The 57,497-nt window shown below is 63.8% G+C and carries 53 protein-coding genes (2 of these 53 only partly in view); 17 read left to right on the top strand and 36 right to left on the bottom strand.

Annotated elements, in window-relative coordinates; genetic code table 11:
• Positions 1-1,029: the end of a GEVED domain-containing protein gene (locus QMG28_RS02245; protein WP_281840539.1), read on the top strand. 5,436 nt of this gene lie to the left of the window's left edge; 1,029 of the gene's 6,465 nt are visible here — the last part of the coding sequence; its start codon lies off the left edge, out of view; its stop codon occupies positions 1,027-1,029.
• Positions 1,030-1,181: 152 nt separating this feature from the next.
• Here QMG28_RS02245 and QMG28_RS02240 read toward each other — a convergent pair whose 3' ends face one another.
• From QMG28_RS02240 to QMG28_RS02180, 13 genes are all read right to left on the bottom strand, one after another.
• Positions 1,182-2,654 (bottom strand): mannitol dehydrogenase family protein, encoded by a 1,473-nt coding sequence (locus QMG28_RS02240; RefSeq protein ID WP_281840538.1) that lies wholly within the window; start codon positions 2,652-2,654, stop codon positions 1,182-1,184.
• A 52-nt stretch (positions 2,655-2,706) separates the two neighbouring features.
• The gene (locus tag QMG28_RS02235) at positions 2,707-3,480 is read right to left on the bottom strand and encodes an L-iditol 2-dehydrogenase (RefSeq protein ID WP_281840537.1); all 774 of its coding nucleotides are present in this window, start codon (positions 3,478-3,480) and stop codon (positions 2,707-2,709) included.
• Entirely contained in the window at positions 3,477-4,481 is a 1,005-nt protein-coding gene (locus tag QMG28_RS02230; RefSeq protein WP_281840536.1) for an ABC transporter ATP-binding protein, read from the bottom strand. Before QMG28_RS02230 ends, QMG28_RS02235 begins: the two co-directional genes overlap by 4 nt.
• A gap of 11 nt (positions 4,482-4,492) precedes the next feature.
• Positions 4,493-5,323 (bottom strand): carbohydrate ABC transporter permease, encoded by an 831-nt coding sequence (locus tag QMG28_RS02225; protein ID WP_281840535.1) that lies wholly within the window; start codon positions 5,321-5,323, stop codon positions 4,493-4,495.
• A 12-nt stretch (positions 5,324-5,335) separates the two neighbouring features.
• Positions 5,336-6,202: a carbohydrate ABC transporter permease gene (locus QMG28_RS02220; RefSeq protein ID WP_281840534.1), complete on the bottom strand. Its 867-nt coding sequence runs from the start codon at positions 6,200-6,202 to the stop codon at positions 5,336-5,338.
• A 112-nt stretch (positions 6,203-6,314) separates the two neighbouring features.
• On the bottom strand, positions 6,315-7,616 hold the full coding sequence (locus QMG28_RS02215; RefSeq protein ID WP_281840533.1) for an ABC transporter substrate-binding protein: 1,302 nt from the start codon (positions 7,614-7,616) through the stop codon (positions 6,315-6,317).
• 99 nt (positions 7,617-7,715) lie between these two features.
• Positions 7,716-8,672 (bottom strand): sugar-binding transcriptional regulator, encoded by a 957-nt coding sequence (locus QMG28_RS02210; RefSeq protein ID WP_281840532.1) that lies wholly within the window; start codon positions 8,670-8,672, stop codon positions 7,716-7,718.
• Positions 8,653-9,351 carry an HAD family hydrolase gene (locus tag QMG28_RS02205; protein WP_281840531.1) on the bottom strand — a complete coding sequence of 233 codons (699 nt, stop codon included), beginning with the start codon at positions 9,349-9,351 and terminating at the stop codon, positions 8,653-8,655. The genes QMG28_RS02210 and QMG28_RS02205 overlap by 20 nt, the downstream gene beginning before the upstream one ends.
• Before the next feature lie 21 nt (positions 9,352-9,372).
• Entirely contained in the window at positions 9,373-10,539 is a 1,167-nt protein-coding gene (locus QMG28_RS02200; RefSeq protein WP_281840530.1) for a nucleotide sugar dehydrogenase, read from the bottom strand.
• Positions 10,540-10,741: 202 nt separating this feature from the next.
• Positions 10,742-12,628 (bottom strand): alpha-amylase family protein, encoded by a 1,887-nt coding sequence (locus QMG28_RS02195; RefSeq protein ID WP_281840529.1) that lies wholly within the window; start codon positions 12,626-12,628, stop codon positions 10,742-10,744.
• An 84-nt stretch (positions 12,629-12,712) separates the two neighbouring features.
• Positions 12,713-13,570, bottom strand: coding sequence for an SMP-30/gluconolactonase/LRE family protein (locus QMG28_RS02190; RefSeq protein ID WP_281840528.1), 858 nt, complete (start codon positions 13,568-13,570; stop codon positions 12,713-12,715).
• A complete protein-coding gene (locus tag QMG28_RS02185) occupies positions 13,567-14,466 on the bottom strand; it encodes a 2-dehydro-3-deoxygalactonokinase (RefSeq protein WP_281840527.1) in 900 nt (299 codons plus the stop codon). The genes QMG28_RS02190 and QMG28_RS02185 overlap by 4 nt, the downstream gene beginning before the upstream one ends.
• Positions 14,463-15,230, bottom strand: a complete 768-nt coding sequence (locus tag QMG28_RS02180; protein WP_281840526.1) for an SDR family NAD(P)-dependent oxidoreductase — start codon at positions 15,228-15,230, stop codon at positions 14,463-14,465. The genes QMG28_RS02185 and QMG28_RS02180 overlap by 4 nt, the downstream gene beginning before the upstream one ends.
• 352 nt (positions 15,231-15,582) lie before the next feature.
• On the opposite strand from QMG28_RS02180, the gene QMG28_RS02175 reads away from it, so the two are divergent.
• The 7 genes from QMG28_RS02175 (at position 15,583) to QMG28_RS02145 (ending at position 27,755) form a co-directional block, all read left to right on the top strand.
• Entirely contained in the window at positions 15,583-17,967 is a 2,385-nt protein-coding gene (locus QMG28_RS02175) for a glycogen/starch/alpha-glucan phosphorylase (RefSeq protein ID WP_281841047.1), read from the top strand.
• A gap of 17 nt (positions 17,968-17,984) precedes the next feature.
• Positions 17,985-20,183, top strand: a complete 2,199-nt coding sequence (gene glgB / locus QMG28_RS02170) for a 1,4-alpha-glucan branching protein GlgB (RefSeq protein WP_281840525.1) — start codon at positions 17,985-17,987, stop codon at positions 20,181-20,183.
• Between the two features lie 45 nt (positions 20,184-20,228).
• Positions 20,229-21,503 carry a glucose-1-phosphate adenylyltransferase gene (glgC, locus tag QMG28_RS02165; RefSeq protein WP_281840524.1) on the top strand — a complete coding sequence of 425 codons (1,275 nt, stop codon included), beginning with the start codon at positions 20,229-20,231 and terminating at the stop codon, positions 21,501-21,503.
• A gap of 11 nt (positions 21,504-21,514) precedes the next feature.
• A complete protein-coding gene (glgA, locus tag QMG28_RS02160; RefSeq protein ID WP_281840523.1) occupies positions 21,515-22,948 on the top strand; it encodes a glycogen synthase GlgA in 1,434 nt (477 codons plus the stop codon).
• Positions 22,945-25,047, top strand: coding sequence for a glycogen debranching protein GlgX (gene glgX, locus QMG28_RS02155; protein ID WP_281840522.1), 2,103 nt, complete (start codon positions 22,945-22,947; stop codon positions 25,045-25,047). Before glgA ends, glgX begins: the two co-directional genes overlap by 4 nt.
• A 10-nt stretch (positions 25,048-25,057) precedes the next feature.
• Positions 25,058-26,689, top strand: coding sequence for an alpha-D-glucose phosphate-specific phosphoglucomutase (locus tag QMG28_RS02150; RefSeq protein ID WP_281840521.1), 1,632 nt, complete (start codon positions 25,058-25,060; stop codon positions 26,687-26,689).
• 76 nt (positions 26,690-26,765) lie between these two features.
• Positions 26,766-27,755, top strand: coding sequence for a glycosyltransferase (locus tag QMG28_RS02145; protein ID WP_281840520.1), 990 nt, complete (start codon positions 26,766-26,768; stop codon positions 27,753-27,755).
• A 12-nt stretch (positions 27,756-27,767) separates the two neighbouring features.
• Here QMG28_RS02145 and QMG28_RS02140 read toward each other — a convergent pair whose 3' ends face one another.
• Positions 27,768-28,655 carry an ABC transporter permease gene (locus QMG28_RS02140; RefSeq protein WP_281840519.1) on the bottom strand — a complete coding sequence of 296 codons (888 nt, stop codon included), beginning with the start codon at positions 28,653-28,655 and terminating at the stop codon, positions 27,768-27,770.
• A 50-nt stretch (positions 28,656-28,705) separates the two neighbouring features.
• On the opposite strand from QMG28_RS02140, the gene QMG28_RS02135 reads away from it, so the two are divergent.
• The 4 genes from QMG28_RS02135 to QMG28_RS02120 all read left to right on the top strand — a co-directional run bounded on the left by QMG28_RS02135 (position 28,706) and on the right by QMG28_RS02120 (position 34,784).
• Positions 28,706-29,995 carry a KpsE/RkpR family capsule polysaccharide export protein gene (locus tag QMG28_RS02135; protein WP_281840518.1) on the top strand — a complete coding sequence of 430 codons (1,290 nt, stop codon included), beginning with the start codon at positions 28,706-28,708 and terminating at the stop codon, positions 29,993-29,995.
• A gap of 10 nt (positions 29,996-30,005) precedes the next feature.
• Complete coding sequence (locus QMG28_RS02130) at positions 30,006-30,662, top strand: ABC transporter ATP-binding protein (protein ID WP_281840517.1); 657 nt, start codon at positions 30,006-30,008, stop codon at positions 30,660-30,662.
• Positions 30,663-30,799: 137 nt separating this feature from the next.
• Positions 30,800-33,592, top strand: coding sequence for a calcium-binding protein (locus QMG28_RS02125; RefSeq protein WP_281840516.1), 2,793 nt, complete (start codon positions 30,800-30,802; stop codon positions 33,590-33,592).
• Between the two features lie 82 nt (positions 33,593-33,674).
• A complete protein-coding gene (locus QMG28_RS02120) occupies positions 33,675-34,784 on the top strand; it encodes a hypothetical protein (protein WP_281840515.1) in 1,110 nt (369 codons plus the stop codon).
• Between the two features lie 3 nt (positions 34,785-34,787).
• Here the strand turns inward: QMG28_RS02120 and QMG28_RS02115 are convergent, their stop codons facing one another.
• Complete coding sequence (locus QMG28_RS02115) at positions 34,788-35,255, bottom strand: Lrp/AsnC family transcriptional regulator (protein ID WP_281840514.1); 468 nt, start codon at positions 35,253-35,255, stop codon at positions 34,788-34,790.
• Positions 35,256-35,382: 127 nt separating this feature from the next.
• Here QMG28_RS02115 and hppD point away from each other — a divergent pair, with 127 nt between their 5' ends.
• On the top strand, positions 35,383-36,495 hold the full coding sequence (gene hppD / locus QMG28_RS02110; protein ID WP_281840513.1) for a 4-hydroxyphenylpyruvate dioxygenase: 1,113 nt from the start codon (positions 35,383-35,385) through the stop codon (positions 36,493-36,495).
• Positions 36,496-36,498: 3 nt separating this feature from the next.
• Here the strand turns inward: hppD and QMG28_RS02105 are convergent, their stop codons facing one another.
• A complete protein-coding gene (locus QMG28_RS02105) occupies positions 36,499-37,494 on the bottom strand; it encodes an alpha/beta fold hydrolase (RefSeq protein WP_281840512.1) in 996 nt (331 codons plus the stop codon).
• Between the two features lie 63 nt (positions 37,495-37,557).
• Positions 37,558-38,217, bottom strand: coding sequence for a DUF4386 family protein (locus QMG28_RS02100; RefSeq protein ID WP_281840511.1), 660 nt, complete (start codon positions 38,215-38,217; stop codon positions 37,558-37,560).
• Positions 38,218-38,372: 155 nt separating this feature from the next.
• Between QMG28_RS02100 and QMG28_RS02095 the strand changes: the two genes are divergently transcribed.
• A complete protein-coding gene (locus QMG28_RS02095; protein WP_281840510.1) occupies positions 38,373-39,392 on the top strand; it encodes an AraC family transcriptional regulator in 1,020 nt (339 codons plus the stop codon).
• On the opposite strand, the gene QMG28_RS02090 is transcribed toward QMG28_RS02095, so the two are convergent.
• The 9 genes from QMG28_RS02090 to QMG28_RS02050 form a co-directional block, all read right to left on the bottom strand.
• Complete coding sequence (locus QMG28_RS02090; RefSeq protein ID WP_281840509.1) at positions 39,389-40,120, bottom strand: proteasome-type protease; 732 nt, start codon at positions 40,118-40,120, stop codon at positions 39,389-39,391. The genes QMG28_RS02095 and QMG28_RS02090 overlap by 4 nt on opposite strands.
• A 13-nt stretch (positions 40,121-40,133) precedes the next feature.
• Entirely contained in the window at positions 40,134-40,934 is an 801-nt protein-coding gene (locus QMG28_RS02085) for a transglutaminase family protein (RefSeq protein WP_281840508.1), read from the bottom strand.
• 7 nt (positions 40,935-40,941) lie between these two features.
• The gene (locus QMG28_RS02080; RefSeq protein ID WP_281840507.1) at positions 40,942-41,883 is read right to left on the bottom strand and encodes an alpha-E domain-containing protein; all 942 of its coding nucleotides are present in this window, start codon (positions 41,881-41,883) and stop codon (positions 40,942-40,944) included.
• Between the two features lie 4 nt (positions 41,884-41,887).
• Positions 41,888-43,312, bottom strand: coding sequence for a circularly permuted type 2 ATP-grasp protein (locus QMG28_RS02075; RefSeq protein ID WP_281840506.1), 1,425 nt, complete (start codon positions 43,310-43,312; stop codon positions 41,888-41,890).
• Between the two features lie 267 nt (positions 43,313-43,579).
• Positions 43,580-44,719: an alpha-D-ribose 1-methylphosphonate 5-triphosphate diphosphatase gene (locus QMG28_RS02070; protein WP_281841046.1), complete on the bottom strand. Its 1,140-nt coding sequence runs from the start codon at positions 44,717-44,719 to the stop codon at positions 43,580-43,582.
• Between the two features lie 10 nt (positions 44,720-44,729).
• On the bottom strand, positions 44,730-45,314 hold the full coding sequence (phnN, locus tag QMG28_RS02065; protein ID WP_281840505.1) for a phosphonate metabolism protein/1,5-bisphosphokinase (PRPP-forming) PhnN: 585 nt from the start codon (positions 45,312-45,314) through the stop codon (positions 44,730-44,732).
• Complete coding sequence (gene phnL, locus QMG28_RS02060; RefSeq protein ID WP_281840504.1) at positions 45,311-45,994, bottom strand: phosphonate C-P lyase system protein PhnL; 684 nt, start codon at positions 45,992-45,994, stop codon at positions 45,311-45,313. The genes phnN and phnL overlap by 4 nt, the downstream gene beginning before the upstream one ends.
• 3 nt (positions 45,995-45,997) lie before the next feature.
• Positions 45,998-46,768 (bottom strand): phosphonate C-P lyase system protein PhnK, encoded by a 771-nt coding sequence (phnK, locus tag QMG28_RS02055; RefSeq protein WP_281840503.1) that lies wholly within the window; start codon positions 46,766-46,768, stop codon positions 45,998-46,000.
• A complete protein-coding gene (locus QMG28_RS02050) occupies positions 46,765-47,628 on the bottom strand; it encodes an alpha-D-ribose 1-methylphosphonate 5-phosphate C-P-lyase PhnJ (protein ID WP_281840502.1) in 864 nt (287 codons plus the stop codon). Before QMG28_RS02050 ends, phnK begins: the two co-directional genes overlap by 4 nt.
• A gap of 64 nt (positions 47,629-47,692) precedes the next feature.
• On the opposite strand from QMG28_RS02050, the gene QMG28_RS02045 reads away from it, so the two are divergent.
• Positions 47,693-47,815 carry a hypothetical protein gene (locus QMG28_RS02045; protein ID WP_281840501.1) on the top strand — a complete coding sequence of 41 codons (123 nt, stop codon included), beginning with the start codon at positions 47,693-47,695 and terminating at the stop codon, positions 47,813-47,815.
• Positions 47,816-47,817: 2 nt separating this feature from the next.
• Here QMG28_RS02045 and QMG28_RS02040 read toward each other — a convergent pair whose 3' ends face one another.
• Genes QMG28_RS02040 through phnG form a run of 3 tightly spaced genes read right to left on the bottom strand, consistent with a single transcriptional unit; the run spans position 47,818 to position 49,930 of the window.
• Positions 47,818-48,906: a carbon-phosphorus lyase complex subunit gene (locus QMG28_RS02040; RefSeq protein WP_281840500.1), complete on the bottom strand. Its 1,089-nt coding sequence runs from the start codon at positions 48,904-48,906 to the stop codon at positions 47,818-47,820.
• Complete coding sequence (gene phnH / locus QMG28_RS02035) at positions 48,906-49,475, bottom strand: phosphonate C-P lyase system protein PhnH (protein WP_281840499.1); 570 nt, start codon at positions 49,473-49,475, stop codon at positions 48,906-48,908. Before phnH ends, QMG28_RS02040 begins: the two co-directional genes overlap by 1 nt.
• Positions 49,475-49,930, bottom strand: a complete 456-nt coding sequence (phnG, locus tag QMG28_RS02030; RefSeq protein WP_281840498.1) for a phosphonate C-P lyase system protein PhnG — start codon at positions 49,928-49,930, stop codon at positions 49,475-49,477. Before phnG ends, phnH begins: the two co-directional genes overlap by 1 nt.
• A 98-nt stretch (positions 49,931-50,028) precedes the next feature.
• Here phnG and phnF point away from each other — a divergent pair, with 98 nt between their 5' ends.
• Together phnF and QMG28_RS02020 are read left to right on the top strand one after the other, a co-directional pair.
• Positions 50,029-50,739 carry a phosphonate metabolism transcriptional regulator PhnF gene (gene phnF / locus QMG28_RS02025; protein WP_281840497.1) on the top strand — a complete coding sequence of 237 codons (711 nt, stop codon included), beginning with the start codon at positions 50,029-50,031 and terminating at the stop codon, positions 50,737-50,739.
• A gap of 37 nt (positions 50,740-50,776) precedes the next feature.
• Positions 50,777-51,985, top strand: a complete 1,209-nt coding sequence (locus QMG28_RS02020) for an alpha-D-ribose 1-methylphosphonate 5-triphosphate diphosphatase (protein ID WP_281840496.1) — start codon at positions 50,777-50,779, stop codon at positions 51,983-51,985.
• Between the two features lie 3 nt (positions 51,986-51,988).
• Here QMG28_RS02020 and QMG28_RS02015 read toward each other — a convergent pair whose 3' ends face one another.
• The 7 genes from QMG28_RS02015 to phnE all read right to left on the bottom strand — a co-directional run.
• A complete protein-coding gene (locus tag QMG28_RS02015; protein WP_281840495.1) occupies positions 51,989-52,603 on the bottom strand; it encodes an LbetaH domain-containing protein in 615 nt (204 codons plus the stop codon).
• A 14-nt stretch (positions 52,604-52,617) separates the two neighbouring features.
• On the bottom strand, positions 52,618-53,316 hold the full coding sequence (locus tag QMG28_RS02010) for a glycosyltransferase family 2 protein (RefSeq protein ID WP_281840494.1): 699 nt from the start codon (positions 53,314-53,316) through the stop codon (positions 52,618-52,620).
• Positions 53,313-53,885 carry a DedA family protein gene (locus QMG28_RS02005; RefSeq protein WP_281840493.1) on the bottom strand — a complete coding sequence of 191 codons (573 nt, stop codon included), beginning with the start codon at positions 53,883-53,885 and terminating at the stop codon, positions 53,313-53,315. The genes QMG28_RS02010 and QMG28_RS02005 overlap by 4 nt, the downstream gene beginning before the upstream one ends.
• Before the next feature lie 3 nt (positions 53,886-53,888).
• Positions 53,889-55,010 (bottom strand): ceramide glucosyltransferase, encoded by a 1,122-nt coding sequence (locus tag QMG28_RS02000; RefSeq protein ID WP_281840492.1) that lies wholly within the window; start codon positions 55,008-55,010, stop codon positions 53,889-53,891.
• The gene (locus QMG28_RS01995; RefSeq protein ID WP_281840491.1) at positions 55,007-55,834 is read right to left on the bottom strand and encodes a UDP-2,3-diacylglucosamine diphosphatase; all 828 of its coding nucleotides are present in this window, start codon (positions 55,832-55,834) and stop codon (positions 55,007-55,009) included. Before QMG28_RS01995 ends, QMG28_RS02000 begins: the two co-directional genes overlap by 4 nt.
• Positions 55,835-55,942: 108 nt before the next feature.
• On the bottom strand, positions 55,943-56,581 hold the full coding sequence (locus tag QMG28_RS01990) for an SDR family NAD(P)-dependent oxidoreductase (protein WP_281840490.1): 639 nt from the start codon (positions 56,579-56,581) through the stop codon (positions 55,943-55,945).
• 1 nt (position 56,582) lies between these two features.
• Positions 56,583-57,497, bottom strand: the 3' portion of a protein-coding gene (gene phnE, locus QMG28_RS01985) for a phosphonate ABC transporter, permease protein PhnE (protein WP_281840489.1). 393 nt of this gene lie beyond the right edge of the window; the window shows 915 of its 1,308 coding nt (coding positions 394-1,308); its start codon lies off the right edge, out of view; the stop codon is at positions 56,583-56,585.

Here is a 57,497-nt window from a genome sequence, read left to right as displayed (position 1 = left end):
ACCGGAGCCGAGCTGGTGGTGAACCATACGGTCACCAACAACCCGAACGATCAGATCCGTCCGGAAGACTTCGAAAACGAGGCGGCCATCGGACAATTGCCGAGCTACACGATCGTGGCGCTCGACGGCGACGATTATCAGTGGGTCTCTACTGACGGCTACTATGCCGGCGACGGCACCTGGTATCCGGCGGGCACGGTGCTGCGCGATACCACGCTGATCGACGAACTCGACGGCAAGCTGATCGACTATATCGGCGCCACCTCGGCCGACCTCGACGACGGCTTCACCAACGCCTGGTACACCACCATGGATCGCGAGCCCTTCGTGGCCGTGGTCGACGATGGCGAATACGTGATCGGTCCGCGGTGGCGGCTGCAGCCTGACAAATACGGTCAGGACCTGCCGAGCGTCGTGATCCCGCAGGATCCGTCCGACGAGCTGCCGGTGACCAATGGCGAAGCCAAGTACGAAGTCGGCGTCGACACCACGACCGTGATCAACCTCCTCGATTGGGACGGTGTCTCGCCGCTGACCCTCAGCGCCGGTTGGATGACCGGGGCCGGGACGGTGTCGGATAACGGCCTGAACATGACCGAGGACTTCGACGTTTCGTTCTACATCAAAGGCGACATCAACCCGGTGACGCTTTACGATGTTGAACTGGTCATGAACTACGAGGAAGTCTCGGTCTTCGACGCCTATGTCGATATCGAAGGCGGCGACGGCGACGATGTGCTCGTCGGCCAGGGTGGCAACACCTTCACCGGCGGCGACGGCGCCGATTTGTTCGTCCTCGGCTATGGCAGCGAGGTGCCGGGCCAATTCGGCAGCAACACGATCGAAGACTTCTCCGACGAAGATGCCATCGGCCTGATCGGCTACGACCTCGACCCGGACAATTACAACATCCACCTGACCCAGGAGGATGCGGGCGACGATCTCGTGCTGCGGTACAATGGCATCGAGATCGCGATGCTGCTCGGGTTCACCGATCTGCTCGAAGCCGACAACTTCTACTTCGCATAATGTACCCCCCGCGCCGGGGCCCTCACCCCGGCGCCCCTTCTGCCAGGGGCCGCCCCCACCCGAAACGGTGGGGGCGGTTCTGCTTTGGGAAGAGCGAAAACGGCAGGCGCATCGGGGCCGCCTGCCGTGAGCGATCGTTCATCCGCCCGGGCTTATCCGGCGAGATAGCGGCGCAGCGCGGCCTCCACGCCATCCTCCCAGATCATCCGCAGCCAGCGCCCGAACGCATCGGCAAAGCGTGGCTCATCGGCGAGCGCACCATAATTGTGGCGCATCTCGAGCCAGGCGCGCGGATCGGCTTTCGCCGCCCCGGCCACGGCGGTGAGATCGCTCCAGAACGGATCGTTGGGGGCGATCCGGGTTCCGTCCTCACGGGTGCCTTCGCACATGCGCGCCCAAAGCGCCTCGACCAGCGCCAGCCCCTCGACGGAGGTGCCGGCCCTGAGGCCGTCGCGCACGGTCGGCAGGACAAAACCCGGATGGCGCGACGAGCCGTCGAAGGCCACGCGCCGCGTGGTGTCGACAATCGCAGGATTGGCGAAGCGCCGGTCGATCAGGTCGACATATTGCCCGGGCGTCATCCCCGGCACCGGCACCACATGCGGCACGATCTCTTCCAGTTCGACCTTGCGGAAGAACGCATGGATCGTCTCATGCGCCATGATCTCGGCAATCGTCTCGATATGCAGAAGCTCGGCGGCATTCACGATCACCTGGTGCCCGGCATTGAGAATACGGATCTTCTGCGCCTCGTAGCCATGCACATTGTCGGAGAATTGCGCCCCGGCCTTGTCCCAGTCCGGGCGGCCCTGGCAGAACTCGTCTTCGATCACCCATTGGCGGAAATTCTCATGCGTCACCGGCACCGCGTCGTCGATGCCGAAGCCCAGCGCCAGCGCGATTTCCTTCGGCCCGGTGGCGGGCACGATGCAATCGACCATCGCATTGGGGAAGGTGCAATTGGCGTCGATCCAGTCCGCCAGCTCCGGGTCTGACAACCGCGCGAGCGACACGATTGTCTGGCGCAGCACATCACCGTTCGATTGCAGGTTGTCGCAGCATTGGCCGGTAAAGGGGCCGACCCCCCGGTCGCGCCGCAACCTGAGCGCCGCCACCATCGCGCCGAAAGCCGTTTTCGGCCGGTCGGGATGAGCCGCGTCGTGGACGATATCGGGATGCGTGGCGTCAAACCCCTTGGTGGCCGGGTCGACATAATAGCCGCCTTCGGTCACCGTCAGAGCGACGATGCGGATATCCGGCTCGGTCATGCGCGCGATCAGCGGGCCGCTGCCCTCTTCGACCGGCACATAGTCGATCATCGACCCCACCACCTCCGCCGAGCTGCCTGTGGGGTCAAGCTCGATCAGCGTCGTCAGGTAATCCTGCGCCGCCATCTTCAGGCGCTGCTCCTCGTCGAAGGGCCGCACGCCCGCGCCGACGATGGCCCAGTCCTGCGCCAGACCCTGCTCCATCAGCCGGTGCAGATACCACGATTGGTGAGCCCGGTGAAAATTGCCAAGGCCGATATGAACAATCCCCGGCCTGAGCTTCGAACGGTCGTAGCTGGGGCGTTTTACCTCGTCGGGAAGGCTGGCAAGGGTCGCGTTGGAAAGCTTGATGGCCATGGCTAGCACCTGTCGGTTCACTGTGTTTGCGGGGCCCGGCCGGGTCTCGCGCTCAACTCATCCATTGGCCGCCGTCGACGTTATAGGTCTGGGCGACGATGTAATCGGCTTCATCGGTGGCGAGAAAAATCGCCATGCCGGTAAGGTCATCCGCGCGCCCCATCCGGCCATAGGGCACAGCTTCGCCGACCTCCCTTTTCTTCTGGCCGATGGGCTTGTGCTCGTATCTGGCGAAGAAGGCATCGACCCCGTCCCAGTGCTCGCCGTCGACCACGCCGGGGGCGATGGCATTCACGTTGATGCCGTGCCGGATCAGGTTCAGCCCTGCCGATTGCGTGAGGCTGATCACCGCCGCCTTCGAGGCGCAGTAGACGGCCACCAGGGCTTCGCCCCGCCGGCCGGCCTGGCTCGCCATGTTGATGATCTTGCCGCCCTCGCCGCGCTCGATCATGTGCCGCGCCACGGCCTGCATGGTGAACAGCACACCGGCGACGTTGATGGCGAAGACGGCATCGAAATCCTTGCGCTCGATCTCCACGATCGGCGCGGCGGTGAAGATCGCGGCATTGTTGATGAGAATGTCGATCCCGCCCAGCGCCTGCGCGGCCTCGGCCACGCCCGCCTCGATGCTCGCCTGTTGCGTCACATCCATTCCGATGGCGAAGCAGGCCTCGCCCAGCGCGGCGGCGCTTTCGCGCGCACGCCCGATATTGATATCCGCAATCGCCACTCGCGCCCCTTCGGCGATATAGGCGCGCGCGAATTCAAGCCCGATCCCGCGTGCAGCGCCGGTGATCAGGGCGGTCTTGCCTTCCAGGCGGTTCATTCCAGTCTCAGCCCTTTTGCGTCAAACCGGTGGAGATGCTCCTGTCTCGGCGTCAGGTAGACCTCCGATCCGTAGCTCAGCGCCATTTCGCCGGTGGCGCGCACCGTCAGCGGCTCCGGCGAGGCGTTGCATTGCACGTGGAAGAAGGTATCGGACCCGAGATGCTCCGACACGCCCACGGTTCCCTTCCAGGTGCCCTCTGTCGATGAAATCCCGATATGCTCCGGGCGGATGCCGATGGTATCGGCATCGTGTTTGGCGGCCTCCGCCCCCCGGATCAGGTTCATCTTCGGCGAGCCGATGAAACCCGCCACGAACGTGTTGCGCGGGCGTTGATAAAGCTCCAGCGGGCTGCCCACCTGCTCGATCACCCCGGCCTGAAGCACCACGATCTTGTCGGCCATGGTCATCGCTTCCACCTGGTCGTGGGTGACATAGATCATCGTGGTCTTGAGCCGCTTGTGCAGTTCGCTGATCTCCAGCCGCATGCCCACCCGCAAAGCCGCATCGAGGTTCGACAGCGGCTCGTCGAAGAGGAAGGCGGCGGGTTCGCGCACGATGGCCCGCCCGATGGCCACGCGCTGCCGCTGGCCGCCCGAAAGCTGGCCGGGCCGCCGCTCAAGGTAGTCGGTGAGGTTCAGCACCTCCGCCGCCTGCGTCACCCGCTTGTCCTGCTCGGCCTTGTCGAGCCCGGCCATGCGCAGCGGGAAGGCGATGTTCTTGCGTACCGACATATGCGGATAAAGCGCATAGGATTGAAACACCATCGCCAGCCCACGCTTGGCGGGGACGATCTCGGTGGCGTCGCGCCCGTCGATCAACACATGGCCGCCCGACACATCCTCAAGCCCCGCGATCAGCCGGAGCAGGGTGGACTTGCCGCAGCCCGAGGGGCCGACGAAAACCACGAACTCGCCATCTTCGATGGTGAGGTCCAGCGGCGGGATCACCTCGACCGGACCGAAGCTTTTGGAAACCTGGTTAAGCTGGATCTGTCCCATGTCCGTTTCCCTTATTTCACCGCGCCGAAGGTCAGACCGCGGACGAGTTGTTTCTGGCTGAACCAGCCCATGATGAGGATCGGCGCGATGGCCATGGTCGAGGCCGCCGAGAGCTTGGCGTAAAACAGGCCCTCGGGGCTTGAGTAACTCGCGATGAACGCCGTGAGTGGTGCGGCCTTGGCGGCCGTGAGGTTGAGCGTCCAGAACGCTTCGTTCCACGCGAGAATGATGTTGAGAAGCACCGTCGAGGCCATGCCGGGGATCGCCATCGGCGTGAGGACGTAGAGGATTTCCTCGCGCAGCGTGGCCCCGTCCATCCGGGCAGCTTCGAGAATCTCGCCGGGGATCTCCTTGAAGTAGGTGTAGAGCATCCAGATGATGATCGGCAGGTTGATCAGCATCAGCACCACCACCAGCCCGATCCGGCTGTCGAGCAGCCCCAGCCTGATGAACAGCAGATAGATCGGATAGAGCACGCCGACGGCGGGCAGCATCTTGGTGGAGAGCATCCACATCAGGATGTTCCTGGTGCTCTTGGACGGCACGAAGGCCATCGCCCAGGCCGCCGGCACGGCGATGATCAGGCCGAGCAGGGTGGAGCCGACCGACAGGGTCACCGAGTTGACGAAGTGCTTGAAGTAGTCGGACCGCTCCTGCACCACGGCATAGCTGTCGAAGGTCCAGCTCGATGTGAGCACTTCGAGCGGCGGGCGGATCGCATCGCCTTCGGATTTGAACGACAGGATGATGATCCACAGGATCGGAAAGAAGATCACCAGACCGATCACCCATGCGATGATGGTATTCAGCGTCTTGCGTTGGGTCGTGACGGCACGGGCCATGGTCGATCCTCCTCACGCATCCAGGTTCTTGCCAACGATGCGCATCAGGAAGAGCGCAATGATGTTGGCGAGAATGATTGCATAGACACCACCGGCGGAGCCGAGCCCGACATTCTGGCTCTCCAGCACGCGCTGGAAGATCAGGTAGGTGAGCGTTCTGGTGCCGAACGAGCCCTGCGTGGTCACGAAGATTTCGGCGAACACCGCGAGCAGGAAGATCGTCTGGATCAGGATCACCACGGTAATCGCCCGGCTCAGGTGCGGCAGGATGATGTAGATGAACCGCGACGGCCAGCGCGCGCCGTCCATCTCGGCGGCTTCAAGCTGTTCGCTGTCGAGCGACTGGATCGCGGTCAGCAGGATAAGGGTGGCAAAGGGCAGCCACTGCCACGAGACGATGAGGATGATCGAGGGCAACGATGCCTGGCTCAGCCATTCGATCGGCGTGGCGCCGACGGATTTCCACAGATGGGCGAACAGGCCGTTCACCGGGTCCATGAACAGGTTCTTCCAGACCAGCGCCGAGACGGTGGGCATCACGAAGAACGGGGCGATCACCAGAATGCGGACGATCCCCTGCCCCCACATCGGCTGGTCGAGCAGCATGGCGAGGAAGGTACCGAGGATCACGGTGATCACCAGCACGCCGCCGACGATGGCGAGCGTCGCCTGGATCGAGGGCCAGAAGGCGCTGGACGTGACGAACCTGACATAGTTGTCGAAGCCCACCCATCCGAGATCGCCGCCGCGCAGCGGCAGGTATTGCTTGAACGAAAAGTAGAGCGTCATCACCAGCGGGACGAGCATCCAGCCCAGAAGCAGGATCACCGCGGGGGCCATCATCACTCTGGCCGCTGATCGGGAATGCTGGGTTGCCATGGACAGATCTCCTGGATTGACGACCGGCTACCGCCTCAAATGAACCTGAACGGAAATCGAGAGACAAGGCGCCCAGGGGCGGCATGCGCCGCCCCCGGACTCGGGAGGATGGTCAGTAGCCAGCCGCGTCCATCGCGTCGGCGGTGAGGGCCTGCGCCTTCGCCAGCGCTTCGTCGGCGGTCTGCTGACCGGCCAGCGCCGCCGAGAATTCCTGACCGACTTCGGTTGCGAAACCGGCGAACTCGGGAATGGCGACAAACTGGACACCGACATAGGGAACCGGATCGACGGTCGGGTTCAGCGGGTCAGCCGAGTTGATGCTGTCGAGCGTCATCTTGGCAAACGGCACCTGGGCGTATTCCGGGTTCTCGTAGAGCGAGGTGCGCGAGCCCGGAGGCACGTTTGCCCAGCCCTCGTTTTCGGCCACGAGCGCGAGATATTCTTTCGACGTTGCCCATTCGATGAACTGCTTCGCGGCGTCCTCTTTCTGAGTACCGGCAGGGATGCCGAGCGCCCATGCCCAGAGCCAGTTGCCCCGCTTGCCAAGCCCGGTATCGGGGGCCAGCGCGAAGCCGACCTTGTCGGCCACGGTGGATTCGTCGGCATTGGTCACGAAGGATGCGGCAACCGTCGCGTCGATCCACATGCCGCATTTGCCTTGCTGGAACAGCGACAGGTTTTCGTTGAAGCCGTTATTCGACGCACCCGGAGGCCCGGCCTGATCCATCAGGTCGAGATAGAAGGTCAGCGCTTCTTTCCATTGCGGCGTGTCGAATTGCGGGGTCCAGTTCTCATCGAACCAGCGGGCGCCGAAGGCGTTGGCGGTCGCGGTGAGGAACGCCATGTTCTCACCCCAGCCGGCCTTGCCGCGCAGGCAGATGCCGTAGATCTCGTTGTCCTTGTCGGTCATCGCGATCGCCGCATCGCGCACGAAATCCCAGGTCGGCGCGTCGGGCATGTCGAGGCCGGCGGCTTCCATGAGATCGGTGCGATACATGATCATCGACGATTCACCGTAGAACGGGGCGGCGTAGAGCGTGCCATCATACGACAGGCCGCCGCGCATCGCGGGAAGAATGTCGTCCACGTCATATTCCGCCGGCAGATCGTCCAGCGGCACCAGCCAGCCGTTCTTGCCCCAGATCGGGGTTTCGTACATGCCGATGGTCATGATGTCGAACTGACCGCCCTTGGTCGAGATATCGGTCGTCACGCGCTGACGCAGCACGTTTTCCTCAAGCGTCACCCACTCGACTTCATGGCCGGTCTTGGCGGTGAAATCTGCGGTGAGGCCCTGCATCCGGATCATGTCGCCGTTGTTCACGGTCGCGATTGTGATCGTCTCGGCGAAAGCGCCGGAGGTCAGAGCGACAACGGCGCTCGCGCCCATAAGGGCGCGTATAGTCTTGGTCATGATGTCCTCCCATAAGTCATGAGCATTTGCCCATTACGTGAGCAAATAATCATACCGAGACCCGATTCGTGTCAAGCGGCAAATCCGCACGCTCAGATTCTAGGCAGAGAGCAGCGCCCTGGCGGTGGGTTCATCGGTGATCAGACCGGTCAGCAGACCACCGTTCAACGCGGCCTGTAATGCCGGGCGTTTCTTCTCGCCCGCACCGATGCAGAGAACGGGAATCTGCCCGGATGGCACCCGCACGCCGACAACCCGGTCGTTATACGGATGGTCCAGAAACCTGCCTTCCGCATTGAACACATGGCCACCGATCTCGCCCGTCGCCCCGGCCGCGCGCAACTCGTCGTGCTCGGCGGCGGAGATAAAGCCATCGACGCGCAGCGGCGCGTCGTCGCTCATCTGGCCGATGCCGACAATGGCCAGATCGGCACTTTCGGCGAGCGCCCGCGCGGCCTTCACATGTGGCAGCGACAGATAGAGCGCCAACTCGTCGGCATCGCGGGCTACGACCGGAATCGACATCGGGAAGTGCCGCGCCGAAACCTTTTCCGCGAGCCGCATGATCACCTCGAAGAACGAGGCCGAGCCATCGGGCGAGACATTGCCGATCAGCGACACGATCCTGTGGTGCGATCCATCGAGCGTGAGCATATGCTCCACCACCATCCGCAAGGTCCGCCCGGTGCCGAGTGCGATGGTCTGGGGATGTTCGGCCCGGAAATACCGCTCGACCAGCGGCGCCGCGAAGGGCGCGAGGCCGACCAGCGCATCGGTGGCATGGGCGTTCGGCGCGACCCAGGCGGCATCGAGCCCGTAACGGTGCTTGAGCGCGCGCTCCAGTTCTAGGCATTCCGCAACGCGATGGTCGATCCGCACGCGCACCAGCCCCTCGGCCCCCGCCCGCGCCACCAGCCGCTGTGCCCGCTGGCGCGAAATCCCCAGCTCATTGGCGATCTGGTCCTGCGTCAGCCCGCCGACATAGGACATCCACGCCGCCCGCGCCGCGAGGTCGCGTGCCACAAGATCGCTGTCGTCAGCGCCGGTTTTGACCATCGGATTGCCGTCCTTTCTCAAGGCCCGGAGCAAGATGGAAGAATTCGGCGAAACTTGCAAATGTACGATGCGGCACCGCCGCGGCGTCAGGTGTCAGATCGAGCCCAACCAGGTGACTGCCGCCGGTGAAGCGCCAGGTTTCCATACCCGCCGCCAGCCCCGCCCGCACGCCGGGATAGCTGTCTTCGATCACCAGACAGCGTGACGGGTCGACGCCGAATTTCTCGGCCACCAGCAAAAACATATCGGGGTCCGGCTTGCCGCGCGACACCTCTGTCGCGGTGGTGATCCGCCCGTCGAACATCGTATCCAACCCGACGAGCCTCAGCGTATGGGCGAGGCGTGCCGGGCTGGAACTGGTGGCGAGCGCATAGGGCACGCCCAGCGCCCCGATCACGCCGCGCACCCCCGGCATGATCTTCAGCTCCGCATCGAAAGCCGCCAGCAGCCGGGCGCGATACTCGGCCTCGAACCCCTCGGGCAGCGCGACGCCGAAATCGCGGCGGATCTGATCCAGCACCACCGGATAGCTGCGCCCGAGAAAGTGCCGCGCGATATAAGGCAGATCGACCGAAACGCCATGCGCGGCGAGTTCTGCAACCAGCATCCGCGCAGAAATCACCTCGCTGTCGATCAGGACACCGTCACAGTCGAAAATCACCAGATCAAATGTAGACATAGGCCCCCCGCGCCCTGCCTGTCAGTTCGCCCCGAACAAATCGCGGGTAAACACCTTGCCGGCCACGTCGCAGATATCCTCGGTCACCCGGTTGGCCACGATCACCTCGGCCTCGGCCTTGAAGGCGTCGAGATCGCGGATCACCCGGCTGCCGAAGAAATGATCGTCTTCCATCACAGGCTCGTAGACGATCACCTCGATCCCCTTGGCCTTAAGCCGCTTCATGATCCCCTGGATCGAGCTTTGCCGGAAATTGTCGGACCCCGCCTTCATCACCAGCCGGTAGATACCGACCACCCTGGGCCGCATCGCCACGATCTGCTCGGACAGAAAATCCTTGCGCGTGCGGTTGGCCTCGACCACGGCGGCGATCAGGTTCTGCGGCACATGGGCATAATTGGCGAGAAGCTGCTTGGTGTCTTTCGGCAGGCAATAGCCGCCATAGCCGAAAGAGGGGTTGTTGTAATGCGTTCCGATCCGCGGATCGAGGCCAATGCCCTCGATGATCTGTCGTGTATCCATGCCGCCGGCCATCGCATAGCTGTCGAGCTCGTTGAAGAAGGCCACCCGCAACGCGAGGTAGGTGTTGGCGAACAGCTTGATCGCCTCGGCCTCGTCGGGATCGGTGAACAGCATCGGCACATCGTCTTCCAGCGCCCCTTCGAGCAGCAGATTGGCAAACACCTTCGCCCGTTCGCTCCGTTCGCCGACAATGATCCGGCTCGGATAGAGGTTGTCATGCAGCGCCCGGCCCTCGCGCAGAAATTCGGGGCTGAAGACGATCCGGTCACTCTCCAGCGCCTCGCGCATACGGCAGACATAGCCCACGGGGATCGTCGACTTGATCACCACGACGGCTTTGTCATTGGCTTCCAGCACGGCGCGGGTCACCGTATCGACCGAGGATGTGTCGAAGAAGTTCTCACGCGGATCGTAATCCGTTGGCGTGGCGATCACGACGAAATCGGCATCGCGCGCCGCATCTGCCAGATTTGTCGTTGCCGTCAGATTCAGCCTGTGATGCGCAAGGTAGTCCTCAAGCTCGATATCCTCGACCGGGCTCTTGCGGGCATTCACCATCGCAACCCGCTCGGCCGACACATCGACCGCAATCACCTCATTGTGCTGTGCCAGAAGCACCGCATTCGACAGGCCAACATAGCCAAGACCAACAACCGCGATTTTCATGCCAAAACCTCGTTAATACCGCGCCTTATATGCGCCGATGCCCAGGAAATGTCACGACGACTGCCCGTTCAACTTTTTCGCGCGGTCCGGCATTTCACCTGTGCGCCGAAGAATCCCGCGCGCGCTCTTGCGCAGGAGTGCCAGAGAAATATGGCAGAAATTGGCAGTTCCCTTGAAATTACGCGCCGTTCACACCTACCGGTCAGACGACCCAAATCCGCGCATAGGGCGGCAGGCCGATGCCGCCATCCGGCCCGATCACAGGCGCGTCGGACAGGAGATCGTGCAGTTTCGTCGCCCCCTGTGCGCGAAACCACGACGCCGGAAGGCCCAGCCACGTTTCGGTGAAATTGAAAACGCAAACGACCGGGCCCGTCGGCGCACGGCGGGCGAAGGCAAAGAGCCCGGCCTGACCGGCATCCAGCATCTCCGTCGCCACCGCGCCGTGAAACCCGGCGATGCCGGAGCGCCGCGCAAGGATATGGCGGATGCCGTCGAACACCCGGCCCTCGGGCGTGGCGCCGCCATCGGGCAGGCGCGCGGCGCGGGTCCAGTCCATCCGGGGCCGGTGCACCCAACGGCTGTCATGGGCGTGCTCGGGCACCTGGGTGTAGGAATAATCGTTCAGCAGCGCCAGTTCGTCGCCCATATAAAGCAAGGGAATGCCGCCATAACTTGCGATCAGGGCATGGCCCATCAGGATACGGTCGACGGCATGGTCGATCAGCGCCGCATCGCCCTCTTCCAGCGCCTGCTCCAGCCCGGCGAGCGAGGCGGTGGTGCCCGAAATCCGCTTGTCGCCCGTGGCTTCGTTCACCTGGAACAGCGCCCCGCGTGCGAACGACCCCCGGAATCCGCCCTCGTAGAAATCCGAAAGAAACGCCCGGTGCCCAAAGCCCGAGACCCCGACCGCCCCGGCATCGTCATCGGTTACCGCCCAGCCGATATCGTCGTGGCAGCGCAGGTAATTGGCGTAGGTCGCGTTGGTGACCGAAGGCGGAAAATGCGTGCGCAGCACATGGGTCATGAGCCGTGTGTCGCGCGCGGCAAGGGCCGACCAGAACTGCACCATCAGCGAATTGTGATAGGCCAGATTGCCTTCCTTGCCGTCATGCTCGCCACGGCCAAGATAGGGCAACATCTCGGCCGGACTCACGATCGCCTCTTCGAGATGGATCACGCTCGGCGCGGCGATCCGGCTTGCCGCCCTGAGCGCGTGCAGAAGCATATGCACCTCGGGCTCCGACTGGCAGCGCGTGCCCATCCGCTTCCACAGAAAGGCGGGCGCGTCGAGGCGCAGAACGTCGAGCCCCTTGTTGGCGAGGTAGAGCATCGCCTGCACCATTTCGAGAAAGACGCGCGGATTGGCCCAGTTCAGATCCCACTGATGCTCGTTGAACGTGGTCCAGACCCAGCGGTCGATATCCTCGTAATAGGTGAAGTTGCCGGGCGCATTGGCGGGAAATATCTCGATCAGCGAGGTTTCGTAGGCCTTCGGCAGCGAATCGTCGACGAACATCAGGTAATAGTCGCGGTACCGCTCGTCGCCCGCTTGCGCCTTTTGCGCCCAGTCATGCTCCTTCGCCGTGTGGTTCAGAACCAGGTCGATACAGACCGATATGCCGCGCTCGTGGCAGGCCGCCGTCACCGCTTCAAGCTCGTCCATCGTGCCCAGCGCCGGGTTTACCTCGGTGTAGTCCATCACCGAATAGCCACCATCGCTGTCGCCCGGGCGCGGCTTCAGGCAGGGCATGAAATGCACATAGGTGATGCCCAGATCCTGCAGATAGTCCAGCTTTTCGGCCACGCCTGCGAGGTTGCCCGCGAACCGGTCGATGTAGAACACGTAACCGTTCATCCCGGGCCGCTGGAACCAGTCCGGCTCCAGGTCGCGCTGCATGTCGCGCCATTTCAGCCGGTCGGGCCGTTCGTCCCATGCCGCTTTGAGCACCTCGGTCAGCTCGTCGCGGAAGCGCGCGAAATCGGGCCGGTGCCCATATAGCCGCTCCAGCATGCCAAACAGATCGCCACGGGACCGTTCAAGACGCAACGCGAACAGACGGTCATTGAACGAACGCGGTTTGCTCATGGTGAAGGCTCCTCCCAGCCGCGATGATGCCGCGACCGTATGAGTGTTCAACCCATTTCACCGGCCTGCGGCAAGGGGCGGCACTCACAAGATCACCCGAGGCTCCGCCCGTCCCCGTGCGCCGGGCTGGCATCGGAACAGCTGCCCGGCAAGCGGATCGGCGGCCAGCGCGGCCCCGTCCAGCCCCTCGCGCGCGGTGGTGACGAAAAGCTGGTCGAGCGCCGCGCCGCCAAAGGCCGGGCAGGTGCTTTGCCGGGCGCCGACCGCCACCGCGCGCAAAAATCGTCCCTCCGGCGTGTAGACCGCCACCCGGCCCGCTGCCCATTGGGCGATCCAGAGGTTGCCCTCGCTGTCGGTGACCGCGCCATCGGGGTTGAGCCTGTCGGCCCGCAGATCCACCGCGACATGGGGCGCGCCTTCCGGCCAGCCATCGCGCCCGAGCGGCTGCGCCATAACCTGCCGTGTCGGCGTGTCGGTGTAATAGGCAAGGCGGCCATCGGGCGCGAAGCAGATCGCATTGGGGATGGTAAGACCCGAGATGATACGTCGGATTTGGCCGGAATAGAGCCTGTAAATGGCGCCTGCCTGCGGTTCGGCATGCTTTCCCATCGTCCCGATCCAGAACCCGCCCCAGGGATCGGCCCGCCCGTCATTCGAGCGGGTCTCCATGTTCTCCGCCTCAAGCGGCACCACCTCTTGCGCCGCTTCTCCGACCAGATCGAAGGTGAAAAGCGAGGTTTCGCCGGCGATCAGCAGCGCATCGCGATCCACCCATCCGGCGGCCGAGACCGTTTCCCCGAACGTCCATTCCTTCGGCGCATCGCCCTCGCGGGTCAGGAGCCTGCCGCCAGGAATATCGAACCAGAACAGCTGTTGCCGCTCGGGGTGCCACAGCGGCCCTTCGCCAAGGCGACAGGGCCGGGCGTCGTAGACCTCGCTCATGCCATCAGCCTGTGCGCCTCGATCAGCCCCATAAGCGCAGCCTTGTCACCATCGAAGCGCCGCACCGCGACTCCCTGAGCCTCCAGCGCCGTGGCATAGGCAGCGGCCATTTCAGCGCCGCCGATCACCACCACGTCACGCCCCAGCCATTGCATCCGCGCCGCCGCCAGCTCGGCTCCGAGCAAAAGACCCATCAGCCGGGACCGGGCAACAACAGGGTCTAACCCTGCCAAAACAGCCTCTGCCCGCAAGGGAAACAGCCCCGACGCCATGCGCTCCGGCCTGCTGATCGCATCCGAGACCGCATCGAGAAAGGCCGCTTCGTCAAACCCCGCGCGCGCCGTGGTGAAGCGCAGAACCGAGGCATCGGCGAGGAACCGAAACAGCTCCCCCGTCATGAACGACAGAAAGCTCACCACCTCGCCCGCCGAAATATGCATCCACTTCGTATGCGTACCCGGCAGGCAAAGGATGCCGTCGAAATCCGGCTCGCTCACCAGAAAGCCGGCGGCCTGCGTTTCCTCGCCGCGCAGGATCGCGGGCGGCCGGGCCTGGTTCAGCCCCGGCAGGATGCGCAGATCGAGCCGCGGGTCCTTCACCTCGGGGCTGGTAAACTCGCCCGCGCCCAGCGGCACGCAGGGCAATTGCCGGTAAGGCGCCTCGACCCAGCCGCCCAGCGCGCCGACCGCACCGCAGATCAGCACCATCGTCTTGCGGTCCGGCGCGATGAGATCGCCGGCGAGCGCCAGCAGAGCCGGTTCATAAGCCTCCGGCCCCGGCAAGGCGAGCGTGCCCTGCGGCGCTTTTCGCTCAGCGATCGGCCCGTCCGGCCCCATCGCCCAGAGGCGAAGATTCGAATTGCCCCAGTCGACGGCGATCCACGCGGCGTAACTCATCCCGTCACCACCACGCCCGCATCCACCGGCACGAGCTGGCCGGTGATGACCGTGGAGGCAGCCGAGGCGAGAAACAGCGTTGGCCCGACGAGATCCTCCGGCAGCACTTCGCGCCGCAGGCATTGCCGGTCGAGATAGGGGCCGAAGGTTTCCGGCGTCACCCAGAGCGCACGTTGCTTTTCGGTCATCGTCCAGCCCGGCGCGATGGCGTTCACCCGGATATTGTCGGGCCCGAACTCACGCGCATGGGCCCGCGTCAGACCCATGATCGCAGCCTTGGCGGCAGCGTAGGACGGGTAATCGGCATTGCCCATCATGAACGCGACCGAGGCGTAATTCACGATCCGCCCACCGCCCGCGCGCCGCATGCCCGGCACCACCGCCTGGGTCGCAAACATCACCGGGCGCAGGTTCACCGCCTGGTTCGCATCCCATTCCTCTGGCGTCATCGTCAACGTGTCATGCCGCACATCGTTGGCCACGTTGTTGACCAATACGGTCACATCGCCATGCGCCTGCGCCGCCGTGGCGATGGCATCTTGCAGACTGGCAATATCGGTCAAGTCGCCGGGCAAAAAAAGCGGCTCTAATCCGTGCTTTTTTGCCATTTCCTGCACGAAACCGCTGGCATCGTCCCGGTCGATGAAAGCCACCCGGGCGCCCTGGGCAAGAAACCCGTCAACCAGCGCCGCACCGATGCCGGACCCCCCGCCAGTGATGAAAACCGATGCGCCTTCGAGGTCGGGAAAAATCGCCTTCGTCATGATGCATCCTCCTTGCCGAAACCCTAGTGTGGCGCCCCGGCCATGTGAAGCGGAGACCGCGTGTTTTGGCCTTTCCGACACATGCGGAACAGCGTAGGCCACGCACGACCGGAACGACATCACGCGCGAGAAGATTTCTGAAACCGCTCACGCGATATGCAAGCCCTGAAAACCTGCCCGATTCCCCGGCGTGCGCCCGCACGGCTCCCGCCGGCCGGCGTGTCCGGATGGACCCATCCGGCCGTGCAGGGCACAAGGCAGGGCGGGACAGGCTGGAACATCCGCTCCGATAGCGCTATCAGCTGCCGCGAGCGACGCGACGAAAGGCGACAACGTGAGAGACGTATCGACGATGAACCTGACGCGGGAGAGCTTCCGCAACGATATTCTTCACCACCTGAAATTCACGGTGGGGAAAGATGCCGGTCATGCTTCGACCTATGATTGGCGTCTCGCTCTGTCATTCGCCCTGCGCGACAGGATCGTCGAACCGTGGTTCGCCTCGACGAAAGACACCTGGGATCACGACCACAAGCGCGTCTTCTACCTGTCGATGGAATTCCTGATTGGCCGCATTCTCGAAGACGCGGCGATCAACCTCGGCCTCAAGGGGATCGCCGCCGCCGCGCTGATGGACCTTGGGCAAGACTTCGACACTCTGGTGCATGACGAACCCGACGCCGCGCTCGGCAATGGTGGCCTTGGCCGCCTCGCTGCCTGCTACATGGAAAGCATGGCCACACTCGGCTGCCCCGGCTACGGCTACGGCATCCGCTACGAACACGGCCTGTTCCGCCAGCGCTTCGAAACCGGCCAACAGGTCGAAACACCGGAAGACTGGCTCAACCAGCGCCATCCCTGGGAATTCGAGCGGCCGGAATCGAACTACACCGTGCGCTTCAAAGGGCATCTGGAAGAGCGCCACGGCCGCACAGTCTGGGTGCCCGGCGAAACGGTGATCGCCACCGCCTACGACACGCCGGTGATCGGCTGGGAAGGCCGCTGGGCCAACACGCTGCGGCTTTGGGGCGCCAAGCCCACCACGCTGTTCGACCTCGAACGCTTCAACCGGGGCGATTACACCGCCGCCGCCGAGCCGGAAACCCTCGCGCGCACCATCACCCGCGTGCTCTACCCCGACGACACCACCTATGCCGGCAAGGAACTGCGGCTGAAGCAGGAATATTTTCTCACCTCCGCCTCGATCAAGGATATCCTGCGCCGCTACCTCGAAGCGCATGACGACCTGACCGAACTCGACAAGCACGTTGCCATCCAGATGAACGACACGCACCCGGCGCTGGCCGGGCCGGAGCTGATCCGCCTGCTCGTCGACAAGTACAACATGACCTTCGAGCGGGCGATGGAGATCTCGCAGAACGTGTTGGGCTACACCAACCACACGCTCCTGCCCGAAGCGCTGGAGCGGTGGTCGACCTGGCTGATGGGCACCGTGCTGCCGCGCCACATGCAGATCATCGAAATGATCGACGCGGCCCACCAGAAGGCCAATCCCGCCCGCCCGTCGAGCGTGGCCATCGTGCGCAACAACGAGGTGCATATGGGCGAACTGGCCTTCGTCATGTCGCACAAGGTCAACGGCGTTTCGGCGCTGCACACCGAACTCGTCAAATCGCAGCTCTTCCCCGAGCTGACCAAGCTGCACCCCGACCGGGTGGTGAACCAGACCAACGGCGTCACGCCCCGCCGCTGGCTGAAGCTGGCAAACCCGGGCCTCGCCAAACTGGTCACCGACACGATCGGCGGCGGCTGGGAAGCCGATCTGGAGCGGCTTTCGGAGCTTGAGCCCCATATCGCGGATGCCGCCTTCCGCGAGGCTTTCATGGCGGTGAAGCGCGGCAACAAGGTGCAGACCTCGAACTGGATGAAAAAGGTTTGCGGCCTGAACGTTGACCCGGACGCGATGTTCGATGTGCAGGTGAAGCGCATCCACGAATACAAGCGCCAGCTGATGAACGTGTTCGAGACGATCGCGCAATGGCACGAGATCAAGAAGAACCCGGAAGGCGATTTTGTGCCCCGCGTGAAAATCTTCGGCGGCAAATCGGCCCCCGGCTACGCGGTCGCCAAGGAGATCGTTCATCTGATCAACGATGTCGGGCGCGTGGTGAACACCGATCCCGACATGCGCGGCCGCCTGCAGGTGATCTATCCCGCGAACTACAACGTGACGATGGCCGAGCAGCTGATCCCCGCGGCCGACCTGTCGGAACAGATTTCGACGGCGGGCAAGGAAGCCTCGGGCACCGGCAACATGAAGCTCAGCCTCAACGGCGCGCTCACCATCGGCACGCTCGATGGCGCCAATGTCGAGATTCGCGAACATGTGGGGCCTGAGAACTTTTTCCTCTTCGGCCTCACCGCCGAAGAGGTTCTGACCCGCCGCAAGAACGTGAAGCACGCCCGCGAGGCGATCGAGCACAGCCAGGCCCTGAAGGATGTGCTGCAGCTGATCGCGGAAGGGCGGTTCTCCCCCGACGAGCGCGACCGCTACCATGGCCTTGTCGACCGGACCTGGAACAGTGACTATTTCATGGTCGCCTCCGACTTCGCCGATTACCAACGCGCTCAGGCAGAGGTGGACGAAGCCTTCCTCGACCGCGACAGATGGGCGCGGATGGCGGCGATAAACACCGCCCGCATGGGGTTTTTCTCGTCTGACCGGTCGATCCGTGGTTACATGGACGACATCTGGGGTGCGAAATCGGCGCTCTGATCGGGAGGAAGCGAGAGATGGCGAAAAAACCTGCCACCGACGCATTATTCAGAGTTTCGGACGGTGATACATGGGCCATCGCAGAGGGGCGCCACGGCGATCCGTTCTCGGTGCTCGGCCCGCAGGATGGCCGGCTCGCCGCCTGGGTGCCGGGGGCTGCCAAAGTCTGGCTCAGGCAGGGGCGGGGCAAGCCCGTCGAGCTGGCCGGGCATACGAATTGCCCGGGTTTCTACGAAGGCCCCGTCGATCCCGATAAGCCCTACACGCTGCAGGCCGAAGACAAATCGGGCCTGCGCTGGGAATTTGCCGATCCCTACCGGTTCGGCCCGGTTCTGGGCGAACTCGATGAATATCTGCTGGGTGAAGGCGGCCACCGCAGGCTGTGGGAGGTGCTCGGCGCCCATGTCAAAACCATCGACAAGGTGACGGGCACCCATTTTGCCGTCTGGGCTCCGAATGCCGAGCGCGTTTCGGTTGTTGGCGGGTTCAATGCCTGGAACGGCACCGCCCACCCGATGCGCCGGCGCGGCTCCACCGGCGTGTGGGAAATCTTCATTCCCGGCGTGGCCGAGGAAACGATCTACAAATACGAGATTCGCGCCCGTGGCGGCGTGATCCTGCCGCTGAAGGCCGATCCCGTCGGCTTTGGCTCCGAGCATCCGCCCGCCACCGGCTCGGTCGTGCGCGCGCCCGGCCTTGGCCGCAAATGGGCCGATGCCGGCTGGATGAAAGACCGCGCGGCAAAGAACTCCGTCGATGCACCGATCTCGATCTACGAGGTGCATCTGGGTTCGTGGCGCAAGGCCGAGAACGGCGCGCGGCCGCTCTCCTATGCCGAACTGGCGAAAGAGCTGGTGGACTACGTCCGGTGGATGGGTTTCACCCATATCGAGCTGATGCCGGTCAGCGAATATCCGTTCGACGGGTCGTGGGGCTATCAGCCCATCGGGCTCTACGCACCGACGATCCGCCACGGCACGCCGCAGGAATTCGCCGCCTTCATCGAAGCGGCCCACGAGGCCGGGCTCGGCGTGCTGTTCGATTGGGTGCCGGGCCATTTTCCGACCGACGAGCACGGGCTCGGCTGGTTCGACGGCACGCCGCTCTATGAGCATGCCGACCCCAAGGAAGGCTTCCACATCGACTGGAACACGCTGATCTACAATTACGGCCGCACCGAGGTGGCCAACTATCTCAAGGCCAACGCACTCTACTGGCTGGAAGAATACCACCTCGACGGGCTGCGCGTGGATGCGGTCGCCTCGATGCTCTACCGCGACTATTCGCGCAAGGACGGCGAATGGATCCCCAACAAGGACGGCGGGCGCGAGAATTACGAGGCCATCGACCTGCTGCGCCAGACCAACATCCTCGCCTATGGCGAACATCCCGGCATCATGACCGTGGCCGAGGAGAGCACCGCGTTCGGCGGCGTCTCACGCCCGGTTGAAAGCGGCGGGCTGGGCTTCGGCTTCAAGTGGAATATGGGCTGGATGAACGACACGCTGCAATACATGCAGAAGGAGCCGGTATTCCGGAAGTATCACCATGGCGATATGACCTTCTCGATGGTCTACGCCTGGTCGGAGAATTTCATTCTGCCGATCAGCCATGACGAGGTGGTGCACGGCAAAGGCTCGATGATCGCCAAGATGCCCGGCAATGCCTGGGAGCAATTCGCCAATCTGCGCGCCTATTACGGCTTCATGTGGACCCATCCCGGCAAGAAGCTTCTCTTCATGGGCCAGGAATTCGCCCAGGGCCGCGAATGGAACTATGCCGAAAGCCTCGACTGGCATCAGACCGACCTGCCCGAGCATCGCGGCATCCAGCTGCTGGTGCGCGATCTGAACGCCATGTACCGCGAGAACCCGGCGCTGCATGTGCATGACACGCGGCCCGACGGCTTCGACTGGCTGGAAGCGAACGATGCCGAGCATTCCGTTTTCGTCTTCGCCCGCAAGGGCAAGCCGGGCGACCCGTTGATCGTGGTCGCGGTGAACATGACCCCGGTGGAACGCGATGTGTATCGCCTCGGCTTCCCGGCGCCGGGGCATTGGGAGGAGATCATGAACACCGATGCCGCAATCTATGGCGGGGGCAATCGCGGCAATGGCGGCGGTGTCGATACCGAACCGGTCTCGTGGCATTTCCAGGGCCAGTCGGCCTATGTCACGCTGCCGCCACTTTCGGTTGTTGTATTCCGGCAAACGTAATCGGAGACTGACACCCAACAATCCCGCGCCGACAGGAGGAAGACCATGGAAACAGAACGGCATAAGAGAAGACTCTCTTCGCAAGCGATGGCCTTTGTTCTGGCTGGTGGGCGCGGGTCTCGGCTGAAAGAACTCACCGACCGGCGCGCCAAGCCCGCGGTCTATTTTGGCGGCAAGACCCGGATCGTGGACTTTGCCCTGTCGAACGCGCTCAATTCCGGCATCCGCAAGATGGCGATCGCCACACAATACAAAGCCCACAGCCTGATCCGCCACATCCAGCGCGGCTGGGCCTTCTTCCGGGCCGAACGGAACGAATACCTCGATATCCTGCCCGCCTCGCAGCGCATCGACGAGGTGAACTGGTACAAGGGCACCGCCGATGCCGTGCGCCAGAACATCGACATCATCGACAGCTACGATGTCGAATACCTCATCGTGCTGGCAGGCGATCACATCTACAAGATGGATTACGAGATCATGCTGCAGCACCACGTCGAGTCCGGCGCCGATGTGACAGTGGGCTGCCTTACCGTGCCGCTGGCCGAAGCCACCGCCTTCGGGGTGATGGACGTCAACGATGACGGGCTGATCACCAGCTTCCTTGAAAAGCCGCAAAACCCGCCGCACATGCCCGGCGACCCCGCCCATGCGCTCGCCTCGATGGGGATCTACGTCTTCGATTGGAAATTCCTGCGTGAACTCCTGCTCGAAGATGCCGATGACAGCAATTCCAGCCACGATTTCGGCCACGATCTGATCCCCTATATCGTGAAGAACGGCAAAGCCGTGGCGCATAAATTCTCCGACAGCTGCATCCGCTCCGGGCTGGAAAAAGAGGCGTATTGGCGCGACGTGGGCACGATCGACGCCTATTGGCAGGCCAATATCGACCTCACCGATTTCGTGCCGAAACTCGATCTCTACGATCAGACCTGGCCGATCTGGACCTATGCCGAGATCGTGCCGCCGGCCAAGTTCATCCACGATGAAGAAGGCCGCCGCGGCGCCGCCATATCGTCGCTGATCGCGGGCGATACGATCATCTCCGGCTCGGTGGTGAAAAACTCGCTGATCTCCACCGGCGGGCGGCTGCATTCCTACTCGTCGGTCACCTATTCGGTGTTGCTGCCGCATGTGCAGGTCAACCGCAATGCGCGGCTGAAAAACTGCGTGATCGACTCGGGCGTCGATATTCCCGCCGGTCTGATCGTCGGCGAGGATCCGGAGGAAGACGCGAAGTGGTTCCGCGTGACCGATAACGGCATCACGCTCGTCACCCGCGATATGCTCGCCCGCCGGCAGGCCGAACTGGGCTGAGGAGGCCGGTGATGCGCGTCCTTTCCGTCGCGTCCGAATGCGTGCCGCTGATCAAGACGGGCGGCCTCGCCGATGTGGTCGGCGCGCTCCCCGGTGTGCTCGCCGCACAGGGCGTCGAGATGCGGGTGATGCTGCCTGCCTATGCCGGTATCCTCGACAAGCTCGAAGGCCCGCTCGAAGAAGTCTGGGCCGACTGGAACCTTTACAGCGCCCATGCCCGGCTGCTGAAAGGCAGGCTGGACGGGCTGACCGTGCTCGCCCTCGATGCCCCGCATCTCTATCACCGCGACGGCGGGCCCTATGCCGACACAAACGGCGATTACTGGGACAATCCCGAACGCTTCGCCGCGCTGTGCTGGGCGGCGGCTGCCGTCGCGCGCGAGGGCATGGGTGACGGATGGAAGCCCGATATCCTCCACGCCCATGACTGGCAGGCGGGCCTTGCCCCGGCCTATCTGCGCTACTTCGGCGATGGTGGCGTCAAATCCGTGATCACCATTCACAACATCGCCTTCCAGGGCGTGACCGGCGGCAATCGTCTCGAAGATCTGCACCTGCCCTGGCATGCCTGGCACCCCGACCATGCCGAGTATCACGGCAACATCTCGACGCTGAAAGCCGGTCTCTCTCAGGCCGACGCGATCACCACCGTTTCACCCACCTATGCCGAAGAGCTGATGCGCCCGGAATTCGGGATGGGGCTCGAAGGTGTGATCGCCGCCCGCGCGGACGATCTTCATGGCATCCTCAACGGTGTCGAGGCCGGTACCTGGGCGCCCGAGACCGACACCGCAATCACGCCCTATTCCGCCGACACGTTGAAGGAAAAGACCAAAAACCGCGATGCGTTGCGCGCCGAATTCGGCCTGGACGACATACCGGGCCCGCTGGCGATCGTGGTAAGCCGGCTTACCTGGCAGAAAGGGATCGACCTGCTGATCGAAGCCTTGCCTGCCTTCATCGAAGCGGGCGGCGGCCTGGCGCTTCTCGGATCAGGCGAGCGGCATCTGGAACAGGCCGTGCAGGACGCTGCCAGGCGCTGGCCCGGCCGCGTCGGCGTGAAGATCGGCTATGACGAAGATCTGTCGCACCGGATGTTCGGCGGCGGCGATGCGGTGATCGTGCCATCGCGGTTCGAACCCTGCGGGCTGACGCAGATGTATGGCCTGAAATACGGCACCGTGCCCGTCGTCGCGGCCACCGGCGGCCTCAACGACACCGTGATCGGCGCCACGCCTGCAAGCCTTTCGGCCAACGCGGCCACCGGTATCAGCTTCCACCCGGTCGACACCATCGCGCTCTCCGGCGCTCTCCGGCAGCTCATTGCCCTCTACGGCGACCGCGCGGGGTGGACGCGGCTCGTAAAGCGCGCAATGAAGGCCGAGGTGGGTTGGGAGGGCCCCGCCAAAGCCTATGCCGATCTCTACAGGAGCCTCACCGCGTGACTGAGCCCCGCCCCGCCTTCACGCCCGACCGGGTTTCGCACCTGGAACTCAAGCCGGGCCGGTTCTGGCCGATGGGCGCCACGCCTGACGCCCACGGGGTGAACTTTGCCGTCTTTTCCGCCAATGCCACAAAGATCGAGGTATGCCTGTTCACCGATGACGGGCGCACCGAACTGACCCGCATCGCGCTCCATGAGCGCGACGGCGATGTCTGGCACGGGCATATCTCCGGCATCGGCCCGGGCACGCGCTACGGCCTGCGCGCCCACGGCCCCTACGAGCCGGAAAACGGCCACCGCTTCAACCCCAACAAGCTGCTGATCGACCCCTATGCCCGCCGCATCGACGGCAAGCTGCGCTGGTCTAAGGCGCTGAACGGCTACCATGTCGGCTCGCCGATGGGCGATCTCAGCTTCTCCACCCGCGACAGCGCCTTTGCCATGCCGAAATGCGTCGTCGTCGGGGATGACGGGTTTGACTGGAAGGGCGACAGGCCCCCCAACATTGCCGGCCCCGATACGCTGATCTACGAGGCGCATGTGAAGGGCCTCACCGCGATGCACCCGCAGATCGACCCGTCGAAACGCGGCACCTTCCTCGGCCTCGCCTCCGATCCGATGATCGCACATCTCAAGAGCCTCGGCGTGACGGCGGTCGAGCTTTTGCCCGTGCACAGTTTTGTCGACGATCGCTTTCTCGTCGAACGCGGCCTGCGCAATTACTGGGGTTACAACACAATCGGCTTTTTCGCCCCCGAGGCGCGCTATCTCGACCGGGGCGAGATCAGCGAGTTCAAGGAAATGGTGCGCCGTCTCCATGCCGCCGGGATCGAGGTGATCCTCGACGTGGTCTACAACCACACCGCCGAAGGGGACGGCTTTGGCCCCACCCTCAGCTTCCGCGGCCTCGACAACGCATCCTATTATCGCCTCGCACCGGAAAAGCGCCACTATATCAACGATTGCGGCACCGGAAACGCGCTGGACCTTTCGCATCCGGCGGTGCTGCGGCTGGTGATGGACAGCCTGCGCTACTGGGTCGAGGAATTCCACGTCGACGGGTTCCGCTTCGACCTTGCCGCCGCGCTCACCCGTGGCCCGCACGGGTTCGACAGCGGCTTTCTCGATGCGGTACGGCAGGATCCGGTGCTTGCCCGCGTGAAGCTCATCGCCGAACCCTGGGATGTGGGGCCGGGCGGCTACCGGCTTGGCCAGTTCCCGCATCCGTTCCGCGAATGGAACGACCGCTACCGCGACGACGTGCGCGCCTTCTGGCGCGGCGATGACCATATGCTGCCGGGGATCGCCAAGGCGCTGCTCGGGTCGCCGGAAATCTTCGACAACGGCCGCCGCCCCGCCACCGCCAGCATCAACCTCGTCACCAGCCATGACGGCTTCACCCTGGCCGATCTCGTCTCGTACAGGGAAAAGCACAACGAGGCGAATGGCGAAGGCAACCGCGACGGCCACGCCGCGAATTTCTCCGACAATCTCGGCATCGAGGGCCCGACCAGCGACCCGGTGATCCGCGCCGCCCGTGGCCGCCGCCAGCGCGCCGCGCTGGCGACGCTGTTCTTCAGCCAGGGTATTCCGATGCTGCTGGCGGGCGACGAAATCGGCAGTTCGCAGCGCGGCAACAACAATGCCTATGCGCAGGACAACGAGACAGGCTGGGTCGACTGGAAACACGCCGACGAGGGCCTGCTGTCTTTCACCCGCCGGCTTTCGGCCCTGCGGCAACGCTACAAGGTGCTGAGCCAGCGCAATTTTCTGCATTCCCGCCCGCGCCCGACAGACGGCCTTCCCGACCTGGAATGGTGGCATCCGGAAGGCCGCGCGCCAACCGATGCGGACTGGCACAACCATGTGCAGGCCATCGGCGCCATCGTTCGGGCCTCGGCCGAAACCATCCGCGATTCCGGCGATGAAGAAGTCTTTGCCCTGTTCAACGCCGGACCGGCGCGTGAGGTGATCCTGCCCCCCGGCACCTGGATCCGCGTTCTCGACAGCGCCAATCCGGACGCGCCGGAAAAGCCGGTGGCGGAGACCTACAAGGCCGCCGAGCAAGCGGTTCTGCTCTTCGCCCATCCCGAGACCTGAGGAGAGAGACATGTCGATCCTGACCGTCGCCACCCAGCCAATCGAAGGCCAGAAACCCGGCACCTCCGGCCTGCGCAAGAAAACGCGCGTGTTCATGCAGCCGCATTTCGCCGAAAACTTCGTGCAGGCCATCCTCGATGCGATCGGCGGCGCGGCGGGCAAAACCTTCGTGCTTGGCGGCGACGGGCGCTATTTCTCGCCGCAGGTGGCGCAGGTGATCCTGCGGATGTGCGCGGCTCAGGGCGCCGCCCGCGTGATCGTGGGGCAGAATGCGCTGCTTTCCACCCCCGCCGCCAGCCACCTTATCCGCCTCAACAAGACCGATGGCGGCTTCATCATGTCGGCCAGCCACAATCCCGGCGGGATCGACGAGGATTTCGGGCTGAAATTCAACATGGCGAATGGCGGCCCGGCGCCGGAAAGCGTGACCGACGCGATCTATGAGGCGACCACCACCATCAGCGAATACCGTATCCTTCAGGCGCAGGACGTGGACTTGTCGGCAATCGGCGAGACCGCGCTGGGTGAGATGGCCGTTTCGGTCGTCGATCCGGTGATCGACTACGCCAATCTGATGGAAACGCTCTTCGACTTCCCGAAGTTGCGCGACATGTTCGCCGGCGGCTTCCGGATGCGCTTCGATGCGATGTGCGCCATCACCGGCCCCTACGCCACCGAGATCCTCGAACGCCGCCTGGGTGCCCCCGAAGGCACCGTGGTGAATGGCACGCCGCTGCCGGATTTCGGCGGGATGCATCCCGATCCGAATCCGGTCTGGGCCAGCGATCTGATGGAGGTGATGTTCTCGCCCGATGGCCCCGATTTCGGCGCCGCCTCCGATGGCGACGGCGACCGCAACATGGTGGTGGGCAAGAACATCTATGTCGCGCCCTCCGACAGCCTCGCCGTGCTCGCGGCCAATGCCAACCTTGCCCCGGGATATCGAAGCGGGATCGCGGGAGTGGCCCGCTCCATGCCCACCTCCGCCGCCGCCGACCGGGTGGCCGAGGCGCTGGGCGTGGCGAAATACGAAACACCCACCGGCTGGAAGTTTTTCGGCAACCTGCTCGACGCCGGCAAGGTCACGCTGTGCGGTGAAGAGAGCTTCGGCACCGGCTCCAGCCATGTGCGTGAGAAAGACGGGCTCTGGGCCGTGCTGCTCTGGCTCAACATCCTGGCCGAACGCGGCCAGTCCGTCGCCGGAATCCTCGACGCCCATTGGCGCGACTACGGGCGCAACTATTACTCGCGTCACGATTACGAGGTGCTGCCGGTCGACATGGCAAACGAGATCGTCGACGGGCTGCGCGCCCGTCTGCCCGGGCTGACGGGACAGGAGATCGCCGGCATGACGATCGCCAACGCCGACGATTTCGCCTATACCGATCCGGTCGATGGCTCCGTTTCAAACCGGCAGGGGCTGCGCGTGACCTTCACCGATGGCTCGCGCTTTGTCATCCGCCTCTCGGGAACCGGCACCGAGGGCGCAACGCTGCGCCTCTATCTGGAGCGCTACCTGCCCGGCCCCGACGGGCTGGCGCTCGATGTGCAGGAGGCGCTCGCCCCGGTTATCGCCGCCGCCGAAACGCTGGCGCGGATCAAGGCGATCTCGGGACGCAACGGGCCAAACGTGATCACCTGAAGCACACAGGATTTGACTTCGCGCATCGCCCGGCGCTACCACCTGCCGCGATAAGCGCATTCCGAAAGCGGGTTTCTTGGATCAGGATTTGGCAACATTGGGCGCGGGCCGGGTCGCGGCGATCGTGGTGACCTTTCAGCGCCTGCCGCAGTTGACGGCAACGCTGGAGCGCCTGTTCGCCACCGCGCCGGAGCACCTTGCCCATATCGTCGTGGTCGACAACGCCTCGGCTGACGGCACCGGCGAATGGCTCGCCACACAGGACGACCCGCGCCTGTCCGTCGTGACCCTGCCGCAGAACATGGGCGGCGCGGGCGGGTTCGAAGCCGGGATGCGGTTTGCGGTGGAAACGCTCGATCCCGACTGGCTGCTGGTCATGGATGACGATGCCCGCCCTTCGCCCGGCGCGCTTGAACGGTTCCACGCCGTGCCACGCGGCGGGCATGAGGCCTGGGCGGCAGCGGTGTTCTACCCTTCGGGAAACCTGTGCGAGATGAACCGGCCAACGCGGAATCCGTTCTGGAGCCCGCGTGCCTTTCTCGGCGCACTCCTGTCGGGGCGACAGGGCTTTCACGTCTCCGACACCGACTATGCCAGCGGCTCCGCCAGCCAGATCGACGCCGCCTCTTTCGTCGGCCTTTTCGTCTCACGCGCGGCGGTCGCCAAAGTCGGCTACCCCGATCCGAGCCTGTTCATCTATGCCGACGACGTGCTCTACACTCTCGGCATTCGCAAGGCGGGCGGCACCATCGCCTTCGACCCGACGATGCGCTTCGAGCACGATTGCGAAAGCTCGCAACCGGGCCGCAAGATCTACGATCCGGTCTGGCGCGCCTATTACCATCATCGCAACATCATCTTCGTCTACCGTCAGGCAGCGGGGGTGCTGTTCTGGCCGGTGATGCTGCTCTTCCTCATCCGCTGGACGTTCCTCGCCCGCGATTACGGCGCCAAAGCGCCGGCCTTCCGCACCCTGCTGCGCCGCGCAATCCATGACGGGCTGCGGGGCGACACTTCGGCGAGTCTGGGCGAGGTCAAGGCACTGGCACAAAGCCCCAGCGCATAAGCTCGGCCAGGCTCACTCGTTGTTGATGATGTTCTTGTTGTAGCTGTTCAGAAACAACAGCCCGATGGCAAAAGATCCAAGACCAATTGCCACAACATACATCGGCGACAGGAACTGCGCGTGATAGTAAGGGTATATGCCGGTGCGGAACATGGCAGTGATGTGAATCAATGGATTCCACCACAGAACATCACGCGCGGCATCCGGCAGATCTTCCATGATGTAGAGCACGCCGGATGCGATCATCAGCGGCCGCGTGGCCATTTTCCACAGCGTCGTATAGAGCGGCGACACCCCCATCAGAAAGCAATTCAGCGTGCCGACACCCACGCCCAGCAGCGTGGCAAGCGCAACCGCCTCGATCATTGGCGGGTAATATGGCACGATCCCCGGCGCGAACAGAAAGATGACGCCCCCGATGATCAGGATCATGTTCAGCAGGTTCGTCAGCGTGTTCAGGATGATCCGCGCCAAAAGCGCATCCAGCCAGGTCACCGCCGGGTAAAAGAGGAGCGGCCGTGAAAACGCGATGGCCTTGTTGGTCGCCTTTTCAATTGATTTGTAATGAGAAAATACGAGATAGGCGCTCGCGTAGAACAGCACGAAGCCATTTCCCAGAGACGGCATTCGCACCAGCAGCGAAAAGCCGACCGACAGGATAACGATCATGCCAATCGGTTCCAGGATCGCCCAGATATACCCGCCGGGAGATCGCCCGTACTGCGTTGACATTTCACGCAGAACAAGCGCCAGGATAACACGTGCGGTGGCAAAACTCCGCCGATGCTCGTCGAAAATCGCCTTGGGCGGTTCAAGTGCTGGCGCTATCTGAGACGTAGTGTCTGCGCTATCCATCGACGACACGGTGCACTCCATTTGGCTGGCGTTGCAGCGGTGCATTATGTAGAAGTGCGGCGTCAAGTTCAAACCTGATTGCGAAAGGTGGGCGATTGGCCACTCAACCGAAGAATACGGCCGACGATACCAAACCGGATTCGGCGCAAGCCGCGGACAAAGACGCGGCGAATCCGCCGAATGACGCATCGGCGCAGGGCAAGCCGGGCCGTAACCCGAAGGCTGCGGCCAACGCCCCGCATGTGATCGAGATACGCCCGATGGCGCGCAAGGCGACAATGCGCAAACGCCATTGGGGGCTTTCACTCGGGTTTCTTGTTGTCGTTATCTTGCCGCTGGCGCTGATGGGCTACTACCTGGCCTATCGCACGACCCCGCAATACTCCTCCGTCGCAGGGTTCTCCGTGCGCCAGGAAGAGGGCGCGGGGAGCGCGGACATGCTTGGTGGATTGGCGAGCTTTGTCGGCGGGTCGAGCAGCGGCGAAGCCGACATGCTCTACCAGTACATCCAGAGCCAGGACCTTGTTGCCGCGATCGACAAACAGCTCGACCTGCGCACCCACTACGCCGCGCATTATTCGACCGATCCGGTCTTTGCGCTCAAGCCCGGAGATTCCATCGAGACGCTTCGCGACTACTGGCAGCGGATCGTCCGCGTGAACTACGATAACAACACCGGCCTGATCACCCTCAACGTCGTGGCATTCGATCCCGAGATGGCGCAACGTCTTGCGCAGGAAATCATCTCGCAAAGCCAGATCCTGATAAATGAGCTCAACGCCACCGCGCGCGTCGATACGCTGAAATATGCCGAGCAGGATCTGGAGGATTCCGTTGCCCGCCTGAAAGCGGCGCGCGAGGCGCTGGTTCATTTCCGCACCGAAACGCAAATCGTGGACCCCGAAAGCGATCTGCGCGGCAGGATGGGCGTGTTGAATTCGCTCGAACAACAACTCGCACAGGCAATGATCGACTACGATCTGCTGGCCGAGGATTCTTCGGTGGAGGATCCGCGCGTCACTCAGGCGCTGCGCCGGATCGAGGTTATTCGTGGCCGGATCGACGAAGAGCGCGCCACATTCGCATCCGACGAAACCAATGAAGGCGGCGCCGGTTACCCCACGCTTCTGGCCGAGTATGAAAGCCTGATGGTAGATCGCGAATTTGCGGAGGAAACCTACCGGGCGGCTCTCGTCGCGCTTGACCTCGCCCGCGCGAACGCGGCGCGTCAAAGCCGCTACCTGGCAACATATGTCCGCCCAACCCTGCCCCAGACGGCCGAATACCCGCAGCGGGTGATGATTTTTGGTATCAGCGCGCTGTTTCTGCTGCTTCTGTGGGGCATCCTTTCGCTGATGTACTACGCCGTGCGAGACCGAAAGTAGGCCGCGCGCCATGATCCAGTTTGAGAATATCAGCAAGTCGTTCTGGGTGAATGGCAAGCGCAAGACGGTCATCGGCAATTTCGACCTGACGCTCCCCAGCGGCAAGGCCATTGCCTTGCTTGGCCGGAATGGCGCCGGCAAATCGACGCTGCTTCAGCTCGTCTCGGGGAATTTGCGCCCGGACACCGGCAAGATCTTGTCCGATGGCTCGATTTCCTGGCCGGTTGGCCTTGCTGGCGCCTTTCACAGAGACCTCACCGGAGCGCAGAATGTGCGCTTCCTTGCACGAATCTATGGCGTCGACACCCGGAGTCTGGAGGCCTTCGTTCGGGACTTTGCCGAGCTCGGGCCACACTTCCGTATGCCGTTGCGCAGCTATTCCTCCGGGATGCGCTCGCGCCTGACATTCGGGGCCGCAATGGGCATCAAGTTCGATACCTATCTGATCGACGAAGTCACCGCCGTTGGCGACGCCGTGTTTCGCCAGAAGAGCCGGGCCGTGTTTCGTGAGCGCGTCAAATCGGCCGGCGCGCTCATGGTCAGCCATAACATGGAAGAGCTTCGGACATTCTGCGACGCAGGCATGATCCTGGATCATGGCCATCTGCAATATTTCGAGAATGTCGAAGACGCCATCGAGCAGCACCAGCGCAATATGCGCATGTAGCGCCGCCTCGGTTAACGGACTCTCAAGACACTTTCCCGCATTCGCGGCTTTCTCCCCGGATTCGCCACATTGGCGCGCCCGCCCCCGGCGCAAACGCCCCGCAGGTTGCCTGCGTTGCGATCTTGGGGGGTTGGCAAATGCAGGTATCAGTCCGGGGCACGGTGCAAACCGGGTATGACGCGCTCGACTTCGCGATCACCGATCTGGCGGTGCTGCAAAACGGAAACACGGTCACGGTCTTCGCCACCTCGGGCGCGACGGGCGGAATAACCAGTTTCAATCTGCCGGCCAGCGGCGTCGCCACCTTCTCCGACCATACCTTCTTCAATCCGGCCTGGGCGGCCGGTATCGCCGATCAGATCACGCTGCTGCCAGACGGATATGGTGGCGCCCACGCCGTCTTCGGACGGGTCGGGCCGACATCGCTCGGCGCCATGAGTGTGGGAGCGGACGGCACAATCGGTAGCGTTGTCCAGTTTGGCAACCTCGCCGCCGCGCAGGATAGCCCCGGCGCGCTCACGGCGGCAACGAACGGCACGCTGCTCATCGCCGGCCCCGGCCCTGGCTTCTCGGCATACACCCTGGATGGAGCGGCTTTAACCGCCTACGCTACGGCAACCGAGGACGGCACGGCGCTGATCGATTCCGTCTCTATCCTTGCCCAAACCGATATATCCGGCACGAATATCATCATCGCCGCTTCCGCCACCCAATACGGCATCACCAGCTACCGCGACACCGGCTCGGAGCTGATCCGCGCCGATATCAGTGGCCCGGCGCAGGGGGTGGGAATGATGGTTCCCACCGATCTGGCCATCGCCGGGATTGCCCAGACCGATTATGTCGTCGTCGCCAGCGCGATGGAGGCCAATGGCGCTCTCAGCGTGTTCCGGATCGAAGCCGATGGCAGCCTCACCGCAACCGACCATGTGATCGACACGCGCGATACCCGCTTTGGCGGCGTCCAGAGTGTCGAGGTCGTGCAACATAACGGCGCAACCTGGCTTCTCGCCGGTGGGGGCGATGACGGTGTGTCGCTTTTCGTGCTCCTGCCCACCGGGCAACTCCAGCTGATCGACACAATCGCCGACACCTCCGGCTCCGCGCTCGCCAACGTCTCGGCCATTGGCGGCGCATCGCTTGGCAGCGGCCTGCGCTTTCTCGTCGCCTCCCAATCCGAGGGCGGGGTGACCGATCTGGCCGTCGATCTCGCGGCATTCGGCACGCAGGCCGTTGCTACGGCCAGCGGCGGCACCCTGACGGGCACGCATGGCGATGATATCCTCGTCGGCCTCGACGGCGATGACACGATCACCGGCGCCGCGGGCAACGACATCCTCATCGACGGCGGCGGCAGCGATACGCTTACGGGCGGCACCGGGCGCGATACCTTCGTCCTGCGCGCGGATGGCGCGACCGACACGATCACGGATTTCAACCCGGCCTATGACCGGCTCGATCTCGCCTCGTGGCCGATGTTTCACGATCCGTCCAGCCTGAATATCCTGACCAGATCCTATGGCGCCGATGTGATCTGGCGAGACGAAATCCTGCGCCTGTTCAGCGCCTCGGGTGGTGCTCTCTCGGCAAGTGCGGTGCGCGCATCTGTGGTGCAGGGTGTGAACCGACCGATGGATCTGTCGGCGATGACCTTCCCCGCCGAACCGGAACCTGACCCCGAGCCGGACCCCGAGCCCGAGCCGGACCCCGAGCCTGATCCCGAACCCGAACCCGAGCCGGAACCCGAGCCGGAACCGCAGCCCCACCCGGGTGCGGTCACCGGCACCACCGACAACGACACGATGCAGGGCACGGACGGCCACGACGAACTCGACGGCAGCACCGGCGATGACACATTACGCGGCCGCAATGGCAACGACACGCTCTGGGGCGGGATCGGTAACGATCGGCTTTACGGCGATAACGGGCGCGATACGCTCCACGGTGGCGACGGCGATGACCTTCTCTCAGGCGGAGGCTGGAGCGATATGCTCTACGGCGGCGCCGGCAACGATTGGCTGTCCGGCGACTGGGGGGATGACGTGCTGCATGGCGGCGACGGTGCGGACCTTCTCTCCGGTGGCGAAGGCAACGACACGTTGTTTGGCGATGCCGGAAACGACACGCTGCAGGGCGGCAACGGAAATGACCGGCTGGAGGGCGGTGAGGGCGACGACCTGCTCTATGGCGAAGCCGGGACCGACCTGCTCCGCGGAGGCCCCGGCGATGATCGCCTGTATGGCGGCCCGGGCACGGACAGCCTCTATGGCGAGGACGGGAACGATTACCTCTACGCCACCGGCGGACAAAACAACCGGCTCTATGGCGGCGAGGGAAATGACGCGCTCTATGGCGGGCCAAAAAACGACCGGCTCTACGGCGATGGTGGAGACGACCGTATCGCAGCCCGACGCGGCAATGATCAGGCCTGGGGCGGTGACGGAAATGATCTCATGTTTGGGGCGCAGGGGCGCGACAGATTCTATGGCGGCGATGGCGACGACCACATCGCCGGGCAAAAACACGGCGATCTGCTGGTTGGCGGAAACGGCGATGACAGGCTTATCGGCGCCAGCGGCTTTGATCGCCTCTTCGGCAACGACGGCAACGACTATCTGAATGGAGGGGTGCATAACGACCTGCTCCAAGGCGGGGCCGGCGATGACATTCTGATCGGCGGAGCGGGGAACGATCGGCTCTACGGCGGCGATGGTGCCGACGAGTTCTACTTCGCGCGAAAGACCGGCAAGGATCGGATCTACGATTTCGTCACCGGTGAGGACGAATTCCACCTCTCCGGCGTGCCCCCGAAGCAAATCAAGTTCAAAGACACCAAGCTCGGTCTGGATGTCACCTGGAAGGGCGGCGGCGTAATCCTCATCGGCTTTGACAAACCCGATTTCGACATCGGCTGGATCGACTTTGGATGATCCGCTCTCCGGCGGGCATGCCTTTGCACGGGCGACATGACGTGGCATAGACCGTGCAAACCGACGGCAAGGGCATGCAGGCATGAAAGCGATCATCCATATCGGCCACCACAAGACCGGGACGACCTCGCTCCAGTCCTTCCTCGCCGTCAATTGGAAACGGTTGCTCGAAAACGGCATTCTGAGCCCCTGGGTCGAGTTTCAGGGCGCCGCCTGGGCAGCGGCGCAACTGGTGCGCGCAGACGAGGTCGAGCCGGATTTTCTGCCTGCCAACATCCGCGAGCCGCACAATGCGCTCGCGTTCAGGATGCTGGCCACCGCAAATCCAGAGCGCAAGGTTCCGGCCCATCACGCGAAATTGCCGGCCCTGCCCCAGATGCTGCACGCCATTTCCAGTCAGCTCGCCTCGCTTGAACCCGAGGCGGCGATATTCGTTTCCGAAGTGATGTCGCATTTCGGGCTCGACGCGCCTGAGCTCATCGACCACTTCGCACATGTGCTGAGCGGGGCCGATTTCGGCCTGCACGTCACGCTTCGGCGTCCGGACGATCAGATCGTTGCATGGTACGGGCAGCAATTGTGGTTTGGCATGCCGGTCTCCACCCTGTCCGACCCTTCGGGACAAGACCCGTTCCAGGGCGCGCATTTCGACTATCGCGGTGTGATCGAGCCATGGCTGGAACGGCTGCCCAACGTCACGCCGCAGATCCGCGCCCATGCCGATATGATGGCGGCCGGTGGGTCGATTCCCGATTTTTTCACGCAATCGGGCCTCACCCTGCCGGATGCGGCCATTGATGTAGCGGCCATGAATCCGAGCCTGCCGCGCGCGTTCTTCCCGCTGATGCAAAAGGTCAACGCCAACGTGCCCCGCCCGGCGGCCCGCACGCTGGGCCATGATCTTGCGGCAATCGCGGATAGGCTCGATCTTCCCGCGCCCGGCGATATCGAGTTCTTCGGCGATGAACGGCGCGCCGAGCTGGCCGCGCGCTTTGCGCCGGTCGACGGCTGGCTTACGGGCGTCCTGGGCAAACCGTTGTTCGACGATATCCATGCCATCGGCACGCCGCGCCCTGTAAGTGAAGCCGAGGCGCTGGATCACGTGCTGGCCGCGTTGACCGAGGCGGATATCGCCAGCTTCACCAACCCGGATGTGCGCGACTACGTGACCACGCTGAAGGCCGGCCTCTGATCCTCAGACCGCCGCCAGATCGAGGGCGCCACGGTCTTTCAGGGTTTTCAGGACAATGTCCGATCTCACCTGACTGACCAGCGGGTGGGGCAAGAGCTGCCCATGGACGAACTCGGCAAACGCCTCCAGATCGCGCACGCGGATATCCAGAATATAATCGGCATCGCCCGACACCGAGAAGGCCGAAGCCACTTCCGGCGACGCCCGGACGAAAGCGCCGAAGTCGCCATCCGATCCGCGCCCGTGATCCTTCAGGTTCACCCGCACCACCGCGCGCAACCCAAAGCCCAGCTTTCCGGCGTTGAGCCGCGCGGCATAGCCTTCGATCAGCCCCGCCGCCTCCAGCGCGGAACGGCGGCGCGAACATTGCGACGCAGAGAGGTGCACCACCTCCGCCAATGCAGCATTGGTCATCGCCCCGTCGCGCTGCAATGCATCAAGAATCGCACGGTCAAAGCTATCTATGCGCATATCGTGCACCTCTTTGCATATCTGCCGTCATCCGATGCAAACCTGCGACGGAATGACGCAACAATGCAAGCCCCATGCATCGCCAATCGGTCATCCTTGGACACATCCCAGCGAACAGGAGGATCACATGGGCCCGTTTCCGCATAACGCCGCCAAGGCCGAGATTTCCGAAGAAAACCCCGCCGGCACCGATGGCTTCGAATTCGTCGAATTTGCCCATCCGGAGCCGGAAAAGCTCGACCTCACCTTCCGCCAGATGGGCTTCGTGCCGGTCGCACAGCACCGCACGAAAAACATCACCCTCTACCGTCAGGGCGACATCAACTACCTGCTGAACGCCGAGCCCGGCAGCCATGCCGCCGACTTCATCGAAGCGCATGGCCCCTGCGCCCCGGCAATGGCCTGGCGCGTGGTCGACGCGCAGGTGGCGCTGAAACGCGCGCTCGATCTGGGTGCGACGGAATATACCGGCCCCGGCAAGTCGCTCGATGTGCCCGCCGTGATCGGCATCGGCGGCTCGCTGCTCTATTTCGTCGACACCTATGGCGAGGCCGGCAGCCCCTATAAAGCCGAGTTCGACTGGCTCGGCGAGGCCGATCCGCGCCCCGAGGGCTTCGGCTTCTACTACCTCGACCACCTCACCCACAACGTGATCCGCGGCAATATGGACACCTGGTACAAGTTCTATGCCGAGACCTTCAATTTCCGCGAGACCAACTTCTTCGACATTCAGGGCAAGATGACCGGCCTCGTCAGCCGTGCGCTCACCTCGCCCGACGGCAAGATCCGCATCCCGATCAATGAATCGACCGACGACAAGAGCCAGATCGAGGAATATCTGCGCCGCTACAAGGGCGAGGGCATCCAGCATATCGCCATCGGCACCGAGGATATTTATGGCGGCACCGACCGGATCGCCGAGGCCGGGATGCGCTACATGCCGCCGCCGCCGGAAACCTATTACGAGATGAGCCAGACCCGTGTGATCGGCCATGACGAGCCCATCGAAGCGATGAAGAAGCACGGCATCCTGATCGACGGCGAAGGCGTGGTCGGCGGTGGCGAAACCAAGGTGCTGTTGCAGATCTTCTCGAAAACCGTGATCGGGCCGATCTTCTTCGAGTTCATCCAGCGCAAGGGCGATGAAGGCTTCGGAAATGGCAATTTCCGTGCGCTGTTCGAGTCGATCGAGGAAGACCAGATCCGCCGCGGTGTGCTGAAAGTGGAAGCGGCAGAATAGGCTCTATTCCGCCAGAAAAGCCCGGATCGCAGCCAGAGTTGCCTCAGGCTGATCCCACAAGACCTCGTGCCCGGCTCCGTCGATGATTTCGAGCCGGGCATTGGCGAAACGCGCCGCATGTTTCGCCTGAAGGTCCGGGCCAATCCATGTATCGCAGGACCCGGCAAGGAACAGAACGGGGCGATCAAACGCCGCGCCCAGCGCGAGCCGGTCAAGCTCTTCCGGCGGCGTGGCGCCGGCGAGACGGCTTGCCAGAGACCCGAAGCGCCAGCTCGGCGCGTCGTAGGGTTCGCCCGGGCAATGATAGGGATTGTCCGGATCGTTGGCGAAGGCATGAACCATCTGACCCATCAGGTGGTCATCGCCCGCGCTCGGGTCGGGCCCGTCCACATGCATCGCTTCAAACCCGGCCACCAATCCCGTCCACGCAAAGCGCGGCGACAGCATGATCGCGCGGCTTTGTTTGGCCCAATCGGCCATCTCAGCGGAATCCAGAAAGCCCAGCTCGATCAGCACGGCCCGGCTCACCCGGTCCGGCGCATGTCCGAGAAACGCACTCGCCAGCATCGCCCCCCAACTGTGACCGATCAGCGTGACGGGCGCGGCAGGCGAGACCCGTTCGATGAGTCCATCGAGTTCGGCAAGGTAGCCGTCCAGCGTAAGCGCTTCGGAAGGCACACGCTGCGAAAGCCCGGCGCCGCGTTGATCGTAGAACACGACGCGATGGGTGCCGGACAGCGCGTCGAACCCTTCAAGCGAATGAAAGTCGCCGCCCGGGCCACCATGCAGAACCACGATCACCGGCGCGTCCTGCGGCCCCACGATGCGAACGTGAAGCCCGACGCCATCTACTTCAAGCCGGTCGAGACCGGGATCGTCCGACACCGTTGCGGGAACCGTGTAGACGCCGGATGTGCTGAAATAGAGACTGATTCCAGCCAGAACCGTAACACCCACAATCACCGCAACCCCAACGAGGATAAACCTGATCAGACGCATCCTTGCCTCCTGTCGGACAAATGCCGGGGCCGCCCTGGCAGCCCCGGCCTGTGATGTTTCAGCTCAGCCCCGGTCGCGAAGCAGCGCGATGCCAACCCAGACGAACCAGACGATATAACCAAGCCCGAAGATCGCACCCGCCGTATCGCCCAGACCCGGCAGCACGGTCAGCAGGCCCGAGACGCCGATCACAAGGCTGAGCCAGCCCAACCAGCGCGACATCATGCCAGTCGTCAAAACCGCGGCGCCGACGAGGATGGCCCAGACGCCGCCGGCAATCTCATTGCCGCCGCCAAGCCCGTTCTCCACCATGAGGATGATCTCCCACATCCGCACGGCTTCCTCCGGGTCGGTGGCATAGCGCGAGGCGACCTCGGCCAGCCCGACATTGGCCACCATCCCGGCGCCAACCACCAGCGTTGCCCAGAGCGCGCCAAAGGTCAGCACCACCTGCGCCAGCCCCGGCGCCGCCGGGCGGAACTTGTGCCAGAGCGCCACCGCGAGGAGCGCCAGCGCCAACCCGTTGACCACATAGATGGCGAGGTTCCACACCGTCATCAGCCCGGTATTCTCCACGAGAAAGGCCACGATCTGCGCGGGATCGGCCCCATCGGAGCCATAGCCTGACGAGGCCAGGACCGTGGTGAGCAAGGCAAAGCCGAAAATATACGTCGCGGCATCGAGAAGGGCGGCCGCGGCACCCCATCTGGTCAGAGAAATCATTGTGTCAATCCTGTTCCGGTGCGGCCTGTGCCGCCAATGTTTCGATGTGGCAGCAATAAGCACAGGTTGCCTGTTTCAATATGACCGGCCGTAACAGAGCATTGTCCGCCGGTTACAAATGCGGCTAGCCTGCGCCAAACGCGCGAGGGAAATCAATGAAAACACCGAGTGTTTCGGCAGGTTTGGCCCGATCATTCGTCGATTATGCCGCCCGGCGCGGCGCGGATGGGGCGGCGCTGATGGCGCAGGTGGGGCTTTGCGAAGCCGATCTCGCCGATCAGGACGCCCGCGTGCCGCTCGCGATCTACAAGGAGATCGTTCGCCGCGCCAAGCTCGCCACCGGCGACCCGGCCTTCGTGCTCAACCACGCGATCGACACACAGCTTGAGGACATATCGGTCGTCGGGCTGATCGTGCATACATCGAAGTCGATGGCCGACAGCATGGAGCAGCTCAACCGGTATTCGCGTCTGATGGTCGAAGTCGACGTGATGGAAACCGGCGAGCGTTTCAGCATCCAGCCCGGCCCCGAGGGCGTCTGGATCGTCGATAACCGGCCCGATCCCAACAGCTTTCCCGAACTCACCGAAGCCGCATTTGGCCGGTTCGAGAGTGAATTTCGCCGTGAATTCCCCGATCGCCCCTTTGCCAGAGCCATCGAAGTCACCCACCCGGCGCCAAGCTATGCCGACGATTATGAGCGTATCCTGCGCTGCCCCGTCACCTTTGGCGCAACCCGCAATGCCCTGCTCATCGCACCGGAATGGCTGGTGCAGGAATTCGACGAACATTCCGACTACGTCTTCGGCATCTTCGCCGAAAAAGCCGATGCGCTGCTGGCCGAACTGGAAACCTCCGGCACCCTGCGGGCACGGATCGAAGCCTTGCTGATGCCGGTCCTGCACAAAGGCGAGGTCTCGGTCGAGAGCATCGCCGGCGCGCTGGGGATGAGCCGGCAAACGCTTTATCGGCGCCTGAAGGAAGAAGGCGTGACCTTTGCCGGAATCCTGAACGATCTGCGCTGCCGCATGGCCTCGGACTACCTCGCGGCGCGCAAGGTCTCGGTCAATGAAACCGCCTATCTCGTCGGCTTCTCCGAAGCGTCATCCTTCGTGCGCGCGTTCAAAAGATGGACGGGACAGACACCGGCGGAATACCGGGCTGCGGCAGGTTAGAGCCTGAAGCTGGGCAGGCTGTGCAAGGCATCGCGCAGCGCGTCGCCCCAGCCCCGGCTGATCGCCTCGTAATACGGATCATCGGCGGCGATCCGGCCCTGTCGACCGAGCCTGAAACTGTCGACCTCATAGAGATGGTAGTCGAACGGCAGGCCGACCGTCAGATTGGCTTTCACTGTCGAGTCGAAGCTCACCAGCAGGAGCTTCACCGCATCCTCGAAGCTCATATCCGGCTCGTAGGCGCGCACGAGGATCGGGCGGCCATATTTCGTCTCGCCGATCTGGAAAAAGGGCGTGTCCTTGCCCGCCTCGATGAAATTGCCTTCCGGGTAGATCATGAACATGCGCGGCGGGCTGCCGGCGATCTGGCCGCCAAGGATCAGCGTGGCGTGAAACGTGCTGTCGGCCCGCTGGCCGCCTTCGGCGTGTTCCTCGATCACTTCGCGCAGCGTATCGGCGACCATCCGGGCGACCTGAAACATCGACGGCGCCCCGAGGATCGACGGATCGCGCAGCTCGCGCGCCTTGGTGCGCTCATCGAGCAGCGAGACCACGGCCTGCGTGGTGGCGAGGTTGCCCGCGCTCATCAGGGTCAGCACCCGGTCGCTCGGCACTTCCCAGCTCGTCATCTTGCGGAAGGTCGAGATGTTATCGACGCCCGCATTGGTGCGGGTGTCGGACATGAACACGAGCCCCCTGTCGAGGACCATTCCCACGCAATAGGTCATGCCTGCCTCTCCGCTATTGCTGCTGCGCCACTTCAATGGCGACCGACAGCACCTCCCCCGCGCCACCGATCCGCGTTCCGGTTACCGGCGCAGCTTCGGCATAGTCCAGCCCGGTTGCAACACGAACGTAGCGCATATCGGGCGAAATCCCGTTTGACGGATCAAATCCGACCCAGCCGAGATAATCCACATGCACCTCGGCCCAGGCATGCATCGCGTCCTGATCAACCCGGTCATCGAGCATCAGATAGCCCGAGACATAGCGCGCCGGAAAGCCCATCTCACGTGCCGCCGAAACGAACACATGAGCATGGTCCTGGCAGACGCCGCGCCCCTCGGTCAGCGCATCCTCGGCACTCCAGTCGGGATGCGATGCGCCCACCTCGTAGGCCACCGCATCCTTCACGGCCATCATCAGCCCGTGCAGCCGGTCGGTTTCGGTCTCGCCCCCGATATCGCGGATCAGCGCGCGCACACCCGGCCCCGGCCTGGTGCGCGGCGTCTGGCGGCGATAGAGCCACAGCGGAGCATAACCGAGATGACGGCCCAGCACACCGTGCGTCTCGGCAATCTCGACCTCGCCCACGCTTGTCACCACCAGCTCGGTCGCGCCCTTCTCAAAGCTCAGAAGCTCCACGGTATTATGGTGATGATCCTCGAACGAAAGCTCCTTGCGGCCGCCTTCCACCCGCGTCGTCCAGTGCAGCACCGTCTGCTGATGCGTCGATTTGGGCGTCTTGCGCAATTGCTGCAGCCCGTAGCTTACCGGGTGATCGAATACGTATCGCGTCGTATGGCTGATCTTCAGGCGCATCCGGACCTCACTCGTAGAACCGGTAGTCGATCTCGATCTGCCGGGCGAGCTCATCCAGCAAGGCAATCACCCGCTGGATGAACTGGTGCAGGCCGTAATCGAACACCGAGTCGATATCGTAAGACAGATAGTGCCGTTCGATATGATCGGCCATCGAGAACGACCGGGGCCGCTTGCCGTAATCGGCGGCGAGATACCCCATATTGTCGCGCATCTTGCGCGCGCAGAACGCAAGGCTGCGCGGCATCCGTTTGTCGAGGATCAGGAACCGGGCAATGTCGCGCGGGTCGGAGGTGGAGCCATAGGCCATACGAAACCCGCCGCGCGCCGAAACCGAACGCAGGATCGTCTCCCATTGCACGTTGTCCACCTCGCTGCCCACGGCCATGACCGAGGGCAGGAGCACATAATATTTCACGTCGAGGATGCGCGCGGTGTTGTCGGCCCGTTCAAGGAAGGTGCCGATGCGGGCGAAGTCGTAGATATCGTTGCGCAGCATGGTGCCGTGGGTCGCCCCGCGCACCAGCGCCGTGCGCGAGCGGATCGTGCCCAGCACCGAAGGCAGATCGCGCTCCGACACTTTGCGCGCGAGAAGATCCCGCACATTCATATAGGCGCCGTTCGTCGCCTCCCACACTTCATGGGTGATGGCCGTGCGCACCATCCGGGCATTCTGTCGCGCCGCCGCGAGCGACGACATGACCGAAGCCGGGTTATCCTTGTTGCGCAGCATCCAGTCGATTGCCGCGTCCTTCGTCACCGCATCGTGCCGCGCGTCATAACCGTCGCAGGCCGCCGCCGTCTGCAGCACCGAGCGCCATTCATCCTCCGTCGAGCCAAGCCGGGTGAGCGCGATACGCTGCCCCGTCTCGATCAGCCGCGCGGTGTTTTCCGCCCGCTCAAGGTAGCGAAACATCCAGAAGAGGCCGTTTGCGGTTTTGCCCAACATCCGCTCAGTCCTCCAGCACCCAGGTGTCCTTGGTGCCGCCGCCCTGCGACGAGTTCACCACCAGCGACCCCTTCTTCAGCGCCACCCGCGTAAGGCCGCCCGGCGTGATCTTGATCCCTGCGGGGCTGACCAGCACGAAGGGGCGCAGATCCACATGCCGGGGGCTCAGCCCCGCACGGGTAAAGATCGGCACGGTCGAAAGCGACAACGTCGGCTGGGCGATGTAGTTGCCCGGCCGCGCCTTCAGCTTGCGGCGGAACAGGGCCAGGTCTTTTTTCGTCGCGGTCGGGCCGATCAGCATCCCATAGCCGCCCGAGCCATGCACCTCTTTCACCACCAGCTCGTCGAGATTGTCGAGCACATAGGCCAGCGCCTCCGGCTCCGAACAGCGCCATGTCGGAACGTTTTCGAGCAGCGGCCGCTCGCCGGTATAGAATTCGACGATCTCCGGCATGTAGCTGTAGATCGCCTTATCGTCGGCAATGCCGGTGCCCGGCGCATTGGCGATGGTGATCCCGCCGGCGCGATACACGTCCATGATCCCCGGCACGCCAAGCTGGCTGTCGGGGTTGAAGTTGAGCGGATCGAGAAAATCGTCATCCACCCGGCGATAGAGCACGTCAATCGGCGTGTAGCCCTGTGTCGTGCGCATCGCCACGCGCCCGTCGACCACCCGCAGGTCATGCCCTTCGACCAGTTCGACCCCCATCTGATCGGCCAGAAAAGCGTGCTCGAAATAGGCAGAGTTGTAGATACCGGGCGTGAGCACCGCCACCGTCGGCTGACTCATTGTCGCCTCGGGTGCCGAAGCGGCCAGCGACCGCAGCAGATCGCGGGGATAGTTCTGCACCGGCTGCACCCGGTTCTGCGCGAACAGCTCCGGGAACATCTGCAACATCGTCTCGCGGTTTTCGAGCATGTAGCTCACCCCGCTCGGCGTGCGGGCATTGTCTTCCAACACGTAGAATTCGCCCGGCCCGGTGCGCACGAGGTCGATCCCGACGATGTGGGTATAGACGCCGCCAGCCGGATTCACCCCGATCATCTGCGGCAGGAAGGCGGAGTTGCGGCTGATCATCTCTTCCGGGATGCGGCCAGCCTTCACGATCTCCTGCCGGTGGTAGATATCGTAGAGGAACGCATTGATCGCGCGCACCCGCTGCTCGATCCCGCGCGAGAGTTTCTGCCATTCCGCACCGGAGATGATCCGGGGAATGATATCGAACGGGATCAGCCGCTCTTCCGCTTCGCTGCGGCCATAGACGTTGAAGGTGATCCCGGTGAGCCGGAACAGCTCTTCCGCCTCGCGCTGTTTGGCACGCAATCGCCTGGGATCTTCACCGTCGAACCAGGCGTTGAACGCCGCGTAGGGCGCGCGCAACACGCCATCCCTGCCCCGCATCTCGTCGAAGATATCACCGTCGCTCATACGGAAAGCATAACCACCTTTCCTGAGCGACTTCCAAGGATTCTGAGCGAGGCCTGCGTTCAGAACCCGGAAATTTCGCCCATTCCCTGTGCAGACCGAGCGAAATCGCCCTTTTTTCAGGCAAGGCTCCGGCGTGGCGGCCGGTTGCAGAGGAGATGTCAGCTGCTGCGCGCTTTCCCCTCGCCCTCGGGCGGAAGCTACCGGGCCGCGACGGGTCGCCCATCAGCACGGCCCGCCGGGTGCCATATTCGGCTCGGTCAGAGCCTGTTATCCCACCTGCCGCCCATGCGACCACACCCCGCGCACCACCGGCGTGCCCTGCACCCGGGTGATGCGTACCAGATCGGCATGAAGCCCCTCCGCGATCCGGCCCCGGTCGGTCAGCCCGGTCGCCGCGGCGGGATTCGCCGTCACCGTCGCGATGGCGCGCGGCAGATCGTCCCAGAGATCGGCAAGCAGGAAGGCCGAGGTCATCAGCGCCGAAGGCACATAATCCGACGAGACGATATCGAGCAGCCCCGCCTCCGCCAGTTCATGCGCAGCGACATTACCGGAATGCGAGCCGCCCCTGATCAGGTTCGGCGCCCCCATCATCACCTTAATGCCCTGCATATGGCAGGCGCGCGCCGCCTCGACGGTGGTCGGAAATTCCGCGAGCCGGATGCCATGCGCGGCGCTGACCGTTACGTGATCCTCCGTCGTGTCATCATGGCTCGCCAGCACCGCGCCGTAACGCCGGGCCGCCGCCACCGCTTCAGCCTCGTGCCGTTCGCCGTGCTCATCGCGCAGCGCCTTGAGATGCGCGACATGCTCGTCAAACTCCGCATCGCTCATGCCCGACTTGCCCTGCACGTAATGCTTGAGCTTCGAAATGTCGCGAAACTGGCGCTGCCCCGGCGTGTGGTCCATCAGGCTGACGATACCTACCCGGTCCCGGTCGCCGAATTCGCTCATCTCCTCCACCAGCGTGGCCGAGCATACCTCGGCGCGCAGGTGCAGATAGTGGTTGATCCTGAGCGCCCCGGCCTCGCGCAACGCCCAGAGCTCCGAGGCGAGGCTGCGGGCGTATTTCGGATAGCGCCCCTTGCCCTCGGGGATCGAACCCACCCGCATCGCATCGAACACCGTGGTGATGCCCACGCTTGCCAACTCACCGTCATGCGCAAGGATGGCGGCGGCATGCGGCCAGTCCACCTTCGGGCGCGGCTGGATATGACGTTCGAGATTGTCGGTATGCAGCTCGATCAGGCCCGGGATCAGCATGTCGCCATCGAGGTCCACCGCGCCCGCAACGGCGCTTGACCCGCTGTCGAGCGTCGCGATCCGGCCATCCCGCAGGAACACGCTCCCATGCACCACCTCATCGGGCAGAACGATCCGGGCATTGGTGAATATCATTTCCGTCATCGGTTTGGTCTCAGGCATCTTGCGGTTCATATCGGATATCGCCCGGCTTGGCGCCCAGCGGACGAAGCGCATCGAGCAGGGCCTGCACGCCGCTGGCGAAATCGCCGGAATTGTCGATCTCGACAACCTTGTTCAGACCCTCAGGCAAGGGCATCGCCGCGCGCTTCAGGCGGCGGGCAATGTCGTCGGCGCTTTCGCGCCCGCGCGCGGCAAGCCGTTCGGCCAGCACCCGGGGCTGAGCGGTGACATGGATCACGACGAGGTTGGGAAACGCCTCCTGCGTCTCGCGCAGCACCGCACGCGAGCCGTTGAGCACCGCATCCTGCCCCGCATCGAGCACGGCCCGCACCGCCTTCGGCACACCGTAGGACAGGCCGTGCGCCCGCCAATGCAGCACGAAATCGCCGTGCGAGAGCCTCGCAGCAAACTCCGGCTCGCTCACACCCTCGAAATCCTCGCCCCCCGCCGCCTCGGGCCGGGTGATCACCCGGCGCACCAGATGCAGATCGGGCCGCAGCCGAACCGCCTCGCGCATCAGGCTGTCTTTGCCCACGCCGGACGGTCCGACCACCACAAAGAGCCGCCCCGTGCTCATGCCGCCCGCCCCGGCGTGAAACGGGAAACGTCGATCTCACGGTCGGCCACCCGTTCGCGCGCCTCGGCATCATGAAAGATCCCCACGATCGCCGCGCCGCGCGCCTTGGCCTCGTCGATCAGCGACAACACGGTCGCCCGGTTTGTGGCGTCGAGCGAGGCGGTGGGCTCGTCGAGCAGCATCGCGGGATAGGTATGGGCAAAGCCCCGCGCGATGTTCACCCGCTGCTGCTCGCCGCCCGAGAAGGTGGTGGGCGACAGGCTCCAGAGCGTTTCGGGAATGTTGAGCCGGGTCAGCAGATCGCGCGCCCGGTCAAGCGCCGCGTTGCGGTCCGCACCCAGAGCCAGCAGCGGCTCGGCAACCACGTCCAAGCTGGGCACACGGGGCACAACCCGCAGGAATTGGCTCACATATCCCAGTGTTTCACGGCGAAGCTGAAGGATCTCACGCGGTTCGGCGCTGGCCACATCCACCCCGCCCACGCGGATCGCACCGCTGGCGGCAAGATAATTGCCATAGATCATCCGCATCAGGGTGGACTTTCCGGCGCCGGAATCACCCGTGAGCGCCACGCATTCGCCCGGGGCCACCGTGAAGCTCGCGCCGCTCATCACCTCGATGACGGCTGCGCCCTGATTGTGCAGGGTGAAGGACTTGGAGACGTTTTCAACGCTGATCATGGCTCACACCTGCAAGACGGAAGAAACGAGAAGTTGGGTATAGGCGTGCTGCGGGTCGTCGAGCACCTGATCGGTCAGCCCGCTTTCCACCACGCGGCCCGACTTCATCACCATCAGCCGGTCGGCCAGCAGCCGCACCACGGCAAGGTCATGGGTGACGATGATCGCCGAAAGGCCCATCTCGCGCACCAGCCCGCGCAGAAGATCGAGCAGCCGGGCCTGCACGCTGACATCGAGTCCGCCGGTGGGTTCGTCCATGAACACCAGCCGCGGCCCGGTGACGAGGTTGCGCGCGATTTGCAGCCGCTGCTGCATCCCGCCGGAAAAGGCGCGGGGGCGGTCGTCGATCCGGTCGGCGGCAATCTCGACCCGGCCGAGCCAGTCGGTCGCGCTTTCGCGGATATCGCCATAGTGCCGCGCCCCGACAGCCATGAGGCGCTCACCCACATTGCCGCCGGCGCTCACGCCCATACGCAGCCCGTCGCGCGGGTTCTGGTGGACAAAGGCCCAATCCGTGCGCGAGAGCATGCGCCGCTCCGGCTCGCTCATCGTAAGCGTATCGCGAAGCCCCTCAGCACGGGTATCGAACAACACCTCGCCGCAATCCGGCTCAAGATGGCCCGCAAGCGCGTTGAGCAGTGTGGATTTGCCCGAGCCGGATTCGCCCACGATCCCCATGACCTCGCCGGGATAGAGATCGAAGCTGACATCGGCGCACCCGATCCGCGCGCCATAGCTCTTACGGATGTTGCGGACAGAAAGAAGCGGGGTCATGCAGCATCCTCCCCGGGGCTGAGCCGGCCACGATGGCCCTGGGCCTGCCGGCTGGCGCAGAAATCGGTATCGGAACAGACGAACATCCGCCCGCCCGCATCGTCGATGATCACCTCGTCGAGATAGCTATGCTCAGCACCGCAAAGATCGCAGGCATGATCGGCTTTCGTGGCGACGAAAGGATGGTCCTCGAAATCGAGGCTCACCACCCGGGTGTAGGGCGGGATCGCGTAGATACGCTGCTCGCGCCCGGCGCCGAAAAGCTGGATCGCCGCGCTCTCAAGCTTCGGGTTATCGAATTTCGGGATCGGCGACGGGTCCATCACGTAGCGCCCTTCCACCTTCACCGGATAGGCATAGGAGGTGGCGATATGGCCGTGCCGGGCAATGTCCTCATATAGCTTCACATGCATCAGCCCGTATTCCTCAAGCGCATGCATCTTGCGCGTCTCCGTCTCGCGCGGTTCGAGAAAGCGCAGCGGCTCCGGGATCGGCACCTGATAGACAAGAATCTGGTCATCGGTGAGCGGCTCTTCCGGGATGCGGTGGCGTGTCTGGATCACCGTCGCTTCGCCCGTGTGCTCGGTTGTGTCTATTCCGGCGGTTTTTTCGAAAAACTTGCGGATTGAAACAGCATTGGTCGTATCGTCGGCGCCCTGGTCGATCACTTTCAACCTGTCTTCCGGCACGAGGCAGGCGGCCGAGACCTGCACGCCGCCAGTGCCCCAGCCATAGGGCATAGGCATCTCGCGCGAGGCGAACGGCACCTGATAACCGGGGATCGCCACGCCCTTCAGGATAGCACGGCGGATCATCCGCTTGGTCTGTTCATCGAGATAGGCGAAGTTGTAGTCCGGCATGGTTTCACCTGCAGGGATATTTTGTGGCATGTTAACCATGTCCCCGATCGAAGGAGGGTAGATTATGGACCCGGTGGGCCTCGTTGTCGGATTGGCCATGGGCATGAGCATCGGCGTTGCCTTTATCGGTGTCGCCTACGAACGCGGGAAGCAGGTGGGGCGACGCGAGGAACAGAAGAAGAAGTAGGGTCATTCCGCTGCCTCCTTCATCGCCGCATCCATCGCTTCGGCCCGGATCTTGCGCACCAGTTCCAGCTCCGACTGGAAGTCGACATAATGTGGCAGCTTGATGTGTTCGAGAAAGCCCGTGGCCTGAATGTTGTCGGCGTGGCTGAGCACGAATTCCTCGTCCTGCGCCGGGGCGCCGAGATCGTCTTCGCCCAGCTCCTCCCAACGCAACGCCCGGTCAACCAGCGCCATCGAAATCGCCTTGCGCTCGGTCTGACCGAACACCAGCCCATAGCCACGGGTGAATTGCGCCGGCTCCGTCCTGGACCCGGTAAACTGGTTCACGGTCTCGCATTCGGTCAGCACCACCTCGCCGATCTCGATGGCAAAACCCAGCTCGGGGATCTCCATCTCTACCGGCACCGTGCCGATGCGCAGTTCGCCCACGAACGGGTGGTTCTTGGCGTAGCCGCGCTGGGTGGAATAGGCCATCGACAGCACGAAGCCCTCATCGCCCCGGGTAAGTGCCTGGAGCCGCAACGGCCGTCCGGCGGGGTATTCCATCGGCTGACGAGTCATGTCCGGCGGCGCCTGATCCGACCGCGGCTCCTCCTGAATGAGCCCTTCCTTGTTCAGAAATTCGGTGATCCGGGGCATCTTCCCCTCGGCGGGCAAGCCCTCCTCCGCATGTGGCTCCAGACCTTCGGCGGCAAGCGCGAAATCGAGCAGACGGTGTGTGTAGTCGAAGGTCGGCCCCAGCACCTGACCGCCCGGCGCGTCCTTGAACGTCGCGCTGATCCGCCGGTCGCAGGCCATCGCGCCGGTATCCACCGGCTCGGCATGGCCGATGCGCGGCAGGGTGGTGCGATAGGCGCGGATCAGAAAGATCGCCTCGATCAGATCGCCCCGCGCCTGCTTGATCGCCAGCGCCGCCAGATCGGGATCGTAAAGCGACCCCTCGGCCATGACCCGATTGACCGCAAGGCTGAGCTGCTCACGGATCTGCGCGACCGAAAGCTCGGCAACAGAAGGATCGCCCCGCCGCTCTTCGGCCAGCCATTCATGGGCATTGTCGATGGCCTTTTCGCCACCCTTGACGGCGACATACATCAGCTTTCCTCCACGATGGTCGAGCGGGGCACGGCAGCCAGCCGGGTTTCGCTGGTGAAGAAGAAATCAAGCCCGAGCGGGAACAGCGCCCGGTTGGCGCGCAGCACGCGCACCTCCGGCACCGACAGATGCGCTGCCGTTTCAATCCCCGGCCCGGTGAGCCGCGCACCGGAGGCGGTGAGCGTATCAAGCTCGACGATCAGCGTCGCGGACCGGTCGGGATATTCCGCCGTACCAATCGGAAACCCCGTGACCGGCATCAGCGCCTGCCAGCGCCCGAGCGCAAACATCGCCTCCGCCGGACCCACCAAAGGCGCACCGATGTGGAAGGCAACCCAATCGCGCACCGCCTGGCCGTCATGGCCGGGGGCGAGATGCAGCGGCGTTTCACGATCGCACAGGGTGAGCAACAGCGTCGCTGCGGCGGGCGAAACCGGATCGGGCGCATATCCACCCGTAATAGTCTCTATCTTGCCCGGGCGGGATAAGGCCGAAAGAGCGGCGCGAAAGGCACGGGCCGACTGCACAGGCGCATCGTCAAACCCGCCTGTCAGAGCATCGTCCAGCATCAGTCTTCCCCCCGCACCATGGTGAAGAAATCGACCTTCGTCGCCGCGGCCCTGGCAGCACGCCTGCGCTTCGCCCCGGCCCGCTCCGCCTCAAGCGGCATCAGTACAGCTTCCCGCAGCGCGGCGGCCTGGCCGGTCTGCATCAGCGCATCCACCAGCGCGGCGCGCTCGGCATGGGCCTTGTCACGCCCCTGCACATAGGCATGGCCGACCTCTCCGCTTTCCAGCTTCAGCGCGCAGCGCGTCACGGTCATTTCGCCAAGGTTGAACGGCGCACCCGTTCCGCCCATGCGCCCGCGCAGCATCACGCCGCCAATCTCGGGCGACCGGAGCCAGGTGAAACCGGGCCTGTCTCCAATTCCGTCGAAAAGCGCCGCGAGCCGCGCGGGCGGGGCTTTCGCAAGCAGGCTCAGCCAACCCTTGCGCGCCTCGTTTGCCGATGTTGTCGTCTGCATCTAGACACCTTGCCGATTTGTCTATATTCCTATACAACTAGACAAATCCTAGGCCAACGCAGCCCGGGAGTCTCGTGAAATCTTTGTGACACTCCGCCATGGCCCGCACCCCCGTCTGGAAATCCATCGCAGAAACGCTGGAAAACGAAATTGCCGCCGGCCATTACAGCGCGGGCGACAAACTGCCGACCGAGGCTCAGCTCGCGGCGCGGTTCGGGGTAAACCGGCACACCGTGCGCCATGCGCTCGCGGATATGGCCGAACGTGGCCTCGTCCAGTCCCGGCGCGGCGCGGGCGTGTTCGTCGCCGCCGAGCCTACGCTCTACCCGATCGGCAAGCGCGTGCGGTTTCACCAGAATATCCGCGCTTCCGGCCGGCTGCCGGAAAAGCGCGTGCTGCGGCTTCAGACCCGGCCATGCGATGCGACCGAGGCCGAGGCCCTCGCGCTCGATCCCGGCACATCGGTGCTGGTCTACGAGGGCCTGTCGCTTTCCGGCGGCGTGGCCGTCGCACATTTCGAAAGCGTCTTTCCCGCCACGCGCCTGCCCGGCCTCGCCGATACGCTGAAAACCGTCTCGTCCGTCACCGAGGCGCTGCGGCAGAATGGCATCGCCGATTACATCCGCGCCGAAACCCGGATCACCGCCGAGCGTGCTTCGCCCACCCAGGCCCTGCATCTTGGCATCTCCGAAGGCGCGCCGCTTTTGCGCACGGTGGGGCTCAATGTGACCCCCGAAGGCGAGCCGGTGGAACGGGGCATCACCTGGTTCGCCGGCGACCGGGTGACACTGACCATGGCAAGTGACTGAGATCGCGTCACGATCCCGATACAATCCACAGGTATAGATGGCTGCCAAACCAGAGCAGGTTTCGAAAATGGCCACGCTTCCTCCCCTTCGCTTCACCGGCGCACATATTCTTCGCGACGGCGCGCTGCGGCGCGATGCACTGTCTGTCGACAATGGCCGGATCACCGAGGCTGCGCTGCCGGAGGTGGACCTGACAGGCTATCTCGTTCTGCCCGGAATCGTCGACCTGCACGGCGACGCCTTCGAGCGTCACATCGCCCCGCGCCCCTCCGCACCTTTTCCCATCGAATCGGGCCTGCGCACCACCGAGCGCGATGCCGCCGCGCATGGCGCTACCACCGCCTGGCTTGCCCAGAGCTGGAGCTGGGAGGGAGGGCTGCGCAGCCCGGATTTCGCCGAGGCGCTGATGGCTGAACTCGACGCCTTCAGGCCCGGCGCCCTGCTCGACATGCGGTTGCAGATCCGTCTCGAAACCCACCTGCCCGAGACCCGCGACAGGCTGATCGGCGCCGTCACCCGCCACGGGATCGACTATGTGATATTCAACAACCACCTGCCCGAAGCGCTGTTGATGGCAAGCCACGCGCCGCACAAACTCGCGGCATGGGCGGAACGCGAGGGCAAGCCCGTCGATGCCTTCGCCGACAAGCTCGAACGCGCCCGGGCCAGGGCGGGTGAGGTGCCCCGTCATCTGCTCAAGCTCGCTGAAGCCTTCGACCGGCTCGGCATCACCTATGGCAGTCATGACGACCCCGACGGCGACACCCGCGAGCGCTTCCGTATGCTCGGCGCCCGGATCGCGGAATTTCCCACCACGTTCAACGCCGCCGCCGCCGCCAAGGCGATGAAGGATCCGGTGATCATGGGCGCCCCCAACGTGGTGCGCGGCGGATCGCAATCGGGCAATGTGGCGGCGATGTCGCTGATTGCGCGCGGCCATTGCGACGTGCTGGTCTCCGACTACCACTACCCGTCCCTTGCCGAAGCCGCCTGGGTTCTGGCCGATGCCGGGCTCAGAAGCCTGCCCGACGCCTGGGCGATGATCTCGGCCACGCCGGCCCGGATCATGCGGCTGGCGGACCGGGGCAGGCTCGATCGGGGGATGCGGGCCGACTTCGTGGTGATCCATGAAGAAACCCGCCGGATCGAGGCAACGATTTCCGCGGGCCGCATCGCCCACCTGTCCGGCGCGCTCGCACACCGCTTCCTCTCCGGCAACCGCAATCTGCGGCTTGCCGCAGAATAGACCCTAACTCTGATACTTTTCGAGAAATTCCGCGATCTCAAGCTTGCGGAAATCGTCCAGCCGCGCACGCAGAATCTCGTGGCTCCAATCCCACCATGCCAGCGCGATGAGCCGCTCGGCGGTCTCCGGTGCAAAGCGCTGGCGGATCGGCTGTGCCGGAACGCCCGCCACAATGGTGTAGGGCGCCACATCCTTCGTCACTACGGCGCTTGAGGCGACCACAGCACCATCGCCGATGGTCACCTCGGGCCGGATCACCGCGCCGTGGCCGATCCATGTATCGTGCCCGATCCGCGCCAGCCGCGATTTGCGATGCGCAAAGAAGTCCTCGTCAATGTCGGCATCGTCCCAATAGTCGGGCGAGCGATAGAGAAAATGGTGAAGCGAGGCGCGGTGCATCGGGTGATCGGTCGGCCCGATCCGGGTGAAGCTGGCGATATTGGCGAATTTCCCCACGTCGGTATTGGCGATGTCGGCCTGCCGGTCGCAGTAGGAATAGTCACCAATCCGGCTGAATGTGATCCGGCTCCCCGCCCCGATCTCGACAAACCGCCCGAACGTGGAGCCGGTGATTTCGCACCCTTCGTGGATGAACGGCTCATCGCCCAGTTTCGCCATGTTTCTCTCCTTGTTCACACCCGTAACGCGCGAAGCGCGATGATCTGAGCAATGGCCGCAATTGGGCCAATCGTGCGGAAAATGTCGTGCAGCATCCCCAGATCAGCCATAAGGCCCCGCATCCGTCCACGTTTTTCGTATTTCATGGGGCTGGTCACACCCGGCCAGGGCACCACCGCCACGTTCATGTCCGCCGCAATCCAAAGCCGGTTCATGAACACTTCGAGGCCAAAGCGCGGCAGCCTGTCGAGGTCGGCCATCCGGTCGGCGAGAACGGCGCGCGGCATCACCCGCTCGCCGGAAATATAATCGACCCCCAGCCAGTGCCACGGCTTCGGCGCGTTGCGCCGCAGGCTCAGGCTTGCCATGGCCCGCCCGGAAAGAACCGGCACGATCAGCCGGTCGATATCCGATGGCGCAAGGCCCACGAGATCGCTGTCGAGCAGCAGCACATATTCGCCCCGGGCTGCCAGGAGGCCCGCCATCACCGCCCGTGTCTTGCCACCGTTCCGGAGCTGGCGAACAAGCGACAGTTTGGCGAAATATTGTTCAATTTCCTCAACAATAGTGTCGGTTCCATCGCTGGAACCGTCATCCACAACGATGATCTCATCCACGTTTTCACATGCGAGCAGCACCGTCAGCACAGCGGCAATCCGTGGCGCTTCGTTATAGGCGGGCACAATACAGCTCAGCCGGACCGGATCTCTCATCGTTTGCCAATCCTGTAGAACAGCCACGCCGCGCCGCCCACGACGATTATCGCAAGCAGCACCAGCGAGACGCGCGAGATCCAGTTGTCGATACGGGCATAGGCCGAGCCAAACCCGTAGCCCAGCGCAACGAAAACAAGGCTCTTCGGCACCGTTGCGGCAAGATTGACCCAACCGAAGCGGAAGGCCGGCATACGGGCCAGACCCGCCGCCACCAGCACGGCCGCCCCCGCCGAATGCGTAAGCTTGCCAAAGAGCAGCGTGCGCCCGCCCTTCTCCTCGAAATGCGCGGCAAGGCGGTCCAGACGGGGCCGGTTCAGCCCCAACCTGCCAAGCCAGCGATCCGGCACGCCGTTTAATCCCCAGCGCCCGATGGAGTAGAGCAGAAAATCTCCCACGAGGTCGGCCAGGATCACCACCAGAGCCACGCTCCATAGCGAAAACAGCCCCTGGCTCGCCAGCCACGCAGCGATCACCGTCACGATCGGGCCTTCGAGCACCGCGATGGGCGCGAGCACCACGAGCCCATGTTTGGCGAGAACCGCAGCCACCGTTTCCAGCCCGAACATGCGCTATTCCGCCGGCGCGGGCGCAGCGGCCATCTCGGTGCCGCGCCAGGTGAAGCCGCGCCGTGCGAACGTGACAAGCCAAAGCGGCGGCAGCAAAGCATCGCGCACCATCATAGCCGCCACATCGCGCAGCGCTGAGGGCCAGGCGGCATAGCGGGCCAGCGCCCATTCGCTGCCATACCAGATCGCAGGCAATACCGGCAGGATCCACCCCGGCCATGCGCCAAGCGCAACCAGCCCGGCAAGCGATGCCAGGGGCAGAGCCGGGCCTTGCGCGATCTCGGCAAGGAAAATCAGCGGGAAGCCATCGCGCCGCACCCGGCTCCAGCGCAATTGCCGCGCCCAGACCGACCGCGCGGTCCGCTCCCCTATAGGCTGGGGGAAAAGCCGCGTGGGAAGCCGTACTTTCAGCCCCTGCGCGCGGACGACTTTCGTCGCCGCCACATCCTCCGCCAGATTGCGGCCCAGCGCCGAAAGCCCGCCTGCGGCATCGAGCACGGCGCGATGTAAAAACAGAGTCTTTCCCTGTGCAAAACCCATCCCAAGGCTATCCGCCGCCAATTGCCAGCGCGCCTGATTGGTGTTGAGAAAGGCGCATTCCACCGCACCCCAGAAATTGCCCGGCCAGATTCCCACGGGCGGCCCGGATACAAGGCCGGTATCGCCCTGCCAGCAATCCACAAGGTGCGACAGGTAATCAGGCGGAAGCAGCAGGTTGCTGTCGGTCACCGCCATCCATTTGCCATTGGCGGCCCGCACGCCCTTGGCGAGATTGTTGAGCTTCGGATTGGCGCTGATCATGTCTTCGCCGACCAGAACCCGAGCCGGCACTTCGGGGTGAGCGGCAACCAGATCGCGCGCCAGCGCAACGGCAGGATCGTCCTCGGAGGCCGCACATATGAGCACCTCGTAATCCGGATAATCCTGCGTGAAAGAGGCCGCCAGAGTTTGGCGGTCGAAGGTATCTACACCGCAAACAGGCCGGATCAGAGACACATATGGGCGGTATTCCGGCGTCACGGGCCGCCCAGATCGCCCGTAGCGCAGCGCCGTCATCGCGCTCGTGGCAAGGTGAACGCCAAGCGGTATGAGAACCAGCGCAGAGAGCATGAAAACGGCGATCATATCCGTTCTCCACCGACCATGCCCGGCTCGGCAAGCGGTCGTGGCGCAGGGCGCTCGAACGGGCTGCTGGCCCATTCGATCAGATGCAGGCTGCCGCTCTCATCCTCGGCCAGTGCAGTGAAACTGTCGACCCAGTCGCCGCAATTGGCAAACAGAGTCTCGCCCACCTTGTGCAGCCCGGGCTTGTGCGAATGGCCGCAGATCACACCCTGCATCCCCGCCGCGCCCGCCAGTGCAACAAGCCGCCGCTCAAAGGCGCCACCCATCACGAAAAGACCGTTGAAGGTCGAGATCAGGCGCTCCAGCGTCGTTTGCGAGCGCCCCGGGTCACGGCGCCCGAGCCGCCGCCCGAGCCAGGCATCGAGGCCGCGAATGGCAGCGTCGGCCCGCGAGCCGAGCCGCGTCATCCAATGCCATCGCAGGAAGCGTGGGTCGCATTGGTCGCCATGCAGCACAAGGTAGCGCCGTTCGTCCGCCGCGCGGTGGGCAACGGCTTCGCGCAGCTCCCAGCCCGAGGGCACCTTCATCGCGCCGGGCTTGCGAAACGGCGCGTCGTGATTGCCAGCAAGATAGATGACGCGCACACCCGAGCGCGCTCTGCGTTCCAACTCGCCGATCACGGCATCATGCACCGGCGTCCAGTGAATATGTCCGCCATGCCAGAGATCGAAGATATCGCCGACAAGATAGATCGTCTCGGCTTCATGGGCATAGAGAAAGTCGAGAATTTCCCGCGGGCGGCAGGCCCTGGCGCCAAGATGGAAATCCGAGAGGAAGAGGCTGCGCATCTGGCGCGGCATCGGGGGCTGGGCGCGGGACGACATATGAGCAGCTCCAGAACTTCGCTGCTGCCTTGTCGCGCCGGCATGTAATGAACACGTGACGTTTCGATGAATCCGTCATGACGATTGGCGCGCAACCGCACATCGCGCTCAATAGGCGCGCTCCTCACCGGTGAAGTGCAGAAATCTGCCCGTGTCTTCCATCGTGAGATTCGTGACAATATCGAGCACGCCACGGGCCACGAAACGCGGATCGTCTTCCGCTTCCGAACCGCCCATGTCGGTGCGCACCCAGCCCGGATCGACCACGGCGACGGCAATGCCCTCCGGCGCGAGATCGGTGGCCAGACCCTGCATCAGCTTGTTGAGCGCCACTTTCGACGCCCGATAGGCGATCCGATCCGATTTGCGATATCCCATCCAGGCCATTTGCGACGAGATAGAGACTATTCTTGCCCGATGTCCGGCCCGCAGGTTCGGCAGAAACGCCTGCGCCACGGCCAGCGGCGCGAGCGTGTTGACCTCCAGCGTTTCACGAAAGCCTTCAAAGTCCATATCAAGCGTCGACTGGCGGGCAGGGCCGATGATGCCGGCATTGTTGACGAGCCCGTCAAGCGGGCCGGCATTTACGGCGAGGGCATGCAGGGCCGCGTGATCGGTCACATCCGCCTCAAGCTCGCCGCCGCGCCCCGGCCGTGTGAGCCCGAGCACCTCATGCCCCTGCGCCCGGGCCTCGGCCACGAGATGCGCACCGATACCCCGGTTGCTGCCCGTTACGAGCAGACGCATGTCAGTCCCCTTTGATCAGCTTTCGCCTCAGCCAGCCCGACAGGCTGTCCATCGCCATGACCATAAGCACGACAAGGACGATATAATAGGTGACTTCTTCCCAATCCTTCTGCGTGATCATCGCCTGCGTAAGCAGCAGGCCGATACCACCGCCGGTGATCGCACCGATGATCGTCGCCGAGCGGGTGTTGCTTTCGAAGAAGTAAAGCACCTGGCTCAGTAATACCGGCGTCACCTGCGGGATCACGCCGAAGCGGTAGCGATGCGCCACGCGCGCGCCGGTAGAGGCAACACCCTCGATCTGCTTGTTATCGACATTCTCCAGTGCCTCGGAAAACATCTTGCCGAAGCTGCCGGTGTCGGTCAGCAGGATCGCCAGCGAGCCTGTCAGCGGGCCGGGGCCGAAGGCGCGGCTGAGCAGGATCGTCCAGATCAACCCGTCAACGCCGCGCAGAAAATCAAACACCCGGCGCAGGGCAAAGCGAAGCGGACCCAGAGGGGTGAAGTTCTTCGCCGCGACAAAAGCCAGCGGCAGCGAAATCAGCGCCGCACCAAACGTGCCGAGAAAGGCCATCAGGATCGTCTCGAAAATCGCCCAGGCCACCTGGCCGTGCGCCCACATCTGGTTGTTCCAGAAATCGTGCCACGCGCCCGCGATATTGCCCCGCTCCGGGTCGATCCGGGGGCCGAACAGGATATCGGTGAGGGTATGGCCATGATAGGGGCTGGTGAGCGTGAAGAAGAACAGCTCCCAGCCGGGGAAATAGTTAAACGCCTCGGTGCGGTTGCGGGTCAGGCTCACCCGGCCCGCATCCGTGGTGATCTGAAGCCGAGTGCCGGACAGCGAGATCCAGTCCGGCAATCGGTCGGGATCGAGGTTGGTCACTACCTCGCCCCCGTCGATCCGTGCCCGGAT

Source organism: Sinisalibacter aestuarii, assembly GCF_027923545.1.
Lineage (GTDB): Bacteria > Pseudomonadota > Alphaproteobacteria > Rhodobacterales > Rhodobacteraceae > Sinisalibacter > Sinisalibacter aestuarii.
The sequence above is the reverse complement of the archived record's forward strand: the minus strand, read 5'-3'. Positions and strand labels throughout refer to the sequence as shown.

Coding starts and splice junctions, on each gene's coding strand:
- hppD (WP_281840513.1), top strand. CDS start 35,383: ATGGGCCCGTTTCCGCATAACGCCGCCAAGGCCGAGATTTCCGAAGAA.
- QMG28_RS02080 (WP_281840507.1), bottom strand. CDS start 41,883: ATGTTGGGCAAAACCGCAAACGGCCTCTTCTGGATGTTTCGCTACCTT.
- QMG28_RS02185 (WP_281840527.1), bottom strand. CDS start 14,466: ATGAGTTACGCCGCGTGGATCGCCGTCGACTGGGGCAATTCGAATCTT.
- QMG28_RS02235 (WP_281840537.1), bottom strand. CDS start 3,480: ATGAACCGCCTGGAAGGCAAGACCGCCCTGATCACCGGCGCTGCACGC.
- phnL (WP_281840504.1), bottom strand. CDS start 45,994: ATGATCAGCGTTGAAAACGTCTCCAAGTCCTTCACCCTGCACAATCAG.
- QMG28_RS02115 (WP_281840514.1), bottom strand. CDS start 35,255: ATGCGCATAGATAGCTTTGACCGTGCGATTCTTGATGCATTGCAGCGC.
- QMG28_RS02075 (WP_281840506.1), bottom strand. CDS start 43,312: ATGAGCGACGGTGATATCTTCGACGAGATGCGGGGCAGGGATGGCGTG.
- QMG28_RS02150 (WP_281840521.1), top strand. CDS start 25,058: ATGTCGATCCTGACCGTCGCCACCCAGCCAATCGAAGGCCAGAAACCC.
- QMG28_RS02240 (WP_281840538.1), bottom strand. CDS start 2,654: ATGGCCATCAAGCTTTCCAACGCGACCCTTGCCAGCCTTCCCGACGAG.
- QMG28_RS02125 (WP_281840516.1), top strand. CDS start 30,800: ATGCAGGTATCAGTCCGGGGCACGGTGCAAACCGGGTATGACGCGCTC.
- QMG28_RS02140 (WP_281840519.1), bottom strand. CDS start 28,655: ATGCACCGCTGCAACGCCAGCCAAATGGAGTGCACCGTGTCGTCGATG.
- QMG28_RS02120 (WP_281840515.1), top strand. CDS start 33,675: ATGAAAGCGATCATCCATATCGGCCACCACAAGACCGGGACGACCTCG.
- QMG28_RS02225 (WP_281840535.1), bottom strand. CDS start 5,323: ATGGCCCGTGCCGTCACGACCCAACGCAAGACGCTGAATACCATCATC.
- QMG28_RS02210 (WP_281840532.1), bottom strand. CDS start 8,672: ATGGTCAAAACCGGCGCTGACGACAGCGATCTTGTGGCACGCGACCTC.
- phnK (WP_281840503.1), bottom strand. CDS start 46,768: ATGACCCCGCTTCTTTCTGTCCGCAACATCCGTAAGAGCTATGGCGCG.
- QMG28_RS02180 (WP_281840526.1), bottom strand. CDS start 15,230: ATGACGAAGGCGATTTTTCCCGACCTCGAAGGCGCATCGGTTTTCATC.
- QMG28_RS02000 (WP_281840492.1), bottom strand. CDS start 55,010: ATGATCGCCGTTTTCATGCTCTCTGCGCTGGTTCTCATACCGCTTGGC.
- QMG28_RS02070 (WP_281841046.1), bottom strand. CDS start 44,719: ATGACGGAAATGATATTCACCAATGCCCGGATCGTTCTGCCCGATGAG.
- QMG28_RS02095 (WP_281840510.1), top strand. CDS start 38,373: ATGAAAACACCGAGTGTTTCGGCAGGTTTGGCCCGATCATTCGTCGAT.
- QMG28_RS02040 (WP_281840500.1), bottom strand. CDS start 48,906: ATGTATGTCGCCGTCAAGGGTGGCGAAAAGGCCATCGACAATGCCCAT.
- QMG28_RS01995 (WP_281840491.1), bottom strand. CDS start 55,834: ATGTCGTCCCGCGCCCAGCCCCCGATGCCGCGCCAGATGCGCAGCCTC.
- QMG28_RS02130 (WP_281840517.1), top strand. CDS start 30,006: ATGATCCAGTTTGAGAATATCAGCAAGTCGTTCTGGGTGAATGGCAAG.
- QMG28_RS01990 (WP_281840490.1), bottom strand. CDS start 56,581: ATGCGTCTGCTCGTAACGGGCAGCAACCGGGGTATCGGTGCGCATCTC.
- QMG28_RS02015 (WP_281840495.1), bottom strand. CDS start 52,603: ATGGCGAAACTGGGCGATGAGCCGTTCATCCACGAAGGGTGCGAAATC.
- glgB (WP_281840525.1), top strand. CDS start 17,985: ATGGCGAAAAAACCTGCCACCGACGCATTATTCAGAGTTTCGGACGGT.
- QMG28_RS02005 (WP_281840493.1), bottom strand. CDS start 53,885: ATGTTCGGGCTGGAAACGGTGGCTGCGGTTCTCGCCAAACATGGGCTC.
- QMG28_RS02230 (WP_281840536.1), bottom strand. CDS start 4,481: ATGGGACAGATCCAGCTTAACCAGGTTTCCAAAAGCTTCGGTCCGGTC.
- QMG28_RS02105 (WP_281840512.1), bottom strand. CDS start 37,494: ATGCGTCTGATCAGGTTTATCCTCGTTGGGGTTGCGGTGATTGTGGGT.
- QMG28_RS02200 (WP_281840530.1), bottom strand. CDS start 10,539: ATGAAAATCGCGGTTGTTGGTCTTGGCTATGTTGGCCTGTCGAATGCG.
- phnN (WP_281840505.1), bottom strand. CDS start 45,314: ATGAGCACGGGGCGGCTCTTTGTGGTGGTCGGACCGTCCGGCGTGGGC.
- QMG28_RS02045 (WP_281840501.1), top strand. CDS start 47,693: ATGGACCCGGTGGGCCTCGTTGTCGGATTGGCCATGGGCATGAGCATC.
- QMG28_RS02215 (WP_281840533.1), bottom strand. CDS start 7,616: ATGACCAAGACTATACGCGCCCTTATGGGCGCGAGCGCCGTTGTCGCT.
- QMG28_RS02085 (WP_281840508.1), bottom strand. CDS start 40,934: ATGCGCCTGAAGATCAGCCATACGACGCGATACGTATTCGATCACCCG.
- QMG28_RS02050 (WP_281840502.1), bottom strand. CDS start 47,628: ATGCCGGACTACAACTTCGCCTATCTCGATGAACAGACCAAGCGGATG.
- QMG28_RS02090 (WP_281840509.1), bottom strand. CDS start 40,120: ATGACCTATTGCGTGGGAATGGTCCTCGACAGGGGGCTCGTGTTCATG.
- QMG28_RS02220 (WP_281840534.1), bottom strand. CDS start 6,202: ATGGCAACCCAGCATTCCCGATCAGCGGCCAGAGTGATGATGGCCCCC.
- glgC (WP_281840524.1), top strand. CDS start 20,229: ATGGAAACAGAACGGCATAAGAGAAGACTCTCTTCGCAAGCGATGGCC.
- glgA (WP_281840523.1), top strand. CDS start 21,515: ATGCGCGTCCTTTCCGTCGCGTCCGAATGCGTGCCGCTGATCAAGACG.
- QMG28_RS02100 (WP_281840511.1), bottom strand. CDS start 38,217: ATGATTTCTCTGACCAGATGGGGTGCCGCGGCCGCCCTTCTCGATGCC.
- QMG28_RS02175 (WP_281841047.1), top strand. CDS start 15,583: ATGAACCTGACGCGGGAGAGCTTCCGCAACGATATTCTTCACCACCTG.
- QMG28_RS02190 (WP_281840528.1), bottom strand. CDS start 13,570: ATGAGCGAGGTCTACGACGCCCGGCCCTGTCGCCTTGGCGAAGGGCCG.
- phnF (WP_281840497.1), top strand. CDS start 50,029: ATGGCCCGCACCCCCGTCTGGAAATCCATCGCAGAAACGCTGGAAAAC.
- QMG28_RS02010 (WP_281840494.1), bottom strand. CDS start 53,316: ATGAGAGATCCGGTCCGGCTGAGCTGTATTGTGCCCGCCTATAACGAA.
- QMG28_RS02195 (WP_281840529.1), bottom strand. CDS start 12,628: ATGAGCAAACCGCGTTCGTTCAATGACCGTCTGTTCGCGTTGCGTCTT.
- QMG28_RS02205 (WP_281840531.1), bottom strand. CDS start 9,351: ATGTCTACATTTGATCTGGTGATTTTCGACTGTGACGGTGTCCTGATC.
- QMG28_RS02020 (WP_281840496.1), top strand. CDS start 50,777: ATGGCTGCCAAACCAGAGCAGGTTTCGAAAATGGCCACGCTTCCTCCC.
- phnH (WP_281840499.1), bottom strand. CDS start 49,475: ATGCTGGACGATGCTCTGACAGGCGGGTTTGACGATGCGCCTGTGCAG.
- phnG (WP_281840498.1), bottom strand. CDS start 49,930: ATGCAGACGACAACATCGGCAAACGAGGCGCGCAAGGGTTGGCTGAGC.